The sequence below is a fragment of the Shewanella loihica PV-4 genome (assembly GCF_000016065.1).
In the GTDB taxonomy this organism is placed as follows: Bacteria; Pseudomonadota; Gammaproteobacteria; order Enterobacterales; family Shewanellaceae; genus Shewanella; species Shewanella loihica.
On the sequence record NC_009092.1, the window covers coordinates 1 to 57,671 of the forward strand.

Consider the following 57,671-nt stretch of genomic DNA (forward strand, 5'->3'; position numbering starts at 1 on the left):
TATATAAATAAAGATGATCTTACTGGGGATAAATCTATTTAAAGGATAGCGATCCTAGTGATCTCGCTATAGAATACACCTCTTTTGTATGATCTTTTGGGGATAAGTACGTGGCGGTTTCACTTTGGCAGCAATGTATCGGACGACTACAGGACGAGCTTTCCGCTCAGCAATTCAGCATGTGGATCAGACCGTTACAAGCCGAAATGGATGGGGAAACTCTAGTGCTATATGCACCGAATCGATTCGTACTCGATTGGGTGAGAGATAAGTACCTCAATACCATCAATCAGTTCTTCACCGAACAGATGGGTAGCGACGCCCCCAAGCTGCGTTTCGACATCGGTAGTCGCCCTGCGAGCAAACCGGCAGCGCCGGCTGCCTCGACCAAGAGCCCTGTTGCACCTGCGGCAAAATCCCCAAGCAAGCCGTCATTTAATAGCAACGAACCCGCGGCCACGGCGAATCATAGAAGCAATATGAATCCCACCTACCAGTTCGACAACTTCGTCGAGGGTAAGTCTAACCAGCTGGGTAAGGCAGCCGCCTTGCAGGTGTCTGAAAATCCAGGTGGCGCCTATAACCCCTTGTTCCTCTACGGTGGTACGGGCTTGGGTAAGACTCACCTGCTGCACGCCGTGGGTAATGGCATCATCAAGAACAATCCGAATGCCAAGGTGGTTTACATGCATTCCGAGCGCTTCGTACAGGATATGGTGAAGGCGCTGCAGAACAACGCGATCGAAGAGTTCAAACGTTACTACCGTAGCGTCGATGCGTTGTTTATCGATGATATTCAATTCTTTGCTAACAAAGACAGATCTCAGGAAGAGTTCTTCCATACCTTTAATGCCCTGCTAGAGGGCAATCATCAGGTGATCCTGACTTCAGATCGCTACCCCAAGGAGATCGACGGGGTGGAAGATCGCCTCAAGTCGCGCTTCGGTTGGGGTCTGACGGTGGCCATTGAGCCGCCCGAGCTAGAGACCCGTGTGGCGATCCTGATGCGTAAGGCCCAGGAGAGTGGTATCAACCTGCCCGATGAGGTGGCCTTCTTTATTGCCAAGCGTCTGAGATCTAACGTTCGTGAGCTGGAAGGCGCGCTTAATAGGGTGATCGCCAACGCCAACTTTACCGGACGTCCGATCACTATCGATTTTGTGCGTGAAGCCCTAAGAGATCTCTTGGCTCTGCAGGAAAAATTGGTCACTATAGACAACATTCAGAAAACCGTAGCTGAATACTATAAGATCAAGATGGCCGACATGCTGTCGAAGCGCCGCTCACGCAGCGTTGCCAGACCGAGACAGATGGCGATGGCATTGTCGAAAGAGTTAACTAACCAGAGTTTGCCCGAGATTGGCGATGCCTTTGGTGGCCGTGATCATACGACAGTGCTACACGCCTGTCGCAAAATTGCCCAGCTACGTGAAGAAAGTCATGACATTAAAGAAGATTATGCTAACTTAATCCGTACGCTATCTTCATAAACTCTGGGAAATTGAAACTGATGAAATTTTCAATTGATAGGGATGCCCTATTAAAGCCGCTTCAACTCGTGAGTGGGGCGGTGGAGAGACGACATAACTTACCTATTCTGGCAAACCTTTTAGTTGAAGTAAGTGGTCACTCACTTAAGTTGACCGGTACCGATTTAGAGGTCGAATTAGTCGGCCAGGCAGAGCTGCAGGGTGAGGTTCAAGAGGGCCGCACCACAGTACCGGCAAAGAAATTTCTCGATATCGTTAAGTCCCTTCCCGATCAAGTCGAACTCAAAATAGAGCAGCAGGATAACCGTCTGTTGCTGCGCTCGGGCCGCAGCCGCTTTACCCTGGCGACCCTGCCGGCCGAAGAGTATCCCAATGTGGATGCCTTCCAGGCCGATATCGAATTTACCCTCAAGCAGGGCACCCTGAAGTCGCTGATCGATGCGACTCAGTTCTCCATGGCTAACCAGGATGTGCGTTACTACCTGAATGGTCTGTTGCTGGAAACCGAAGGCAATGTGCTGCGTGCCATCGCCACAGACGGTCATCGTCTGGCCTTGAGTCACCGCATGGTGCAAGACTCTCTGCCGGAGAAGCAGGTGATCGTGCCGCGCAAAGGCGTATTAGAGCTGCAGCGTCTGTTCGAAGGTGAAGATCTGGATGTGACCCTGTCTATCGGTGAAAACGCCATTCGTGCCACGACTCAGAGCGCCGTGTTTACCAGTAAGCTGGTGGATGGTCGCTTCCCTGACTATCGTCGTGTGTTGCCTAAGGGCGGTGACAAGATCGTTATCGCCAGCCGTAACCATCTCAAGCAGGCGCTGCTGCGTGCCTCTATTCTCTCGAACGAGAAGTTCCGCGGTGTGCGCGTGCAGCTGGAGCAGAACCTGATTAAGATCACCGCCAACAACCCCGAGCAGGAAGAGGCGGAAGAGATCCTCGATATCGAATATGACAACGCACCGCTAGAGATCGGCTTCAACGTCAGCTATCTCCTGGACGTGCTCAACAACCTACCATCGGATGACGTGCGCATCACGCTGATCGATGGTAACTCCAGCGCCCTGATCGAAAATCACGTCGAAGAAGATTCTATGTACGTCGTGATGCCGATGCGTCTCTAGTCTTAAGTTATGCACGCCCGCAAGGGCGTGCATCTTCTTAGATGGCCCTTGAGCCATTGCCATGAGTATTAGATGAGTTTATCTCGCCTTCATATCGATTCCTTTCGTAATATCGCCAGTGCCCAGTTGCAGCTCGGTGACGGCCTGAATCTAATCTATGGCCAGAACGGCAGCGGCAAGACCAGTATTCTCGAAGCCATCTTCTTTCTGGGGATGGGGCGCTCCTTTCGCAGTCACCTGTCTCAGCGAGTAATTCAGAACGATCAGGACAAGCTGACCCTGTTTGCCCAGCTCGAGCAGGGTGAGCAGGAGACCAAGATAGGGCTTAGGCGTTATCGCTCGGGTGAAACCGAGGTCAAAATGAACGGCGAAAAGGTGAAACGTCTGTCCACCTTAGCCGAAACTTTGCCCATTCAGGTGATCACGCCGGAGAGTTTTTCATTGCTTTTTGAGGGGCCAAAATCCCGTCGTCAGTTTATCGACTGGGGCGCCTTTCATACCGACAAGAGTTTCTATACTGCCTGGGCAAATGTAAGGCGAATTTTAAAGCATAGAAATCAGATGCTTAAAAGCGAAACCCCTTATCAACAGATTCAATTTTGGGATAAGGAATTGGTGCGCTATGCCGAAATCGTGACTGAGATACGAAAGCGATATGTAGGCTCGTTAAATGAACGACTTAAGGGTATAATCGAAGAGTTTTTACCTCAGGTTGATGTTAAGGTTTCCTTTACCCGAGGCTGGGATAGTAAAACTGATTATCAGACCCTGTTGCAGGCACAATATCCCAGAGATTTAGCGGCGGGACACACGGCCAGTGGTCCTCATAAGGCCGACCTGAGATTAAGGGTCGGGACTTTGCCGGTACAAGATGCCCTGTCCCGAGGGCAATTGAAGTTGCTTGTATGCGCACTGCGTATTGCACAGGGAAAGTTGCTCAAACAACAAATAGATAAAAACAGTATTTATCTGGTGGACGATCTGCCATCGGAATTGGATGCTAGGCACAGGCAACTCTTGCTGCAGCAGCTAAGCGATACGGGCGCACAAGTCTTTGTCACCGCCATCGAGCCTGCGGCAATAATGGATTCGTTAAACACGCCACCCGTTAAGGTGTTCCATGTGGAACAAGGGCGTGTAACGGTAATTGAATAACCGACGAGAGAACAATATGTCAGAGAATAGTTACGATTCTTCGAGTATTAAGGTACTAAAGGGCCTTGATGCGGTACGGAAGAGACCTGGGATGTATATTGGTGACACCGACGACGGTACGGGTCTGCATCACATGGTGTTCGAAGTGGTCGATAACTCTATCGATGAGGCGTTAGCGGGTTACTGTAATGACGTGATCATTACTATCCATGCCGACGGTTCGGTATCGGTAAAGGATGACGGACGTGGTATTCCTGTTGCTATCCACCCAGAAGAGGGGGTATCGGCGGCTCAGGTTATTATGACGGTACTGCACGCCGGCGGTAAGTTCGACGATAACTCTTATAAAGTATCTGGTGGTCTGCACGGCGTGGGTGTTTCTGTGGTTAACGCCCTGTCTGAGAAGCTTAAGCTGACCATTCGCCGTGACGGCAAACTGTATGAACAGTTCTACACCATGGGTGAGCCCGATGCGCCTATCGCCGAGATAGGCGATGCCACCAACACAGGTACTGAGATCCGTTTCTGGCCAAGCGCCGAGACTTTCTCGGACACTCTTTTCCATTTCGATATTCTGGCTAAGCGTGTTCGCGAGCTGTCATTCCTTAACTCGGGCGTAGGTATTCGCCTAATCGACGAGCGCGACAACAAGGATGAGTTTTTCAAGTATGAAGGCGGTATTAGTGCATTCGTCGATTACCTCAACCTTAACAAGACCCCGGTCAACAAAGAGATCTTCCACTTCGTGCAGGAGCGTGAAGACGGTATCACAGTAGAAGTGGCGATGCAGTGGAACGATGGTTTCCAGGAAAACATCTTCTGTTTCACCAACAACATTCCTCAGCGCGATGGTGGTACTCACCTTGCTGGTTTCCGTGCTGCCTTAACCCGTAACCTCAACAGTTACATGGACAAGGAAGGCTTTAACAAGAAAGGCAAGACCTCTGCTACCGGCGATGATGCCCGTGAAGGCCTGACCGCCGTGATCTCGGTTAAGGTGCCGGATCCTAAGTTCAGCTCTCAGACCAAAGACAAGCTGGTATCGAGCGAAGTGAAGTCGGCCGTTGAGCAGACCATGGGCGAGAAGTTGGGTGACTACCTGCTGGAGAATCCTAACGAAGCCAAGCTTATCGTTGGTAAGATCATCGATGCGGCCCGTGCCCGTGAAGCGGCGCGTAAGGCCCGTGAGATGACCCGTCGTAAAGGCGCATTAGATTTAGGTGGTCTGCCAGGTAAGTTGGCGGATTGCCAGGAGAAAGACCCAGCGCTTTCTGAAATTTACATAGTGGAGGGTGACTCTGCGGGTGGTAGTGCCAAGCAGGGTCGTAACCGTAAGAACCAGGCTATTCTGCCGCTTAAGGGTAAGATCCTTAACGTTGAGAAGGCCCGTTTCGACAAGATGCTCTCTTCACAGGAAGTAGCGACCCTGATCACCGCCCTGGGCTGTGGTATCGGCCGCGACGAGTATGATCCCGATAAGACCCGTTATCACAACATTGTCATCATGACAGATGCTGACGTCGACGGCTCGCACATTCGTACCTTGCTGTTGACCTTCTTCTTCCGTCAAATGCCAGAGCTTATCGAGCGTGGCTATGTATTTATCGCCCAGCCGCCACTGTACAAGGTGAAGAAGGGTAAGCAGGAGCAGTACCTGAAAGATGATCCGGCGCTGACCGAATACCTGACTAACCTGGCCCTGGACGGTGGTGAGATCCATCCGTCTCAAGACGCACCGGCCATGTCTGGCGCGCCGCTAGAGAAATTGGTGTACCAGTACCGTGAAGTGGAAGCGATTTTCGATCGTCTCGAGCAGCGTTTCCCTATCATGTTGACCGAGCGCATGCTGTATCAGCCTGGCTTGAGCAACGATATCCTGGCCGACGAAGCCAAGGTGAAACAGTGGTGCGACAACTATGTGGCAGCCCTGACCGAAGCAGAATCGGGTGGCTTCATCTTCAGCGCCGAGGCTTTCCTCGACCCAGAGCGTCAGGTCTATCTGCCTAAGGTGACGGTACGTAAGCATGGTATCGATACCCACTACCTGTTCTCTTACGACTTCCTGCAGTCGAGCGACTACCAGCGTATGACGGCCTTGGCCGAAGCGCTTGAAGGCCTGATCGAAGAGGGCGGTTATGTGAAGCGTGGCGAGCGCATGAAGGAAATTTCTTCATTCGTAGACGCCCTGGATTGGCTGATGAACGACTCTAAGCGTGGCCTCTACATCCAGCGCTACAAAGGATTGGGTGAGATGAACCCTGAGCAGCTATGGGAAACCACCATGGATCCTGAGTCGCGTCGCATGCTGAAGGTGACCATCGAAGATGCCATCGCCGCCGACCAACTGTTTACCTGTCTGATGGGTGATCAGGTTGAGCCGCGTCGTGACTTCATCGAGTCTAATGCCCTCAACGTGGCCAACCTCGACGTATAACGGCTAGCGAGTTTTAAAAGCCCCGGTCTTCCGGGGCTTTTTTGTATCTGTGCCAAGGCTTTACATCTTAAGGCTCGCCCGTTAGGTTAATCTACTGGGTTTCGCGAAAAGGATGTCGACGATGAAAAAGGCTTATCTTGCCGCGCTGTCTATCTTGTTACTTGCCTTAGGCTTCGGTCTGTTCCTTAGTCATACAGATACAGGGGCCGTGGTGGAGCAAGGTGCGATGCAGGAGCTGGTAAAACATCTGCAAGCACAGGATGAAGCCGACATTAAGGCAGCTATCGTAGACAATCAGCCTCCATTAGAACAGGACTCAAAGATCAGCCTGTCAAACGGTCAGCCTGATGCTGATTTAGCATCGGCAGACCAGCAGAATAGTTCGACAAGGTCCGCTCCTTTATCCTCTTACCGAGTAACGCCCTCTCAGGCTGAATATGCCAGCTTAATGGATCTGTACCTAGCAGCCGAGGGCCCTTTCATGCGAGAGGGGACCGCCTACTTCTACGTTGCCAATCTGCAAGAGCCCTATTTCTTGGCATCTCCCCCTGAGCTTAACGATTTAATGGCTAACGATACCGACCAATACATAGAGCTTAAGGTCGAGGAGTTTAACCAGATTGATGAGGCCTACGGCGACAATTGGGGTGGTGACTTTACCGAGTTAGTTGTGAATTATCACTATTGCAAGCAGAGTCGCTGTCTGCTGCGAGCGAGTCATGAGTCGGTAACCTTTCTTCGCGATTATGTCGCCCGCTATGAGCAGAGTCATCCGGAGTTAGAGGTCGATAGTATGACAACAGCTGCTGGCGATCTGCTGCTGATTTATCGCCGACGCTAATTTGTCTTAGACCTTGTCTATATCGGACCTTTGTTAATGATCTAGGCTGGCGCGAATTGCCCTGGCGAACTCAAGTGCCTTCGGGGTGTCACCATGCAGGCAGAGGCTGGTGGCATGGCAGCTTACCGATTCACCCGTCACCGCCGTCACTTTCTGCTCTTCGACTATGGAGCTAACTTGTTCAAGTACCTTCTGGGCATCTTCGATAAGCGCGCCAGGCTGTGAGCGAGGGGCAAGCCGACCATCGGCGAGGTAGCCGCGATCGGCGAAGGCCTCTTCGATCACCTCAAGGCCGGCGCGTCTCGCCTGCATGACCAAGGGGCTACCCGCCAATATCATCAGCTTAAGCGTTGGATTGATCGTCTCTATGACCCGAATGAGAATACGGCCTAGGGCGGGATCCTGAGCCGCATCATTGTACAGGGCACCGTGAGGCTTCACGTGGTGGAGATCGACGCCTAGCTCGTCGCATACGGCCTTTAAGGCATTAATCTGTTGTAATAGCGAGTTAAAAAGCGGTTCCGCCTCTATGGCTATAGATAGGCGGCCGAAATTAGCTCTGTCGGGATAGCTGGGGTGAGCCCCGACCTTTACATGGTGCGCTTTTGCGAGTTTGACCGTCGCCAGCATGCTCTGGCGATCGCCGGCGTGACCGCCGCAGGCGATATTGGCCGAGGTGACCAGTGTCAGCAGCGCCTCGTCCTGTGGGCCTCCCTCGCCGAGGTCGGCGTTGAGGTCGATTCTTAGCGGCTTAACTCCCATCCATTGCCCTCGCTAAGCGATAGAAATAGTGTTGCCATTCAAGGTTAGCATCTTCCACCTGATTGGGGCTGACATGCTGAAAGCGGATCGCTTGCCCTGCTCTGGCCTGGGCCAGTTTCCAGCGGTCGGCCTCGATCACCATGGCCATTCTCGGGTAGCCGCCGCTGGTTTGGGCATCGGCCTGTAGCACTATAGGTTGGCCACCCGGCGGCACCTGAACCACGCCCGGTAGCACGGCGTGGGAGCGCAGACTCAGATGTTTACCAGAGTCCAGAGACTCGCCTGTCAACCGGGCGCCCATGCGATCATTCTGGGGCGAAACGGTCCAGTGGCCATGCCAGAAGGCCTTGCGATCCTGATCGCTGAACTGGCTCATCTCTGGCCCGGGGAGGGCGCGCAGTATGCCGTCGTTGGCCCTGTGCACCGCACCGACCGGGCGACTGAAGTTTGCTTCAGTATGGGGATTCAGGCTAAGAGTATCGCCCGAGGCGAGTTGTCGCCCCTGATGGCCACCGAACCGTCCTGCCAGGAAGGTGCCGTGACCTCCGAGAACCTCGGGGACCTCGATACCGCCGAGGATTGCCAGGTAGCCCCACACGCCTTGTCTCGGTCCCTTCAGCGTCAGGCGTTCCCCCGGATTCACCCGGCCGCGCCAGCTGTGCCACAGGGGACGATCATCTATCTTGGCCTCGAAGCTGGCGCCGCACAGGGCGACCCAGCTCGGGGTCTTGAAGGTGAACTCATAGCTGCCACTGGCGAGCTCGATGGCGGGGGCGTTATCCTCATTGCCCAGCAGGCGGTTGGCCAGGATCAGCGAGAAGCTATCCATGGCGCCACCGCTTGGTATGCCTAGGTGCCCCTGTCCCTGCCTGCCAAGGTCTTGAATGCTGGCTAGGCCGTTTACCCTATCGAGCCGCATCATAGCGCTATCTCCACAGGGATGAACCGTACCCTGTCGCCTGGCTTGAGCAGGCATAGGGTATCGCTGGTGGGATCGAATAGTGCTAGCTGGGTTTGCCCTATGATCTGCCAGCCACTCGGGCTCGTCAGTGGGTAGATACCCGTCTGCTCGCCGCCTATGCCAACGCTGCCTGCGGGAATGGTTAATCTCGGGGTCGCCAGCCTGGGCGTGTGTAAGTGCTTGGGCAGGCCTTCGAGGTAGGCAAACCCTGGTTGAAAGCCGATGAAGAACACCTGATAGCAGGCCTGGCTGTGAAGCTTGACCACTTCTTCTGGGCTGAGGTGATGGAACTGAGCCACAGAGAGCAGATCCGGCCCCGCGTCACCGCCATAACTCACCGGGATCTCTATGGTGCGACTCTCACGTGTCTCGGCGGGTGCGCTCTGCCACAGTTCAGCCAGTCTCGCCTGCATGGCCTTTAACTGCCTGGTCTCTCTGACAACTATGGTCAGGTTGTTCATGCCGGGGATAGCCTCTTCGACTATGGGGAACTGGCGTAGCTGCTCGGCGATCCAGCACAGCTTAGACTGCACGGCCCAAGAGAGTGTGGCCTCGGGCGAGGGATCGAGTACCAGGGCGCGCTCGCCCAGGGGATAGATATTGATCTGCAAAGAGGGGATAAACCTATGACTGTCTCTCATCATTTGAGTCTAACGAGCTTGAGACGCAATAGCCATCAATAGCATGTCCGGACATAAAAAACGCACCCCTGAGGATGCGTTTTTTGTTTTTAAGCAGTAACTTATTGCAGCAGCGAGATATCGGCGGCGTGCAGGAACTGGGCTCTGAGCTTAGACAGCAGCGCCAGACGGTTCTGCTTGAGGGCCTCGTCGTCGGCCATCACCATCACATCTTCGAAGAAGGTGTCGACGCTTTCACGCAGGCTGGCCAGCAAGGCCAGTGCCTGTTGGTAGTCTGCGTTGGCAAACAGCGGCTCCAGTTGTGGCTGCAGCTCGTTTAGCTTGCTGGCCAGTGCCTGTTCGGCGCTCTCTTGTAGCAGGTTGCTGTCGATATCGCTGGCGATATCGCCTTCGACCTTGGCCAGAATGTTCGACACACGCTTGTTGGCTGCGGCCAGTGCTGCGGCCTGCTCCAGGCTTCTGAAGTGGGTAACTGCCTTGATGCGGCTGTCAAAATCGGCTGGCGAGGTTGGACGACGTGCCAGTACCGCCAGGATCACATCGACGCTGATGCCTTGATCTTGATACCAGGCGCGGAAACGGCCCATCAGGAATTCCAGTACTTGCTCTGCGGTGTCGGCGTTGCTCAGGTTAGCACCATGAAGCTCCTGTGCCTTGGCAACCAGATCGACCAGGTCGAGTGGCAAGTTGTTTTCGACACAGATACGCAGGATACCGATAGCCGCGCGGCGCAGGGCGAAAGGATCCGCCGCACCTTTTGGTGCCTGACCTATGCCGAAGATACCCACTAAGGTATCGAGTTTCTCCGCCAGTGCGACCGAGATAGAGATAGGCTGAGTCGGTACGCTGTCGCCTGAGAACTTAGGCTTGTACTGCTCTTCGAGGGCAAGGGCAACCGCCTCGGTTTCACCGTCCAGGCGCGCATAGTGCATGCCCATGGTGCCCTGTAGATCGGTAAATTCCATCACCATGTTGGTCATGAGATCTGACTTAGAGAGTAGACCGGCGCGGCCTGCCTGCTCGCTGTCGGCGCCAATGCCTTGGGCAATGAAGGCAGCGAGGGCAGAGATGCGCTCGACTCTGTCTTTGATGGTACCAAGCTGCTGCTGAAATACCACGGTTTCCAGGCTGGCGAGACGAGATTCCAGACTATGCTTCTTGTCGGTCTCGAAGAAGAATTCGGCGTCGGCAAGACGTGGACGAACCACCTTCTCGTTACCCGCGATGATCTGCGCCGGATCCTTTGATTCGATATTCGATACGAAGATGAAATGCGGCAGCAGAGTGCCCGCCTTGTCGAATACCGGGAAGTATTTCTGATCGCCTTTCATGGTGTAAACCAGGGCTTCGGCCGGTACGTCGAGGAATTTTTCTTCGAAGTTGGCGGTGAGCACTACCGGCCACTCGACCAGAGAGGTCACCTCTTCCAGTAGATCTTCATCGATCTCGGCGATGCCGCCCATGGCGTCGGCTGCCGCCTGAGCATCGGCCTTGATGATGGCCATACGCGCCTGATAGTCGGCCATCACCTTGCCCTGGGTTTCCAGCGCGGTGAGGTAGTTATCGGCATGATCCAGTTCCAGAGTGTCGACACCCATGAAGCGATGGCCGCGGATGGTGCGCGCCGATTCAATGCCCAGCAGCTCGCCAGGGATCAGCTCGTCGCCCATCAGCATGGTGACTGTGTGTACCGGACGGATAAATTGGGTCTTGTTGCTGCCCCAACGCATAGGCTTAGGGATAGGCAGCTTGTCCAGGGCGCGTTGGGCCATCTCGGCTACCAGCGACTTGGTTTCTACACCGACGACCTTGGCCTTGTGTAGTAACCATTCGCCCTTGTCTGTGGTAAGACGCTCGGCCTGTTCTACCGTGATGCCGTTACCACGGGCCCAGCCCATGGCGGCCTTGGTTGGGTTACCATCGGCATCGAAGGCCTGGGCGATTGCCGGACCGCGCTTCTCGACAACCTTGTCTGCCTGGGCGGTCACCAGGGCATTAACCTTTAGGGCCAGACGGCGCGGCGCCGCATACCAGGTTGCCGACTCATAGCTAAGTTCGGCCTTCTGCAGCTCTTCTTCGAAGTTAGCCAGAAAAGATTCGGCTAAGGTGCGCAGGGATTTTGGCGGTAACTCTTCTGTGCCTACTTCAATGAGTAAGTTTTCAAATTTCATCTTAATATACCTCTACTTACACATTGGGAAGCCGAGTGCTTCACGGGCTTGGTAATAGGACTCAGCCACTGACTTGGCCATGGTGCGCACACGCAGAATATAGCGCTGACGCTCGGTGACCGAAATAGCATGACGGGCATCGAGTAGGTTGAAGGCGTGAGAGGCTTTCATCACCTGCTCATAGGCAGGCAAGGGCAGTGGCGTCTCGAGTGCTAGCAGCTCGTTACAGGCTTTCTCGCAGTCGTCAAACTGCTTGAACAGTACTTCTACGTTGGCGTGTTCGAAGTTATAGGTCGATTGCTCAACCTCGTTTTGATGGAACACATCGCCGTACATGATCTTGCCCATAGGGCCGTCGGTCCACACCAGATCATAGACGCTGTCAACTTCCTGGATATACATGGCCAGACGCTCTAGACCATAGGTGATCTCACCTGTCACAGGGCTACACTCCAGGCCACCAACCTGCTGGAAGTAGGTAAACTGAGACACTTCCATGCCGTTTAGCCAGACTTCCCAGCCCAGTCCCCAGGCACCCAGAGTCGGAGATTCCCAGTTGTCTTCCACGAAGCGTACGTCATGAATATTCATGTCGACACCCAAGGCTTCAAGAGAACCCAGGTAGAGTTCCTGGATATTGCTTGGCGACGGCTTAAGTACTACCTGGAACTGGTAGTAGTGTTGCAGACGGTTAGGGTTTTCACCGTAACGACCATCGGTAGGACGACGACATGGCTGAACATAGGCGCTGCTCATCGGCTCAGGGCCAAGAGAACGCAAGAAGGTCATAGGGTGGAAAGTGCCCGCGCCTACTTCCATGTCCAGCGGTTGAACGATAGCGCAACCTTGCTGCGCCCAGTATTCCTGCAGGGTTAAGATGAAACCCTGGAATGTTTTTACGTCATGTTTCGTCGTCATGTCTACTACTGTCAGCTTGTGATAGAAAATGGTTTCGATTATACCTTGTTGAAAAAGGCTTATGTAGGTTATTTTTTACCTTAACGGCGGAAAAATAGGAAAAAACACCATGGATGTAAAGCGTTGTGGCTGGGTCGGCGAGGATCCGCTATATAAGGCGTATCATGACGAGGTTTGGGGACGTCCCGTGTATGACAGTCGGGAGCTGTTTGCCAAGCTCTGTCTCGACGGGCAACAGGCGGGTCTATCCTGGATTACCATACTCAAGAAGCAGCAAAATTATGAGTCGGCCTTTGCCGATTTTGACCCCTATGTCATAGCCAAGTTCGATGAGGCAAAGGTAGAGGAATTACTACAAAATCCCGGCATCATTCGTAACAGGCTCAAGGTCAATTCCATCATCAAGAATGCCAAGGGTTACATCGCCTTCGTGGAGCAGGGCAACGACTTCTCCGAGTTTCTCTGGAGTTTTGTCGGCGGTCAGCCCAAGCTGAATCATTTTCAACGGCTGGATCAGCTGCCGGCACAGACACCCGAGTCGGAAGCCATGTCAAAGGCATTGAAAAAGCTTGGTTTTAATTTTGTCGGCCCGACTATCTGCTATGCCTTCATGCAGGCGGTAGGTATGGTCAACGACCACACCGCCGACTGTTTCTGTTACCAAGATAAGTCTAACTAAGATGCTTAGTAACCTTTAAAGCGCATGGTGGAAGGGTCATCTGTCTGTAGGTAGATGGCCTGAAACTGTGTCTCACCTGTGTCGAGTTGAGTCTGCTTGATAAATGCGTAGTTTTTATCAAATTCACTCAATTTATCAATACTTTGTTGGCTGATAGTGTCCGTTGTAAGGCTTAGGACGCAGATTCTGTCTCCGCAGGCATATTTTTCACTGTATATGGTCTCTGGCAAATGGGTGAGTCTGTCTGCCAGAGCCGTCTGGCGCTGTTGGCTGGTGGCATCATGGTTGTCGAGGGACTCGATGAGATCGACATAGGCTTCCAGGTCTTCATCAAATAGCTTTTTAATCTGCTCACCATCAACGACCCCCTGCGCGTCAATGATTTGAGCCACCAGCAGCTTGGCCGAGGTCTGCTTGTCTTCCTCTACCTCTACCTCATTCCATTCGGGTGTATCTGTATCGACCTTATTACCGTTGTCTGTGTCACTCACAAGGCTTTCTGTTTCTACCTTGCTGTCTGTTTGAGTCTGGGCCGGAGACTGACGTTGAGCACTCCTGTCCTGGTCAGCTTGAGCGATGGGAATCTTTGGCTCATCTCTTGGCTGAGCATGGTCTGCCTCTAGCATCAAATAGGCGATGGCCGAGGCGGATAATAATATGAGTAGGGGAAGTTTTAGGGATTTCATTTCCAGCGTCCTTTTGGTTGTGCTCTTCCTGATTGAGCTTTGGTCGATTAGCTTAGGCTAATTTGTTGGCGAGTGTAAATGCAAGATATAAAAAAAGGATGTTCCACGTGAAACATCCTTTTTGCTTTTTAAGTCATTTTTGATCTGTTTTTAAATTTTTCTGAAATTAAAATTTGTGGCTTATCTCTGCCAGATTTTAAAATTGAAAATGTTTAAATTTCGAAGAAAAACGGCTTACGTTTAGTCTTGTCACCATTGAGTTGATTCATCGACTCGGCATCGAACAACTTACCGTTGACCATGGTGTAACTCACCTTATCTGTGACACGGATATTCTCAAGTGGATTTCCGTCGATAACGATCAGGTCGGCAAGCTTACCAGTCTTGATCGAACCGAGTTGATGATCCATGCCAAAGGTTTCCGCCGGGTTGATGGTTGCCGTCTTCAGCACCTCCATGTTGCTCATGCCACCCTGGGCAAACATCCACATCTCCCAATGAGCGGCTAAGCCTTCGCGTTGACCGTGGGCACCAATGTTGGGTTTCACACCCAGCTCGTTGAGTTCGTTGGCGACTCTGGCAACGTTGAAGTGGTTATAGTGAGCATCGGGAGCGGTAGGGCGACGCATAGAGCGGGCCTCTAGCAGATCGCTTGGCACATACTTAGACAGGCGAGGGTGAGCCCAGACATCCGTCTTATCGTACCAATAGTTCTCGCCCGAGATACCACCGTAGGCGACGACCAGTGTCGGCGTGTAGTGAACCTCTGTCTGACTCCAGAATTGCTTGATGTCGCTGTAGATGGCTGCGGCGGGCAGCGAATGCTCTACCGTGGTGTGGCCATCGGCGATCATGGTCAGGTTATGCTGCAGCAGGCTGCCACCTTCCGGGACTACCATCATCTCAAGTTCTCTCGCCGCGGCAATCACCTGTTGACGCTGATTGCGCCTTGGCTGGTTATAGCTCTTCACACTGAAGGCGCCAACCTTCTTCAGGCGCTCCAGATGGAACTTGGCGTCGTCTACCGAGTCGATGTGAGAGGTATAGCCCGGCATGTTGGCACCATAGAGAATCGTCCCGGTAGAGAAGATTCTCGGCCCGACAATGTTACCGGCCTTCTGCTGCTCAGAGGCGGCGAAGATCTCTGTAGTGTCGTTTGAAGGGTCGTGAATACTGGTTACCCCAAGCGCCAGATTAGCGTAGAGCTCCCAGTTCTGCTGTGGAATGATCTCATTCTCGCCCTGAGCGCCGTGGGCGTGGGCATCGAACAGGCCTGGCATTATGCTCTTACCCTTGATGTCGATAACCTGTGCACCCTTAGGCACCTGAGTGTTGGCGTCGCCGACGGCGACGATTTTGTTATTCTCGACGATTACCACACCGTTTTCGATCACCTTGTCCTCTTCCATGGTGATCACTCGGCCACCGACGAAGGCTATGGTTCCACGTGGAACATCAGCTCGCTTATCGAAACCAATCTGAGTGATCTTAGGTTCGATGGCTGCAGCCTTCTCATCACTCTGATAGTCGGCGTCGACATCCATCTGGTACAACTCTGGGCCTAGGGTCCAGTAGAGCTGGTCGCTGTCGCCGTTCCAGCTGATGCTTTCACCGGCGCGCACGCTGAGCTGAGTCACTGGGAGATTATCGGCCTTAGGACCTATCTCTATGGTCTCGCCATGCTTGGCAAATGGGGTAACCCACACCTTGAAGCGCTCGGCAAAGGCGAGTTGCTTGCCGTCTGGAGAGACCCTGAATTCGGTGGCATGCTTGCTGGTGTAGTGCACCCGTTTCTGGAAGCCATGCAGGTTGATCGAGGCGAGCTGAGGTGTCTCGCCATGATCCATGAAATAAACACGGTCACTCTCGGCACCAAACTGGGGTTGAAAGCCATCGGGTGTTATCTTGCGGCTCTCTTTGCCCTTGATGTCGACAACATAGAGGCCGGGCTCCTGTGACCAGGTGCGTGGTGTGATATAACCGCCCTTGATCTTACGATAAACTACGAGTTCACCATCGGGTGAGAAGGTGGGCTCTACATATTTGCCCGGCTCCTGGGTCAATGTCTTGCTACGACCGCCTCTGGCGTTGATGACACGAACACTACCCTGTTGGTCGTCGTCCCAGGTGGTGAAGACAATCTTCTTACCGTCGCGAGACCACTGAGGATAGAGTTCTCTGACTTGGTCGTCCAAGTCCGTTAGGCGGCTTACCTTACCCTCAGGTAGACGCTTAACCCAGAGTTTACCAAGGGCTTCATATACCACCTTGTCGCCGTCCGGTGATACCTGCGCCATGCGCAGCATCTTCACGTCGAAGCTATCTTGATCGAGATTCTGCTTGAAGCGCACCGAAGGCTGAACTGCCAGTTCGGTTTTCACCTTGAAGGGGATCTCTTTTGCCGACTTACTCTCGATGTCCAGACGATTGATCTTACCGCCTGCCCAAAAGACCAGTTCTTCATTATTTGCCGTCCAGCTCATGGTTGGGTAGACGCCGTGGATGGCCCAGGTTTCCTGCATGTCACGGTCGAGCTTGTCATAAAGCTTGGTCTTCTTGCCAGACTTGAGATCCAATAGGTAGAGGGTAGATTGGAAACCATCACGCTTGATGTAGGCGAGCTTAGTGCCATCCGGGCTAGGGGTTGGGCGAATCGCGCCGCCAGTGCCTTCGACCAATACCTCTATGTCACCTGTCTGGGTGTCGTAGCGTTTGATCTTATAGATGCCTTTCACCGAGTCTTTGGAGTAATGGAAGGTCTTACCCGGTGTGGCATCTTGGCTGAAGTAGACGTAGCGGCCATCTGGTGAGTAGGCGGGTTCGCCCAGGTCTTTCTGCTCATTGGGGCGCTCTGTTAGCTTAACGCCTGTACCGCCGGCAACGTGATATAGCCAGACTTCGCCAGCTCCCAGGCTGCGGCTGCCGGTAAAGTGTTTGCGGCCTATGAGATATTGAGAATCTGGGCTCCATGCCGGGCTATTGAGCAGGCGGAAGGTTTCCTTGGTGACAGGGCGGGGATCTGTGCCGTCGGCGTTCATCACCCAAATATTGTCGCCGCCATCTTCATCTGAGGTGAAGGCGATGTATTTGCCATCCGGGCTATAGACGGGTTGCATCTGCCAGGCGATACCTTGAGCCAGGGGCTTAGCTTCGCCGCCTTCGATGGGCATCTGATAGATATCACCCAGGAGGTCGAATACTATCTGCTTGCCATCTGGGCTGACACTGACGTTCATCCAGGTGCCTTCGGTGACATCTATCTTAACCTGTTCCAGTGGGGCTTTGGCGGGTGCATTAACCTGCCAGGCCGGAGGCGCATCTTTGTCTGCCGCCCAGGTCGGCAGGGCAAGTGTGAGGGCAATTGCCGTGCATAGGGGCGTTAATTTTTGTTTTAGCATAGGAGTTCCCAGTTTCATTATTATCCTTGGTTGGGCGCCTTCGAGTGGCTACAGAGAGGTAGTTGTATACAATCAGTACTAGTTATCGCACAAATTCGATAACAGTAAAACCTAAATTCTGTGACATTTGGTGAATGGTGAGGATAGCCTGGATGGCTTAAATTGGGCTTAAGTTAGATAGGCTGAAAGCCTTGATGAATATATCAAGGGATGGCTAAGTCGGTATTACCTAGCTGCTAAAGTTGTGTAACCGGAAGTGAAATCGGGTTAAAAGTATAAAGGCAGCCTAGGTGGCTGCCTGTGGAGGAGATAAAGCTGGGCTAATCGGCTAACTGTACGCTATCGCCGATGCTGATCTCGGCATCGTTGAGTACGCGACAGGTGACGCCGCCGCGCCAGTCTGGTCGCAGGGCCGCCTCGAGTCCAGCATAGGCCATCTCCATTTTCTTACAGGGATCGGTTTCGCCTGTGATCTCCAGTTGTAAGGCGCCTACGTGAATCACCTTGCCGAGATCTTTTTCGCTGAAGCTAATGCCATCTATGAGTAAGTTGGCTCTGCGGGTGGTCCAGGGAAGTTCGGTATCGAGTGCCTCGCAGGCGGCGAGCCATTGCTGCGCCGACAGTAGGGTGACCTGACGTTTACCTGGCTTTCCAAATACATCTTGTGCAACCCCTGTGCTGGTGGTGACGAGTGCCGCCGAGGTTTCCAGCATGGGTCCACCTTTGACTACCTTGTAGCTAATGCCTTGTAAACTTGCCATTTATATCAATCCTTTTGAATGCCGAATCTCAGTGTAAACCGTGACTCGAACCGCTGGCAAGGGGAATCGGCTGGGGGCCGAGTGCGCATAGGCGCTGGGGAAGGTGCGGGTCGATTAAGGCAGAAGAGCGTGAGCGACTGCCTTAATCGGGGAACTCAAGTTGGGTTAGAGACCCTTCTTGATCAGATATTGATAAGGCGTCGACTCGGTCTGGCTGGCGATCAGGGTGTGATCCATAAACTCGCAGAAGCTGGGAATGTCACGTGTGGTCGCCGGGTCGTCGGCGATGATCAGCAGGGTCTCTCCCTCGTTCATCTTGCGCACCGATTTTCTCACCATCATCACAGGCTCGGGACAACGTAGTCCCAGGGCGTCGAGTTGGTGTTGTGCTTGTGCGAAAGGGTCGCTCATATCGTAAACCTTAATTGAAGTGAGACCGGATAAAATCGAGGGGGCTAATATTACGCTAGCCGGGCGTTTAAGCCAAGTCGTGCTCCCTGGGTTTGTGATCCTATAAAGGATGTTTCACGTGAAACACCCTGGATTATACCAGAGAGACGAAACGCGCCTGAGTAACATCTTGCAGAGCCGTTGGGGTGAGTTCGATATCCAGGCCGCGGCGTCCACCACTGACATAGATCTGCGCCAGCTGCTGGGCGCTCTCGTCGATAAAGGTGGCAAGTCGTTTCTTCTGCCCAATAGGGCTAACGCCACCTAACACATATCCTGTGCTGCGCTGTACCTTTTCCGGCGCGGCCATGGCAGCCTTCTTGGCTTTCGCCGCCTTCGCCAGTTGTTTCAGGTTGAGCTTCTTGTCTACCGGGATGATGGCGACCACCAGGGTACCGTTATCGAGCTCGGCGACCAGGGTCTTAAAGACCCATTCAAGTGGAAGCTGAAGTTTCTCTGCCGCCTCCAGTCCATAGGCGCCGGCATTGGCGTCGTGTTGATATTCATGGAGACGATAGGGGATCTTGGCCTTATCGAGCATCTTAGTTGCGGGTGTCATGATTCTCTCTTTCTAAGGATTTACGCATCACGCTGACCAATAGGTCTGAGTAGGGAAGTGTAGCGACAAGCTGCCAGCCTAGGCTGTGATAGAGGGCGAGGTTTTTGGCTTCGGTTTGCAGATAGAGGTCGTCTGCATCGAAGGCTAAGGCATATTGTTCGGCAACGGCGATTAACGCTTTAGCTATGCCGAGACCTCGATAAGAGGGGCTTACATAGATGCCGCCGAGCCAGACGCTATCGGCAGGATATTGAGGGTTTTCCTGATACCTGAGCTGGATAGCGCCGACGGGAACATTGTTATGCAGGGCTAGCCAGAGTTGGGGAATGCCCGCCAATTGCAGATATTGGCTCAGGGTGTGGGTCAACTCTGCCTGGCTGCGATTCGGCCCCAGGTGACCCCATTCCTCATGATACCAGGTAGCCACTTGGCCTATGGCCTCAGGCTTGTCTATCAACCGAATAATGTCCATATGCCTCCATCTTAAATCAAGCGCCTGATGTTGATATTACAGCAGTGGTGGCGAAGTTAAAGCCAGAAACTATCTTATGCCAATCGTAGTAAATAGCTGTTCATTCTAGCTTGTTAAAATGCGCGATAACGGCGTTAGTATTTTTGATTGTAGAATAACTACTTATCTAAAAATCCTGCCTTGTTCTCACGCGTTTTCCATGCGCTATTTCTGACCATCTACTTACTGTGATTGGTATTAGTCGCTTGAGGCGTAAAAGGCCTGCTGAGGAAAGTGTGGTCTTGGTGTTTCACGTGAAACAAAAAAGGAGCGACCCAGTCGCTCCTTTTCTTAGGCAAAACGGTAAGGGACGCGTTAGGCGCGTTCGAATACGGTTGCTATGCCTTGGCCCAGACCGATACACATGGTCGCCAGACCTAGGGTCGCATCTTTGCTTTCCATCAGGTTGATCAGCGTGGTCGAGATACGTGCGCCCGAGCAGCCCAGTGGATGACCCAGGGCGATAGCGCCGCCGTTGAGGTTCACCTTCTCATCCACCAGATCCATCAAGCCAAGATCTTTCACACATGGCAGTGACTGCGCGGCGAAGGCCTCGTTGAGCTCGATAAGGTCGATGTCGTTCATGGTGAGGCCGGCGCGTTGCAACGCCTTCTGGGTGGCCGGTACTGGACCATAGCCCATGATGGCGGCGTCACAACCAGCAACCGCCATAGAACGGATACGAGCACGGATCGGCAGACCTAAGGCCTTGGCTTTCTCTTCTTCCATGACCAACATGGCCGAGGCGCCGTCAGACAGTGCCGAAGAGGTACCCGCGGTGACAGTACCGTTGGCTGGGTCGAATACCGGACGCAGGGTCGCCAGTGATTCCAGTGAGGTCTCAGGACGAATCACCTCGTCATGCATTACCTTGATCAGTGCGCCGTTGGCATCATGACCCTCGATAGCATGGATCTCGTTGGCAAAGCGGCCTTCGACCGTTGCCGCGTGGGCACGTTGGTGTGAACGTACTGCAAACTCGTCTTGTTGTTGGCGTGTGATGCCGTGCATCTTGCCTAGCATCTCGGCGGTGAGGCCCATCATGCCAGAGGCCTTGGCGACATTGGTGGCCAGGCCTGGGTGGAAGTCGACCCCATGGTTCATTGGCACGTGGCCCATGTGTTCGACACCGCCGACGATGAAGGTATCGCCCATGCCAGTCATGATAGCGCGAGCCGCCTGATGAATGGCTTCCATGGAAGACCCACATAGACGGTTTACCGTCACCGCTCCGGCCTGTTTCGGAATGCCGGCTAGCAGCGCCGCATTACGTGCGATGTTGAAGCCCTGTTCCAGCGTCTGCTGCACACAACCCCAGATAACGTCTTCAATAGTATTAGGATCGAGTTGAGGATTGCGAACCAAGAGGGCCTTCATCAGCTCGGCAGAGAGCGATTCGGCGCGCATGTTTCTGAATACCCCAGCCTTAGAGCGGCCCATGGGAGTACGGATGCAATCTACAATAACTGCTTGTTTCATTATTCTATTCCTTCCGGGTGATTAGGCTGGGTAGTAACTGCCGTTGGTGGCAGCCAGTTCACGCATCTTGTCGGTTACCTGATACAGGCCACCCAGGTGGGCGTACTGATCGGCAAGGGCGACGAAGTTAGCGACACCTAAGGTGTCTAGGTAGCGGAACACACCTCCTCTGAATGGAGGGAAACCGAGTCCATAAACGAGTCCCATATCGGCTTCGGCCGGCGTGGCTATGATGCCTTCTTCCAGACAACGAACCGTTTCGATGATCATAGGGATCATGGTGCGGGCGATGATCTCGTCACTGCTGAACTCCTTCTGCTCACCGAAGGCGTTGCCCAGTAGTTCATAGCTGAGTGGGTCGACCTCTTTCTTAGGCTTGCCACGACGATCCACCGAATATTGGTAGAAGCCTTTGCCATTCTTCTGACCGAAACGATCGGCTTCGAACATGACGTCGATGGCGTCTTTGCCTTCTTTAGCCATTCTGTCAGGGAAGCCTTCGGCCATAACGGCCTGGGCGTGATGACCCGTGTCCAGACCAACTACGTCAAGTAGGTAGGCGGGGCCCATAGGCCAACCGAATTGCTTCTCCATCACCTTGTCGATGGCAGCAAAGTCGGCGCCATCTTCTAGCAGGCCGCTGAAACCGGCGAAGTAGGGGAAGAGCACACGGTTAACGAAGAAGCCTGGGCAGTCGTTGACCACGATGGGCGTCTTGCCCATCTTGGCGGCGTAAGCCACGACAGAGGCAACTGTCTCTTCTGAGCTATGCTCGCCGCGGATCACCTCAACCAGTGGCATCTTGTGTACCGGGTTGAAGAAGTGCATGCCACAGAAGCGCTCAGGTTTCTGCAGGCTCTTGGCCAGCAGATTGATTGAGATGGTGGAGGTGTTAGAGGTGATGATGGCATCTTCGCCCACGACCTGCTCGACTTCCGCCAGTACGGTCGCCTTCACCTTAGGATGCTCGACCACTGCTTCGACAACGACATCGGCTTGCTTAAGTGCGTTGTAGTCTAGGGTTGCCGTGATGTTGTTGAGCACGCCCGCCATCTTGGCTGGTGTAGAGCGACCACGATTGATCTGCGCCGTGAGCAGCTTGGCTGCCTCGTTGAGGCCAAGATCCAGTGCCGCCTGATTGATATCTTTCATCACGATAGGCGTGCCCTTGCTTGCGCTCTGGTAGGCGATACCGCCACCCATGATGCCTGCGCCCAGCACGGCGGCGGAGTTAACCGCCTGTGCCTGTTTGGCTGCCTTCTTGGCCTTGCCTTTAACTAGTTGGTCGTTAAGGAAGATACCGATAAGTGCCTTGGCCACGTCTGTCTTGGCCAGCTTGATGAAGGCTTGATGTTCTACCTGTAGTGCCTCGGCGCGCTCGCTCAAGGCGGCTTTCTCGATCACCTCGACAACAGCCATTGGCGCAGGATAGTGTTTACCGGCAACCTTGAATACCATGCCCTTGGCGGTGGCAAATGACATCATGGCTTCCAACTTAGGCAGGGTCAGCGGCGACAGTTTGCGCTGACGACGGGCTTGCCAGTCAATTTTCTCGCTGATGGCATCTTGCAGCATCTGGCACGCCGCCGTTTCCAGCAATTCTGGAGCAACTACGGCGTCGATGGCGCCAACCTTGAGGGCGGCTTCCGGGCGTTGATCTTTACCTGTGGTGATCCACTCAAGTGCGTTGTCGGCACCTATCACGCGAGGCAGACGCACTGTACCACCAAAGCCTGGGATGATGCCCAGCTTAGTCTCTGGCAGGCCGATACGCGCCGAGGTATCGGCGATACGTAAGTCAGTGGCTAGGATAGTTTCGCAGCCGCCGCCCAGGGCGAAGCCTTTGATGGCTGAGATAGTTGGGAAGGGCAGATCTTCGAGCTTGTTGAACACCTTGTTGGCGTCTTCCAGCCAGCCCTGTAGCACGTTGTCGTCTTGTGCAAAAAGTCCCAGGAATTCTGTGATATCGGCGCCTACGATAAAGGCATCTTTGCCCGAGGTGAGCATCAGGCCCTTAACCCCTTGGGTTTGTGCTAGGGCATCGAGTGCGTCGTTAAGGGAGTTGAGGGTCTCTCGATCAAACTTATTGACTGAGCCCTCGGCGTTAAAACAGAGCCGAGCGATATTGTCTTCAAGTAATTCCACTTGAATCGTAGGACTTTGGTAGATCATTGCTTGCTTCCTTATTGCTTAAAGAGCGCCACCCACTATTAGAATCTTATAGCGTAGGTAAAAATCTCTATCTTACAGCAGGCCATCATTTGACCAGTTGCTGCTCAGTGTGCGTCTAAATCAGATAAATTTCAACACCCAATTTAAACACTTGTTTAATTTTGTTCGATTAGGGGGATTTTTGCCCTTATGTTAGACTCACTAGATCATAGTCGCTGTGCTAAAAATAGGGCCTTGGGATAGCGCATTTCAGCCAAAAGAATGGGTGCAACCTAGGGCCGCAGAAGAATAACAGGAAGCTTATTATGGAAAACTTAGCCACCCTCTATCCCGCCCACATTATTGAACTGAACCGGCGCGTCGCCGAGATCACCGCAAGAGAGCAGTTGGCCGGCTTAGTGATTCATTCGGGTCAGCCTCATCGTCAGTTTCTCGATGATCTGGATTACCCCTTTAAAGTTAATCCGCACTTCAAGGCCTGGCTTCCGGTTATCGATAATCCCCACTGCTGGCTGATCGTCAACGGTCGGGATAAGCCGCAACTCATCTTCTATCGTCCGGTGGATTTTTGGCATAAGGTCGCCGATCTACCAGAGGATTTTTGGACGACCGAGATAGAGATTAAAGTGCTGACCAAGGCCGACAAGGTGGCAGATCTGCTGCCGGGCAAGTTGCAGGAGTGGGCCTATATTGGCGAGCATCTGGATGTCGCCGATGTGCTGGGCTTCGGAAGCCGTAACCCCGAGGCGGTGATGAGCTACCTGCATTATCACAGAGCCAGCAAGACGGCCTATGAGTTGGCCTGCATGCGCCGGGCGAGTGAGATCGGTGTGCGTGGTCATGTGGCGGCCAAGAGTGCCTTCTATGCGGGCGCGAGCGAGTTTGAGATCCAGCAAGCCTACCTGGCTGCGACTGATATGGGCGAGAACGATGTGCCCTACGGCAACATTATCGCACTGAATCAAAACGCCGCGATTCTGCACTACACGGCGCTGGAGCATGTGTCGCCCAAGCAGCGACTCTCCTTCCTTATCGATGCCGGTGGTAGCTTCCATGGCTATGCCTCGGACATCACCCGTACCTATGCCTTCGAGAAGAACCTGTTCGGCGACCTGATCGCCGCCATGGACAAGTTACAGCTGGCCATCATCGAGATGATGCGTCCGGGCGTGAAGTATGTAGATCTGCATCTGGCGACACACCAGAAGCTGGCACAGCTGCTGCTGGACTTCAAGTTAGTGCAAGGCGATCCCCAAGGACTGATAGAGCAGGGGATCACCAGCGCCTTCTTCCCCCATGGTCTGGGGCATATGTTGGGCCTACAGGTACATGATATGGGCGGCTTCCTCCACGACGAGCGCGGCACCCACATTGCACCGCCGGAGGCGCATCCCTTCCTGCGCTGTACCCGCACCCTGGCCGCTAACCAGGTGCTGACCATAGAGCCAGGGCTTTACATCATCGACAGCCTGCTTAACGAGTTGAAACAGGATGGTCGCGCCGATTGGATTAACTGGCAGATGGTGGATCAGGTGCGCCCCTTCGGTGGCATTCGTATCGAAGACAATGTGATCGTCCATAGCGATCATAACGAAAATATGACTCGCGATCTGGGTCTGCACGGTTAACAGGTTAGGCGTTTTTGAGCGAGAGTTATCCCATTCCGGCCAAGCCGATCACCATAGAAGAAGAGATAAAGCATAGCCGCTTTATCTCTTTTCTATTTCACTGCCCATCGGAAGATGTGTTGAAGTGTGTGCTCACTAACATTAAGGCCGAGTATCCGGGGGCGAATCACTATTGCTACGCCTTTATCGCCGGAGCGCCGGACAATAATGTGGCCATGGGCAGCAGCGATGATGGTGAGCCGTCCGGCAGTGCCGGGCGTCCCATGTTGGCCAGCCTGCAGGGTGCCGAGATAGGTGAGATCGGCGCCGTCGTGGTGCGCTATTTTGGCGGCACCAAGTTAGGTGTCGGCGGCCTGGTGCGCGCCTACAGCTCTGGCATCAAACAGGGGCTGGCGCAGCTAGAGACTGAGATAAAGCAGATCCGTTATCCTGGAAGGCTGGCGTGCGATTACCATCAGCTCAAAGATGTGGAACACTTTCTCGAGCTCTGTGAGGGGCTGGTTGTCGACAAGGTGTTTACCGACAGGGTGAGCCTGAGTTTCGAGATGCCCAAGGCGACTCAGAGCCGTTTCAATCAGGAGCTTGCGACCCTGAGTCAGGGACGCCTCAAGGCGGAGTTTTCCAACTGATGCCCAAGCGGAAGCGAGAGCGGGCTAACATGTTCGCAAAGGGCTTTTTGCCTTGGGTCACAAAGCGCCAATAAATTTTATACAACTGCCGGGATAAACTATGCGAGAATGCGCCAGTGCGTCTTCGCAAATGGAATAATAAAAACGCCCTAATGCAATATAGAACCATTATAAGAATTACAGGCCTACTCATGGGGCTGTTTTCTTTGTCGCTTCTGCCGCCAGCGCTGGTTGCCGTGATCTACAAAGATGGCGGGGGCACAGCCTTTCTGCAGGCCTTCTTCCTCAGCTTGTTACTCGGCTTCGTGCTCTGGTATCCCAACAGGCGTCACAAGAAGGATCTGCGCACCCGAGAGGGCTTTATGCTGGTGGTGCTCTTCTGGGGCGTGTTGGGCTCCATAGGTGCTGTGCCTTTTATCTTCTCCAGTCAGCCCGATCTTTCGCTCACCGACAGCTTCTTCGAGTCCTTCTCGGCGCTCACCACCACAGGGGCGACCGTGCTGGTGGGGCTAGATAGCCTGCCCAAGGCGATCCTCTTCTATCGCCACCTATTGCAGTGGCTCGGCGGAATGGGGATCATCGTCCTGGCGGTAGCCATTCTGCCCGTGCTCGGGATTGGGGGGATGCAGCTCTACCGTGCGGAGATCCCCGGGCCGGTGAAAGACAGTAAGATGACGCCGCGAATCGCCGAGACCGCCAAGGCGCTCTGGTATATCTATCTGGCGCTGACCATCGCCTGTGCCTTCGCCTACTGGGTCGCCGGCATGGATGTGTTCGATGCCATCTGTCACTCGTTTTCTACCATCGCCATTGGCGGCTTCTCTACCCATGACGCCAGCATGGGATACTTCGATAGCACGGCGATCAACATGGTGTGTGTGGTGTTTCTGTTGATTGCGGCGCTGAACTTCAGCCTGCACTTTGCGGCCTTTACCCGCCGCGGCATCAACCTCAAGGTTTATCTGAGAGACGCCGAGTTTAAGGCGCTTATCGTGATCCAGCTGGCGCTGACGCTGATCTGTTTTGCGACCCTGTACCATACCGGCATCTATGACAGTGCCGAGGAGACTTTCGACTTCGCCCTGTTCCAGGCGGTCTCTATCTCCACCACGGCGGGCTTCGGTACCGAAAGCTTCCATATGTGGCCGCTGTTCCTGCCTATGCTGCTGATCTTCTCCAGCTTCATCGGTGGCTGTGGCGGCTCGACTGCCGGCGGCATCAAGGTGATGCGGATGATTTTACTGCTGCTGCAGGGCTCACGAGAACTCAAACGCCTGGTGCACCCCAGGGGCATGTTCTCCATCCGTATCAATGGTAAGGCGCTGCCGGATCGCATCATAGATGCGGTATGGGGCTTCTTCTCTGCTTACGCCCTCGTTTTTGTGGTTTGCATGTTGATCCTGATGGCGCTGGGCATGGATAATATCACCGCCTTCAGCGCGACCGCGGCCTGTTTGAATAACCTGGGGCCTGGGCTAGGTGAGGTGGCCAGTAACTATGCCAGCATTGGCGATGGCGAGAAGTGGGTGTTGGTGGTGGCCATGCTATTCGGCCGATTGGAAGTGTTTACCTTATTGGTGTTGTTTACACCGACTTTTTGGAAGAATTAATGAGTCGTACCCTAATTATCTATTCTACCGTAGACGGTCAGACGAAAGCCATCTGTGATCAGATTGCCGAGCAGTGCAAGTCGGATACCCAGCCGGTGACCATGGTCAGCCTGGAAGAGGCCCAGTCGGTCAACCTCTCCTATTTTGACAAGGTCATCATAGGGGCGAGCATTCGTTACGGCAAACACAGACCCGAGCTGTTCCAATATGTGAACCGTCACAGAGCCGTGTTAAATGGCAAGAAGAACGCCTTCTTTACCGTGAACGTGGTGGCGAGAAAGCCGGAGAAGAATACGCCCGAGACTAACCCTTACATGAAGAAGTTTCTGCAGCTGTCGCTGTGGCAGCCTCAGCAGCTGGGAGTCTTTGCGGGTAAGATCGATTATCCCAAGTACCGTTTCTTCGATAAGTTCATGATCCGTTTCATTATGTGGATCACTAAGGGCCCCACAGATACCTCGGGTACCTATGAATTTACCGATTGGGATAAGGTGCAGGAGTTTGCGAAAGCCTTTAGCGAGCGTTAAAGGCTTTCATCTTCGCAGGAATTATACGCAGTAACGCTTGTAGAGAATCGAGATCACCTCGGTGACCTGTTCGTTCTTCAGTGTGTAGTAGACGATCTGTGAGCTCTTGCGGGTCGCCACCAGATCTTCGGCGCGCAATACCGCCAGGTGTTGTGACAAGGCAGACTGGCTCAGGGGCACGTTTTCATTTAGCTGTGTCACGCTCAGTTCATTGTCGAGTAGCTGGCACAAGATCATCAGTCTATAGGGATTGGCTATTGCCTTAAGCCACTTGGCTGCGCTCTGGGCATTGGTGACCATTGCATCTACATCAATATCTTTTTGCATACGGCAACTCTCTTGTACTCTATTAATTAGATTATTCTAATTGAATGGGGAAGTGAAAACAATGATACTCAGCCAGCCTGGGTAACTCAATGGGAGCCGACCTGTGTCCTTTTAGGATTGCTCATGATTTTGTAGTTATTTTACCCCGAGTTAAATATCCAATTGGTGGTGTATTTCACAAAAACCTTAACTAAATTGTGATCCAATTTGGGGTTTCTCCCGCACTTTGCTGCAACAATGTGACTCTCTTTTCCGATACAGATGAGTCGCTTATGGCTTCAGTGCTAATTGTTTACTATTCTCGCGGTGGCCATACGGCCAAGATTGCCCAAGCGATAGCGGCGCACTTGGACGCTCAAGGGCATAGTTGCGACGCCCTGCGTATTGGCGAGTTTGAGCATATCGATTGGGAAAAATACGACTATGTTGCCGTGGGCGCCTGCGTACTCTATGGCAGCTACCATAAGTCCGTGTTCGAATTTGTCACTCGCTACCAGGCTGAGCTGGCGGCCAAGCCTAACAGCTTCTTCAGCGTCAACGTGGTGGCCCGTAACCCCGAGAAACGGATCCCCGAGAACAACAAGTATCTGCAGAAGTTTATCGAGCTCTCTCCCTGGAAGCCGAATGACGTTAAGGTGATTGCCGGCAAGGTGGACTACCCCTCCTGGCGTTGGTATGACAGGTGGATGATCCAGCTGATCATGAAGATCACCGATGGCCCAACCGATCCTAAGGCGGTGATCGATTACACCGACTGGGAAGACGTTAAGCTATATGCAGAGCACCTGCTGACCCTCAAGGATTAGCCGCAACTCTCTATTCATCGCGCCCTGGCAACAGCCCTTGCTTCGGCGTGATCTTGCTTGTCACCTGGTCTGACCTCTGGTAGCCTTTGCCCTTCATTTAAGGGAGCTGGGTGAGATGAACCTCTATTTTCGTTTGTTTTGGTTGATGTTTTGGCGGGTACGTCATTGTCGTCGTATCGATTTTCTGGGCACGAGTACCATTAGCTATCGCGCCTTGCCGCTGGATTGCGACATTAACCTGCACCTGACTAACTCCCGCTATCCCGCCCTGATGGATCTGGCCCGTACCTACATGTTGGCCGAGATGGGGCTGCTGAAACGCTTCTTGAAACTCAAGTGGTTGCCGATCGTCAACGCCGCCGAGTTCACCTATATTCGCGACATCAAACCCCTGTGTAAATTCGACATTCAGAGTCGAGTGGTGGGTTGGGACGAGAAATACTTCTATGTCGAGCAGCGCTTCGTCAGCGGCGACACCCTTCACTGTATCGTGCATGTGCGCGGCGTGTTCGTGAACAACCGCAAGCAGGTACCGATTCCTGAGATGCTCAAGGAGGCGGGCTTCGATGGCCCCGAACCTTGTTTACCGCCGGAAATCGAAAAGTGGAAAGCCTTCCTGACGCTCAAGAAAGAGCGCAACCTGCCTGCTTAACTCTTCTAGGGTTTAGGGGATGGGGCGAAATCCGGCCTGCACCGCGATGCGGGTGAGTTCTATCTCTTCCTGTACCTGGATCCAGGCGCCTCGGGTGTTGGCCTGATTTAGATATCTGTCGATGGGATCCAGTTGGTACAGCTTGAGGCGATTTCTGGCGTGGATCAGGCAAGGGATCAGGGCGCAGTCCGCCATGGTAAAGGCATCGCCGCAGAGCCAGTGATGCCGCTGCAACTTGTCGTTCAGCTCATTCAGTAGCAGCATGATCTCCTTCTCTAACTGCCTCACCTTAATCGGATTCTCTTCTTCACGGGCTTCCATCTGTTCCAGCAGATAGAGAGGATTGTTCAGGTCGTTGTCGATGAGGCGATCATATAGGCGCACCTGTAGGCGCTGAGAGTAATCCTGTGGCAGTAGTCGGGTGCCGGTGGCAAATTCATGGTCTATGTAGTCTATGATGATGCTGGATTCGGGCAAGAGGTCGCCGGTGCGTGTCTTGAACAGGGGTAATTTTCCCAAGGGATACTGCTGCTTAAATTCGTTGCGGGAAAAGGGATCGCTCAGCTCTATCACCCTGGGATAGAAGTTGGCCTGTTTTTCGTAGAGGGCGATCAAGACTTTTTGGGAATATCGTGACAGGGGATGGTAGAAGAGTTCCATCAAATGCACCTCCCATTTGTCCAGAACCAATAAGCTAATATTAGTTCGAAATCCCCTATCTGGCCTGCTTTTTAGCCTGTCTTATGCCGCCGGTGTGAGTCGCTCGGTCAGCAGTTCGATAAGTGCCCTGACTCTTGGCGGAATCACCTCAAGATAGGGATGTACCAGGTAGAGGGCGCCTCGTCCCAGATGATAGTCTGGCAGTAGCTGTACCAGCTGCCCATTGGCAAGGTGCTGGCTTATCAAGGGGGAGGGCAGCAAGGCAACGCCCAGCCCCTGCATCGCCAGGCTTAGGGTTCCCTGTAGGCTGTTGCAGTTGATGAAAGGGCTAAGCTGCAGGCGGACACGCTCGCCTTCGCTGTTTTCAAACTGCCAATGTCTGGGGAGCCTGTCGCCCGCCAGGCCTATCCAATGATGATGGCTGAGATTGTCCGGGTGCACAGGCGCGCCATGGTGCGCAACATAGTCGGGGCTAGCCACCAGATATTCATCGAAGCGACCCAGTCTGGTCTCATTGACGCTGGGCTGACTGGCGGCCCCTATCTGAATCGCTACATCTATCTGATGCTCGGTGAGGTCCAGCTGTCTGTCCTGAATCAGTAGGGAGAGATGCACCTTGGGATAATGCTGGTGAAATGTCTTGATGATGGGGGCTATCTCTCCATCGCCTAGCGCCTGGGGGACGGCGAGGGTGATGCTGCCTTGCAGCTCGGCATCTGCTGGCTGCAGCGAGGTTTCCGCCTGCTTGGCGAGTTTGAGCAGCTCGGCGCAGTAGCGGTAAAAGGACTGACCCTCCTGGGTGAGCGACAGGCTGCGGGTGGTCCTGTTTAATAGACGCGACTGGCATCTATGCTCCAGTTTCTTTAGGTGTTGACTCACCATGGAGCGGCTAATGTTTAGCGACTCGGCGGCGCGGGTCAAGGAGCCATGCTCGACCACACTGGCAAAGACCAACATACGATAGAGTTGTGATGCGTCCATAATTAACCTCAACGGCCTCGCACCGACCTAAGTGCTAGCCAATTGCAATCATCTCTGGTTATTGTTTACTAATGTTGTAAAAATAAACCCATATATGGGTTATTTATTGTTCATGGTAACCAATATGTCAAAGTTGGCCGGGGTCGTCTCGTGTCGTTTGGTGGGTGATCGACATGGCTGCATGGCGCGTAATCTGTATTCAACAAGCATTTAAGGAGCTGCTTATATTATGGCGCGATTAGAATCGTTCGACAGTATTTACCAGCGCGCCTGTGAGCGCAAAGGCGGCGAAGCAGGCTTGGCCGCTCGTCTGCCAGAGGTGTTATCTCAGGATCAGATTGCCGAGTATACGGATGCCGAGCTGCTGTCTGAGCTGAGTAAGAAGGTGTTTCAATCGGGATTTGTATGGCGCATCGTCGACAACAAGTGGCCAGCCTATGAGGCGGCCTTCTTCAACTTCGAGCCCCACAAGATCTTGATGCTATCGCCTGAGCAGATCCAGCAGCGTGCCAGCGACCCCGAGTTGATCCGCCACCTGAAGAAGACCATGGCGATATATGACAACGCTCTGATGGTGCATGATATTAAGCTCGCTCACGGCAGCTTTGCCAAGTTTATTGCTCAGTGGCCCAGCGATAATATCATAGGGCTCTGGGCCGAGCTGAAACGCCTGGGCTGCCGACTGGGTGGCAATACCGGCCCCTATTTTCTGCGCACCATAGGCAAAGATACCTTTCTGCTGACCGAAGATATCAAGGGATATCTTCAGGCCCACAAACTGATCGATGCCGGTTTTACCTCTACACGAGGCCTGACCCAGGTGCAGGAAGTATTCAATGAGTGGCAGGCACAGTCGGGCCGCTCTCTGGCGGAAATCAGCCGTATCCTCGCCTGTGGCGTGGGTGATAACCGGATATAACCTAGCTCCGTCTAAACATCTGGGATAAGTATTCTGACCCCCATGGATGGGGGAAATGCCAAAAAATGTCGGGAGCATTTTTGGCCATGTGCAAAAAAGCCAGCCCAAGGGCTGGCAAAGACGTGCAGAGATTGGAAACTGCTGTGCTTAGAAACTCTTGCTGACGCCGATAACGACTCGGTCATCAAAAATCTTGGTTTGTGTACCGTACACCTTGTGGCTCTCATCCACTGTGCTGCCGTGGTATCTGAGATCGAAACTCAGGCCGGCGAATGTTTTGCTGACACCCAGGTTCCAGTGACCCCAGCCTTCGGCGCCGTTACCGTCCAGATCCTGATAGCCGACGCTGGCAGACAGGTTAATGCCATTGTCGAACTGGTAGCTTGGATGGACGGCGTAGTTCACGCCTTGCCAGCCATCGACACCAAACCAGTCATCGACGGTCGGGGTCACTTCCAGTTGTAGGTTAGTGCGGCCGAACTGCTTACCCACCTTGAGCCATAACTCTGTGTAGTTAGAGTATGAGGCGCCCGGGTAGAGATAGGAGAAGAGCATGACATCATAGGTGATACCAGAATCGCCGAAGGTGCCCGCCTTACCTATGTAGGGTGCGGTGACGATTTCAAGATTTGGATCGGCAAACTTGATGTTGGAGGCATACACACCGCCGTACCAGCCTTGAACATTTCCCCATCCCAGCGTGCCTTGCACGACAGGGACATCGCCATCCATGGTTTCTGACTCACCACGAAAGACATAATCTGAGGCAAAGGTCAGCTTGCCTGTGATATTGCCGCCTAAGACTTGGGTGTCTTGCGCTTCGGCCATGACGCCGCTTGCGGCTAATAGGCTGCCAAGGAGTATCGAGCATTTTAACTGGGTTAAGGTCTTCATCATCTTCATCTCATCTAGCTGTTGTTTGGCTGATGAGGCGACTATAGGCGCAAGATGTGAATGGCCTTGTCGGCACAGATGAACTGATCAAATAAAGATGTGAATAATTATGAATAGGCCTGAATTAACCCCATGTTTCATATGGTGTTAGTTTTCATCATGTCTAAATGACAGCGATCACATTTTAGACACAAAAAACGCTAAAACAGGGTGAAAACACGCAATTTTTAACTGTTTTTTAACAAGAAAACATGATTAAAAATAAAAATTTGCATTAACTTACAATATCTCTGCCCACATCTTCTTGTTGACCTTGGCTAGGTGTGAGATAAATAGTTTCTAAATCTTTTTTTAATTTTGCTTCCTCAAGATACCCCATAGCGCCTTACCCGTGCATGGGTGTTTTTTGTTGCGGCTTTGATTAGGAGTTCTCATGCGGCAAATAGTAAAAATTGCCTCGTTAGTTAGTGTGGCGTTATGGATAACAGGTTGTGGCCAGGACGAGAACCAAGGTCATTCGGCAGCAGCCCCAAGAAGCATGGAGGTTGGGGTGGTTCAGGTTGTCGAGCAGCCCCAGGCTATTCAGGTTGAGCTACCGGGTCGCAGCAAGGCATATCTTGAGGCCGAGGTGCGTCCTCAGGTGTCGGGTATCATCACTGAGCGCGGCTTCGTCGAGGGTGGTGAGGTAACCGAAGGCCAATCTCTCTATCAGATCGATTCGTCGACCTATAAGGCGGCGCTGGTCAGTGCCGAAGCCGATCTGGCCCGTGCCAATGCCAGCCTGGTGTCTGCCAAGGCCAAGGCTGCCAGATATAAGGCCTTGATCAAGACTGATGCCATCAGCCAACAAGATTTCGACGAGGCTGATGCCCTCTACAAAGAGGCGCTGGCTAACGTGACTGTGGCCAAGGCGGCGATTAACACGGCTAAGATCAACCTGGAATACACTCAGGTGAAGGCACCTATCTCGGGCCGTATCGGTAAGTCTTCCGTGACTGCCGGTGCCCTGGTGACCGCGAATCAGAGCGCCGCACTGGCGACGATTCAACAGCTGGATCCTATCAACGTCGATATCGCTCAATCTAGCGCTCAGCTGCTACGCCTCAAGGCCAAGCTTAAGCAGGGACAACTGCAGGCGGCTGACAATGCCGATGTACGTCTGATCCTGGAAGATGGCACGGCATACGAGCACATGGGGTCGCTCAGATTCGCCGAGGTGAGTGTCGATGAGAACACGGGTTCAGTAACCCTAAGGGCCGAATTCCCTAACCCGGATGGCGTATTGCTTCCTGGCATGTATGTGCGCGCCGTATTGAACGCGGGTACAGATCCTAAGGCGATTCTGGTACCGCAGAAGGCGGTAACCCGTAATACCAAGGGTCAGGCCGTTGCCATGGTGATTGGCGCCGAGAGCAAGGTCGAGCCAAGAGTAGTGACGACTGCCGAGGTGATCGATCATCAGTGGCGCATCACCAGCGGCTTGAAGGCTGGCGATCAGCTGATTGTCGAGGGATTACAGAAGATACGTCCGGGCGCCCCTGTGGTGGGTAAACCACTCAGCGAGATGCAATCAGACAAGCAACCACAGAAGTAAGGTAAAGTTATGGCTCGTTTTTTCATCGATCGCCCTATCTTTGCCTGGGTGATTGCAATTATTGTTATGTTGGCCGGGGTGCTCTCTATCATGAAGCTTCCCGTGTCGCAGTACCCGAGTATTGCGCCGCCGACCGTGGTGATTAACGCCATCTATCCGGGTGCGTCTGCCAAGACCATGGAAGACACTGTGACCCAGGTGATCGAGCAGCGCATGACGGGTATCGACCATCTGCGTTACATCTCGTCTACCAGTGACAGCTTTGGTAATGCGCAGATCACCCTGACGTTCAATGCCGAGGCTGATCCCGATATCGCCCAGGTTCAGGTGCAGAACAAGCTGCAGCTGGCGATGCCTCTGCTACCGCAAGAGGTGCAGGCGCAAGGGGTTAAGGTCAACAAATCCAGCTCGGGTTTCTTGATGGTACTGGGCTTCGTGTCCCAGGATGGCTCGCTGGAGAAGAATGATATCTCCGACTATGTGGGCTCTAACATCTTAGACCCTATGAGTCGTGTGCCCGGTGTGGGCGAGATCCAGCTGTTCGGTGCCCAGTACGCCATGCGTATCTGGCTAGACCCGCTCAAGCTGACTCAATACAACCTCACCAGCCTGGACATCATGGCCTCGATTCGTGAGCAGAATGCTCAGGTGTCTGCGGGTCAGTTGGGCGGCGCGCCCTCTATTGCGGGTCAGGAACTCAACGCCACGGTAACGGCTCAGAGTCGTCTACAGACCGCCGAAGAGTTTAGAAAGATCATCATCAAGTCCGATCCGTCGGGCGCCAAGGTTTACCTGGAAGATGTGGCCCGAGTCGAACTGGGCTCGGAAAGTTATTCGGTAGAGTCCTTCTATAACGGCCGTCCGGCTGCCGGTCTGGCGATCAAGCTGGCTACGGGGGCTAACGCCCTGGCGACCGCCGAGCGTGTGCGTGAGAAGGTCGATGAGATGAAGCCTTTCTTCCCGCAAGGGCTGGAAGTGGTTTATCCCTATGACACCACCCCCTTCGTTGAGAAATCGATCGAGGGCGTAGTGCATACCCTGCTGGAAGCCGTGGTACTGGTGTTTGTGATCATGTACCTCTTCCTGCAGAACTTCCGTGCGACCCTGATCCCGACCATTGCGGTACCTGTGGTACTGCTGGGGACCTTCGCCATCCTGTCGGCTACCGGCTTCTCGATCAACACCCTGACCATGTTCGCCATGGTATTGGCCATCGGTCTGCTGGTGGATGACGCCATCGTGGTGGTAGAGAACGTCGAACGTGTGATGTCCGAAGACGGCTTGAGCCCGATTGAGGCCACCAAGAAGTCGATGGACCAGATCACCGGCGCCCTGGTGGGTATCGGTCTAACCCTGTCGGCGGTGTTCGTGCCTATGGCATTCATGTCGGGTTCGACCGGTGTGATCTATCGTCAGTTCTCCGTGACTATCGTATCGGCCATGGCGCTTTCTGTGCTGGTGGCGATCATCCTGACGCCGGCACTGTGTGCCACCATGCTTAAGCCGATTGCCAAGGGCCACCATGCGGTCGAGACGGGTTTCTTCGGTTGGTTTAACCGCACCTTCGACAAGATGACCTCGCGTTACGAGGCTGGCGTGGCAGCGATGATCAAGCGCGCCGGTCGCGTCATGTTGATCTACGTGGCCCTGACGGTTGCCGTGGGTTGGATCTTCATGCGCATGCCGACCGCCTTCTTGCCGGACGAAGACCAGGGTATCTTGTTTACCCAGGCGATCCTGCCGACCAACTCGACCCAAGAGAGCACCAAGAAGGTGATGAGCAAGATCTCCGACTTCTATCTCAACGAGACGGGCGACAGCGTCAAGTCGGTATTTAGCGTATCAGGCTTCAGCTTCGCCGGTAGTGGTCAAAACATGGGTCTTGCCTTCGTTGGCATGAAAGACTGGTCTGAGCGTACCGGCCCGGGTCAAGACGTTAAGTCGGTCGCCGGACGTGCCATGGGCATGTTCATGCAGATGAAGGAGGCCTTCGTGTTTGCCTTCGTACCGCCTGCGGTGATCGAGCTGGGTACGGCAAACGGTTTCGATTTCTATCTGCAAGACAGAAATGGCCAAGGCCATGAGAAGCTGCTCGAGGCCCGTAATATGCTGCTGGGCATGGCGTCGCAAAATCCTAACCTGGTGGGTGTGCGTCCAAACGGTCAGGAAGATGCGCCTATGTATCGCATCCATATTGATCACGCCAAGCTTCGCGCCCTGAGTATCGATATCGACGCGGTCAACAGCGTGTTGGGTACTGCCTGGGGTGGTAGCTATGTGAACGACTTCATCGACCGTGGTCGTGTGAAGAAGGTCTATGTGCAGGGTGATGCCCAGTACCGTATGCAGCCGGAAGACCTCGATACCTGGTATGTGCGTAACAGCCAGGGTGAGATGGTGCCTTTCTCGGCCTTCGCCACAGGTACCTGGGAATATGGTTCGCCGCGTCTAGAACGTTTCAACGGTCTGCCTGCGATGAACATCCAGGGCGGCACGGCACAAGGTTATAGTACGGGTGCGGCTATGGCCGACATCGAGGCTATGGTGGCCAAGTTACCGCCAGGATTCGGCGTCGAGTGGAACGGCCTGTCATACGAGGAACGTCTCTCGGGTAACCAGGCGCCGGCGCTGTATGCGCTGTCTATCATGGTGGTCTTCCTGGTTTTGGCGGCCCTGTATGAGAGCTGGTCTGTGCCGTTTGCGGTGATCTTGGTGGTACCACTGGGGATCATAGGAGCCTTGCTGGCGATGAACGGTCGTGGCCTGCCTAACGACGTGTTCTTCCAGGTGGGTCTGTTGACTACCGTAGGTCTGGCGACCAAGAACGCCATCCTGATCGTCGAATTCGCCAAAGAGTTCTACGAGAAGGGCGCGGGTCTGGTGGAAGCGACCCTGCACGCGGTGCGTGTGCGTCTGCGTCCTATCCTGATGACCTCGCTGGCCTTCGGTCTGGGTGTTGTGCCGCTGGCCATCAGCTCGGGCGTAGGTTCGGGCAGCCAGAACGCTATCGGTACCGGCGTATTGGGCGGCATGATGAGTTCGACCTTCCTGGGGATCTTCTTTATCCCTATCTTCTTCGTGATTGTGGAGCGCATCTTCAGCAAGCGCGAGAAGAAGGGCGCCGCAACTCAGGTCGCCGACTCGACACCACAAGAATAGGCCTAGCCATTTCGTCAAAAAGCCCGGTAATAACCGGGCTTTTTATTGCCTTAGGGGCTGTTGACCGTTCAGGTTTAATTTTTGTTCAATCTAAATGGGTTTTGGTCAAGGCAGGTGTTGTGCCGCATAGATATTCTGTGCAAAAAAGTCCTTAACGTATTGCACTTACTGGTTATTTATTGAAAGATAATCGGCTAATAATAAGCCGTTAGGTAACTTAAGATGTCCCTATATTCTCGCGCTACGCTCCTCTGTCTCGCCACCTTCGGCGCATCCGCCATGGCAGAGACCAGCGGCCCTCAACCGGCCCAAGTCTCGTTAAATAAGACTTATATCAATGATGCCATCTTGCCGCCGAGCATCACCTGGCACGGCGCCAGCGAAGCCTTGCTGCGCGCGGCAGATGACCCTTGGGCGACCCCCTTCGAGCAGGGCGGCCTAAAGTCCAGCCCCAGCTATGACGACACCTTCGCCTGGCTGGATAAGCTGCTCGCCACCAGCGATAAGCTCCACAAGGTTTCCTTGGGTAAGAGTCCTCAGGGGCGAGATATCTGGATGATAGTGGCGAGCCAGGAGGGGGCAGCGACCCCCGATGAACTGCAGGTCAATGGTAAGCCAACACTCTTGGTGCAGGCGGGGATCCACTCGGGCGAGATAGATGGCAAGGATGCGGGCATGATGTTGCTGCGCGACATGGTGATGGGAGACAAGCAGGCGCTGTTAACCGGTGCGAACCTCCTCTTCGTGCCTATCTTCAGCGTCGATGCCCACGAGCGCAGCGGCCAGTTTAACCGGGTTAACCAGAGGGGCCCGGTGGAGATGGGCTGGCGCACTACGGCCAAGAATCTTAACCTTAATCGCGACTATGCCAAGGCAGATACCCTGGAGATGCAGCATATGTTGGCGGCAATTAACCTTTGGCAGCCGGATCTCTATATCGATGTGCATGTCACCGACGGCATAGATTATCAATATGATGTCACCTTCGGCTATAACCTGGCTCAGGGACTGAGTCCCGCCAGCTATCGCTGGCTCAACGACAAGTATCGTCCCAAAGTCGAGCAGGCGCTCAGCGCCCAGGGACATGTGCCCGGCCCCTTGGTGTTTGCCATCGATAATCGCGACCTGAACCAGGGGCTCTCCCTGTGGAATGCCAGCCCACGCTACTCCAACGGTTATGGCGACGCCCGTCATCTGCCCACCATATTGATCGAGAATCATAGCCTCAAGCCCTTCAAGCAGCGAGTGCTCGGCACCTATTTGATGCTGGCCTCGACCCTGGAGGTGTTAGGCGAGCAGGGCACGGCGCTGCGCAGCGCCATCAAGCAGGACAGCTATCGCTACAGCGACCGCATCACACTGACCTGGCAGTCGGAGACCCAGCCTAAGGGGTGGGACTTCAAGGGGATAGATTATCGCCTGGAGCAGAGCCCCATTAGCGGCGAGACGGTCGTGCGCTGGACCGGCGAGCCCAAGCTGTACGAGAACCTGCCCGTGATAGGTAAGACACGCGCAGACATTAAGGTGAATCGTCCAAAGGCCTACTATATTCCGCCTCAGTGGCAGGAGGTGATCGAGCGTCTGAGCATTCATGGCATACGCATGACGCGCCTGGAGCAGTCCAAGACTCTTACCCTGACTCAATATCGATTCGGTGAGCCTGCGTTCGACGCCAAGGACTACGAGGGACGCCAGCGGGTCTCAGCCCCTGTGTCGAGCCACAAGGCTAAGGTGGCGCTGCCGGCGGGCACGGTGAAGATCAGCACTCAGCAGCCCCTCGGCGATCTGGCTATCCTCTTGCTGGAGCCGCAGTCACCCGACTCGCTGCTGCAGTGGGGCTTCTTCAATCCTATCTTTACCCGCACCGAATATATCGAGCACTACGCGGTAGAGCCGCTGGCGGTAAAGATGCTCAAGGAGGACGCATCCCTGGCCGCCGAGTTTGAGGCGGCGCTCAAGGATCCTGAATTTGCCAAGGATGCCGAGGCGAGACTGCGCTGGTTCTACGAGCGTAGCCCCTATTTTGATAAGCAGTACAGGGTCTATCCCGTACTGAGAGACTAAACAAAAAAAGCAGGCCTGGCCTGCTTTTTTTATGTCGGTTTATTCATCCCTAGGTGAAGGATTACTCAGGTTTACGGGCCGACAGGCTGTAGACCATAGGGATCGGCTTGCCCTGATGTAGCTGATAATACCTGGGCCTGTCGCTTGAGAGCCCTAGGCTCTCTCCCGTCACCAGATTGTCGAAGGCATCATAGGGGCTGAAGGGATACTCCTGAATCGCCTCTACCTTGAGTCCGGCTTGGATGAGCGCCCCTATCACATCGGCCAGGGAGTGGGGCCAGGTCACCATGGTGTGTTTGGTGTCGCTGGCGTTTTCCGTATAGGTGCCTTCCTCCTCAACATCCGGCTCCTGCTGGGTAAAATAACTGTAACCCTCCATCATTGCCTGCACGGGATGAAACTCCACCATATAAAACTCACCACCGGGTAGCAGCGACTCATAAATCAACTCTGCCCAACGACCTAGATCCGGCAGCCAGCAGAGGGCGCCATAGGAGGTGTAGACCATATCGAACTGCTGCTGCAGCTGCGTGCCCGCTTGGTAGAGATCGCTGCAGATAAAGTCGGCCTTAAGGTCGCAGGCCTCGGCCAGTCGCCTGGCATGATGGATGGCGGTGTCGGAGAGATCCACGCCAGTGACCTCGGCGCCGAGGCGAGCCAGGGAGAGAGTGTCCAGGCCGAAATGGCACTGTAGGTGCAGTAGGCTTTTTCCCTTTACCTTAAGGTCGGCTAGCTCTATCTCCTGCAGCGAGCTGTTGCCGGCGAGAAAGCCACTTACATCGTAGAAGCTAGAGTCTAGATGTTCTAGGGTCCTGTGATTCCAGGCCGTTCGATTTAGGGTCAGATAATCCACTGCGCGCCTCATAAGTTGATGAAGTATTTCACTAAATAATAACTAATCCTACGAATCGGGTGGCGGCATCACCATCCAAAAATCGGTTAAGCAAGATAATAACATAGCAAAAACAACTAGATAACTTGTTGGCATGTTATCTGCTTAGTTGGGCTATCTAAGCCGCCCCATCGAGGCGGTTCAAATGACTTTAACAGAGATTAAGGAAGGTGTTTATGTTGGCTCGTGTAATGACTATGGCGACGGTACTGGTATTTGGCCTCACTGGATGCATAGTAAATGTGAACAGTGCGGGAAGGGACGATTTCGACTATCACAAACAGACGCAGCTGACGCTGGATGCTCAGTCGCTGGAGACACTGGTCGCCGATACCGGCGCCGGTAGCCTGAAGATAGTGGGCGACGCCTCGGTTGAGCAGATCACCCTGGATGCCGACATTTATGGTTTTGATGGCGCCGAGCCCGAACTGACGCTCACCCGTTCGGGCAATAAGGCCAAGCTGGTTGCCAACTTCGATGCCTTTCACCGCGCCAGCTTCTCAAATGGTAAGTCGCCCTACATAGATCTGTTGGTGAAGGTGCCAGCTGGAATCAAACTGGATATCCATGACGGCTCAGGCAGCATTGTCATTCGCGGCGTGCAGGCGGATATGGAGATCGAAGACGGCTCAGGTGCTATCGAGATTGATGGCGGCCATAAGCTCACCATAGATGATGGCTCAGGCAGCATTACTCTCACCAATGTGGCGGGCGGTATCCAGGTTAAGGATGGCTCAGGCAGCCTGACCATAGCCTCGGTACAAGGAGATGTGGAGATTGACGACGGCTCGGGTGCCATAGAGGTTAGAGGTGTTCAGGGTAAGGTTACCATAGACGATGGCTCTGGCGGCATCCGTGTGGTGGACACCCAGGGGCTTCACATCATAGACGCGGGCTCAGGTAGCCTAAGCTTCGACAATATTCAGGGCCAGGTCAGCATAGACTAAGGCCAGGACTTCCCGGCGCAGAGGCTAATCTCGGGGTCGCACGAATCCGTGGATTAGCCGATGCCCACCCCATTAAGACTCTAAAAGGCTTAGGCTCTGACCCACTTACGCGGGGTGAGCGGCTGGCGAGACTGCAGGTATTGGCGAAGCACCAGCACGCCGGCTAGCAGCAGGAGTCCCCAACGAAGGCCAATGATCTGCCAGGCCATCTGCGAAGAGGTCTCCTTGTACTGGCATACCAGCAGCGTTAGCAGCAAGATGCCCATCAGGATTTTCCAGTGCCTTGGCGACAAATGCACCAGGGGAACATAGGAGGCGACATAGGCGCAGCTTAATCCCAACAGGGCGCCCGCCAGCGTGTCTACCGGCCAATGGGCGCCGACCAAGATGCGTGACAGCGCCACCATGGCCGCCCCCATCAACAGGACCCACTTACTCTTCTTATCCTGCATTACCATCAGCAAGCTACCGGCGAACAGGAAGGCACTGGTGCTATGGCCAGAGGGAAAGCTGTGGTGCAGACGCGTCTCGCCGACGATATAGAGAAAATCCAGGGTTGCCGCCGGTCTGGGGGCATCGAAATACTGTTTTAGCAGCGGGACCAAGATCATCGACAGCAGGCTGGCGGTCAGTACCCGCGGCATCAGCTCGGGGCGACGCAGCAGACAGATGAGTACGATAGTGCCTAGGGTGCTGCCGTGGCCGAGATCGGTTATCCCTAGCTGTAGCCACTGGGGCAGGCTAGGTGAGAGGCCGTTGATGGCACGAAAGAGGCTCAGGTTGAGATCCTGATTCAGGCAGAGCAGCGCCAGCATGCTGACCAGTAGGATCAGCGTGCCGTAGCGGCTGCGATCTGTGGTCATCGTCAGGGCTGTTTCTCTGGTGGTCTGAGCCTGGGTCAGTCTGAACATGGCGCACCTCTTCATCTTAGGAGCCTCCAGTGTAGGCATCTAAGTGTGAAGAAAGCGTGAATGTTGGTGAAAGTCTTACGCCTTTTGGGCTGTTAACCTTGAAACGCCAGCCAACGTCTTACCCTGTGCATGGCGCCATATTCACGCCAGATCAACAGGGCGGCCGTGGCAATTAGGCCCCATCTGAGCATGAGTATTGGCCAGATATGATCTTTGTCGAAACTCTTATCCAGCTCGCTCACCACCAACACACACCAGAGGAAGGCCAAGATGAGCGCCTTGTGGAACTGGGTGAGCTTGACCAGGGGGCAGTGGGCCGCCGCATAGGCGCAGAAGAGACCGACGAAGGCGCCCATGATCACGTCCTCTGGCCAGTGCGCGCCGACGACGATGCGAGACAGGCCCACCAGGCTGGCGAAAGCGATTGCCAGGCATTTAATCTGGGTCTGCCGATAGGCGAAGAAGAGAGTGCCGGCAAACAGGAAGGCGGTGGCGGTATGGCCCGAAGGAAAACTGTGTTTCAGGCGGATCTCACCGACGATATTCAGTGTCTCTAATATTACTGCCGGACGAGGCGCATCGAAGGTCTGCTTCAGCAGGGGCACCAAGATCAGCGACAGCACGCTGGCGATGACAACCCTGAGCAGAAGCTCTGGCCGTTTCACCAGACAGCAGAGAGTGATCACCCCGAGGGTGATGCCATCGCCTAAGTCTGTGATCAGCAGGAGGAGATCGGCTGGGGCGTAGGCCGCAATGCCGTTAAAGAATCGAAATAGGGATAGATTGACTGCCGAGTTCAACACCAAGAGGTGAAGACAGAGCAGAAACAAGAGTAATCCAATAAAGCCGCGTCCCTGGTACTTGTCTTGCGCAGGCATTCCCATTGCCTTTGCTTGTTGTTGTAAATTCATAGTCTTTCCACATAAACGCGCCCGCCTAAGATAGTGGTTTGTTATGGGTAAGTAAAGACGTTTAACCTGAGGTAAATCTGTGGTTTACATCTTGTTGAGCCGGACCGGTCTGGTTTGTTCTGGCCTTAGCCTATGATTTACGGCTGCTTTCCCCTGTAATTTTTAGGGGCATTCACCATTTGCATCAAAGTGTATTAGGGCGACTTTTTGCGTTTTTGTGAGCCTTTTCACGGCGATCTCCCGCTTCAGGGCATCCGAGCGGCAGCCGACCTGCTCGTGATAGACCAGGGTCAGTGGCCCCTTGCCCCTGAGGTATTTGGCCGTCTTGGGGCCATTGTCGCTATGTTCCTTGAAGCGGCGGTCGATATCTGTGGTGATCCCAGTATAGAGGTGACCGTTGGCGCAGCGGATCATGTAGAGGCTCCAGGTGGTGCTAGCTAACTTCTCCTGGGGCATCTTAGGCGAGTCCCAACAGGCCGAAGAAGAAGGCGTACTCTTCGGCCGTGTCCTCAAAGTGACGATAACGGCCGCTCTTGCCGCCATGACCCGCCTCCATGTCGATATGAAACAGCAACAGGTGCTCGTCTTGTTTATATTCTCTGAGTTTCGCCACCCATTTGGCGGGCTCGAAATATTGCACCTGAGAGTCGTGCAGGCCTGTGGTGACCAGCAGGTGCGGGTAGGCCTGACGGCTGATGTTGTCGTAGGGCGAATAGCTCAGCATGTAGCGGTAAGCCTCGGCCTGATTCGGGTTACCCCACTCATCATACTCGTTGGTGGTCAGGGGCAGCGATTCGTCGAGCATTGTGGTGACGATATCGACGAAGGGCACGTGGGCCGCCACGGCCAGATAATGCTGCGGTGCCTGATTGATCACCGCGCCCATCAGGAGGCCACCGGCACTGCCGCCACTGGCAACCACCTTGTCCCGGGCGCAGTAGCCTAGCTCCACCAAGGCTAGGGTGACGTCGATAAAGTCGTTGAAGCTGTTCTGTTTTTGCATCAGGCGGCCGGCGTCGTACCAGGGACGCCCCAACATCTCGCCACCGCGCACGTGAGCGACCGCATAGACGACGCCGCGATCCAACAGGCTGAGGATGGCGCTGTCGAAGTCAGGTTCTATGGTGTAGCCGTAGGCGCCATAGCCATATTGATACAAGGGGTTGCTGCCGTCCTGGCGAAACTTGTCCTTGCGATAAACCAGGGTCACGGGCACCTTGGCGCCGTCTCTGGCGTCGATGAAGAGCCGCTCAGTCTGGTAGTGTTGGCTATCGAAGCCGCCGAGTACTCGCTCCTGTTTCAGCAGGCGTCTCGGGCTGGCCTGGGTGAGATCCACCAAGTAGATGGACTCGGGCGTCGATGGGCTGGCGTAGTAGATGCGCAGATGATGGCTATCTTGAGTCGGGTTAACATCAAGACCCACCACGTAGGCGGCATCGTCGAAGTCGAGTTCATATTCCGGGGCGCCGTTGAGGGGCAAGATGCGGATCTGACTCAGCCCCTGCTGGCGATACTGCACCACAAGATAGTCTTTTAACACCAGAAGATCTTCCAGGCGGCGCGACTCATCTGCGGGAATGATCTCCTGCCAGCTGCGCTTATCGGCGAAGCTCGACTCTGTGGCCTTCATCAGACGGAAGTTCACCGCCTGCCAGTTGGTGAGTATGTAATACTCCTCACCGCGCTTAGCCACCGAATATTCGTGTCCAGTTTCCCGCGCAAGCAGTGGCTTAAAGCATGCCTCTGGTTGGTTGGCATCTAAGATGGACACCTCGCTGGTGAGCGTACTCTCGTGGGTGAGCAGGATGCGCGACTCATCCAGGCTCTTGCCGATCGACAGGTAGAAGCTGTCGTCCGCCTCCTGATACACCAGGCGGTCATTGGCCTGGGGATCACCCAAGCGGTGGCAATAGACGCGATTGCCCAGTAGGGTTTGAGGATCCTTGGCAATATAGAAGATGTGTTGGTTATCCTTGGCCCAGACGATTTCGCCATCCGTGTCGCTAAGGCTGTCGCTGAGCCATTCACCCGTGTCCAGGCGCTTGATGCTAATGCGATAGAGGCGCCGACTCAGGGTATCTTCGCTGATGGCCAGCAGGGTTTCATCTGGGCTGACGCTCAGCCCGCCCATGCTATAAAACTCCTTACCCTGGGCGCGCTCGTTGGCATCCAGCAGTAGCTGCTCTTCGCCCTCCAGCTCGCGTTTGCGGCCAAACAGCGGGTACTCCTGCTCTCCCTGATAGCGCTTGTAGTACCAATGTTGGTGCCAGCGATAGGGGACGCTCGACTCATCCTTGTCGACTCGGCCGATAAGCTCCTGAAACAACGTCTGCTGCAGTGGCTCGAAGGGGGCAAAACAGGCCTTGTGGTAGGCGTTTTCCGCCTCCAGATGAGCCAGTACCTCGGGGGATTGGCGCTCGTCATCTCGAAGCCAATGGTAGTCATCGATACGCTCGATACCGTGATGTTTGAGAGGGTGGGCTTGTTTGCGTGCGACCGGGGGCGTTATCCCTGACATTGGATTGACCTTATTCTGAGCCGAAAGTGAGCGGGTACTGGAGCAAGAGCTTAGGTGATCTGGCTTATATTTGTCACCCCTAGCGCTTGTACTTTGATGGTTTTAGGCGCACCATAGCGGCGCTTTCCATCAAAGGAGAGTACATTCTCAGGGCGGGGTGAGACTCCCCACCGGCGGTAATCATCCTATGGGATGTCAGCCCGCGAGCGCCTATTTGCATCTAGGTATTAGTGTGCAGCTAGGGTCAGCAGATCTGGTGAAGTGTGCAACAAGCCATCTATTCCAGAGCCGACGGTAATGAGCACCGAGTGCACTAAGTCCGGATGAAAGAGAATATAAGATTGCGTGACCGCGAGAAGATGAGCCTAGCCTCATACTTTTCTCGTGCCTGCACACCTCTTATTCGGCGAGCCTGGATATCTTTTTCAAAGAGACTCCAAGGCACGTCATTTTCTGCATGCCCTGATTCTGGAAAAACCATTTTATTAGTCTTACTAAGGATTTAACCATGAATCAGTCTCTACTTTCTCCCTTTGGCGATGCCATCACTCGCGTCGAAGCAGCTCTCACGGCGCTTAGAGCCGGTCAAGGCGTGCTGGTGGTCGACGATGAAGATCGCGAAAACGAAGGGGACCTTATCTATAGCGCAGAACACCTGACCCAAGAACAGATGGCACTGCTGATCCGTGAATGTAGCGGTATCGTCTGTCTCTGTCTCACCGACGAGCGGGTGAAGCAGCTGGAGCTACCGCCCATGGTGGAAGACAACTCCAGCCAATACGGCACCGCCTTTACCGTGAGTATCGAAGCCAAGGTGGGGGTGACCACAGGTGTGTCGGCGGCCGATCGCGTAACCACTATCAAGGCCGCCATCGCCGATGATGCCAAGCCTAGCGACCTGGCCCGTCCCGGCCATGTCTATCCGCTACGGGCGCAGCCCGGTGGCGTGCTAACACGTCGGGGCCATACCGAGGGCACCATAGATCTGATGAAGCTGGCGGGACTCAAGCCGGCCGGCGTGCTGTGTGAAGTGACTAATGTCAACGGCACAATGGCGCGTCTGCCAGAGATCATCGCCTTCGGCGAGCAGCATAAGATGCCTGTGCTGACCATCGAAGATATCGTCTGCTATCGCAAGTCATTGCTGGAAAAGGCGAGCTAACCCAAACGCGTTAGCGCAAATCAGCTAACTCATATGAGCTAATTGATTTGTCATGTGTGGCTAAACAAACAGTTAATTATTGGTTATTTGTTTAGTTGAAATCGATAAAATGGCCGATCTCATCGGCTTTTTTTGTGTCAATCCCTGTGCCAACCTCGCTCTGCTTGCGCCGAACGCCTTCCTGCAAAATCTTCTCTTCAATTTAAATGTTAATAAAAAATAAAGGCTTATCTAATAATTCACCATCGAAGCGTTAATTTCGTGACCTAGATTAGACTTTGGTGAAATAGGTATGACGGCGGGGGTTAGGCTATGTTACTACTCTCAGACCCTAAATTCCTCGCGTCTGCTTTTGTGATAATCGAGCAAGGAGCGCTTAAGATGTCATCTATGCTGAACCGGTATAGTCTGAGCCAGAAATTAATCTTGCTGGCGACTATCCCCATGTTGCTGCTGCTGATCTTCGGCAGCTTGCGCATGCTCGATCTGATCGAGCGTCAGCAGACGGCCCAGCGCAATGCCCTGGGGGTGATGATCACAGAGCAGACCCAGAAGCTCATCTTCGCCCTGCAGAACGAGCGCGGCCTGTCGGCCGGTTTTGTCGCCAGCCAGGGTAATCGATTCGAGCGGCGGCTACAGACCCAGCGGCGCCAGACAGACAAGGCATTGCAGGATCTGCTGGATGCCCCCAATATCGCTAACCTGCATCTCTCCCTCAGCGACATAGACAGGCCGAGCGTCAACCTGCAACAGAGTGTCGATACCATTCATGCCCTGGGCGCCCGCCTCAAGCAGGTGCGTCAGGGAATAGATAGTCGCACTGAGGGAAGCGGCTTTAACTTCTACAGCGAGTTCACTCAGCACCTCTTGGTGCTCATCTCCCAGATCCAGTCCCAGGTACAAAACACCCTGCTCGCCAAGGCCTACAATGACCTTATCCATATGCTCAAGCTACAGGAGTTGGCGGGCAAAGATCGCGACCTGCTCAACCGCCTGCTGGCCGCCGACAGCCTAGATCATCAGGCATATCTCGCCCAATACTCGATGCAGGATGACCTGCTGGACGCCTTCCACGAAATGCTCTCGACCACTTCCCCGGCGGATCTTGCCCTGATCAAGGAGACCCTAGATAACGAGGCGACCCAGGAGCTGCTGCTGATGAAAGGGCGGGTGAAGGCGCAGGTGAATCTTATTCTGCTGGCCAATCGCCTCAGGGAGCGGCTGGGGTATGGCGGCTTGATCGATCACTATCAGGATTACCTGCTCTCGGGCGAAGAGACCAACATCATACTGTTCGAAGAGGACTGCCTGGCCATACAGGGGCTTTTGCAACAGGCCCAGAAGCTGCCCCATGTGACCTCGCCACAGCGCGAGGCGCTGGCCCAGATAGATAATACCGTGGAGCAGTATCGTCAGGCGGTGGATGCCCAGCGCCAGCACAGATTATCAGGTCATGCCGGACCCCTTCCACAAGAGGGGCGAGCCATCATAGCCGATCAGGCCATGTTGGCGGCTCTTTCTCAGCTGCAACACCAACATCCGGCGGTAGCCAGTGAAGCATGGTGGGCGCTGGCCACTGAGGCCCTGGGGCAGATGAATCAGGCGAGCCTGACCCTGAGCAATAACATAGCTAACTTGGTACAACGTCAGGGGCGCGAGGCGCTCAGCTTCCTGGTGTTAGGCATCATGGCGGCCATGTGCAACTTTCTGTTTTTGATCGTCTTGGGTCGTCTCATAGTCAATAACCTGGTGACCCGTATCGGCACCATAGCCTCCCTGATGCAGCGCATGGCCCAGAATACTCAGCTGCAGCTGTCTGTGCCGGTGGATGGGCGAGACGAGGTCGCCAAGATGGCGATGGCCCTCAACGCCATGTTGAGTGAGCGCCAGGAGGCCAACCGTGAACTCTCCCTGGCCTCGGCGGTGTTTGAATACTGCGCCGAAGGGATAGTGGTCACCGACAAGGATAACCTGATCGAGGCGGTAAACCCCGCCTTTACCCAGATCACCGGCTATACCCTGGAGGAGGTGAAGGGTCGCAGCCCGGCCGTCCTCAATTCCCATCAGCAACCCCATCACTTCTATGAGCAGATGTGGCAGTCGCTCAAGCAATACGGCAAGTGGCAGGGGGAGATCTGGAACAAGCGTAAGAATGGCCAGATCTTTCCCGAATACCTGGCCATTACCGTGGTGAAGGATGACAAGGGGCGGGTGGTGCAACATATCGGCCTCTTCCTGGATATCAGTAACCGTAAGAAGTACGAGCAGGATATCTGGTACAAGTCCAACTACGACGCCCTGACCAACCTGCCTAATCGTCAGCTCTATACTTCGCGCCTGTCACAGATGTTGCAGCTGGCGGAGCAGCGTTGCTGCTCTGTGGCCGTGCTCTTCATCGATCTGGACAGGTTTAAATACATCAACGACATCTATGGCCACGCGGTGGGCGACGAGCTGCTGCAGGTGGCGGCCGCTAGGCTGGAAGCCCTGCTGGAACAGCATGACTTCGTCGCCCGTCTCAGTGGCGACGAGTTTGTGGTGGTCATGGGGCACACCAAGCATCAGGGCGAGATAGAGCAGCGGGCGCAGAATATATTGCAGCACCTGTCGTCGCCTTTCGGCATCAACCGCAACGAGCTGCTGATCTCCGCCAGTGTCGGCATCAGCTGTTACCCCAGCAACGGCACCAGTGTCGAGGTGCTGACCCGTAATGCCGAGACCGCCATGTATCAGGCAAAGCAAGATGGCCGCAACTGCTTCGGCTACTTCTCTCCCGACATGAACAACAACATGCTGGCACGTATCACCCTGGAGCAGTCGCTGCGCAGCGCCGTGCTGCAACACGAGTTCTGCCTGCATTATCAGCCGATTGTCGATACCAGCAGCGGTGAAGGTGTCGCCCTGGAGGCCTTGCTGCGTTGGCGTCATCCACAGCGTGGTCTGGTGCCCCCCGACGAGTTTATCCCCATCGCCGAAGAGACAGGGCTGATCGAGCCTATCGGCGAGTGGGTGATCCAGCAGGCGCTGCGTGATCTGCGCCAGTGCCATAGCCAGGGGATAATGATCAACATGGCGATCAACGTCTCTGGTCGTCAGCTGGCCCACGGCGATCCCAGCCATTTCGCCTGCATGCTCAACGGCTTGCTACAGAAATATGATGTAGCGCCCCAATATGTCCACATAGAGATCACCGAATCGATTCTGATGGCCGACACCGAGCTGTCGCTTAAGGCGTTGACGGCGATTCGTCACCTCGGGGTGGAGATCTACCTGGATGATTTCGGCACAGGCTACTCCTCCCTCAGCTATCTGAAGCAGTTCCCCATCTCGGTGATCAAGATAGACAAGAGTTTCGTCGACAACATGTTGGAAGACAGGGCGGATGCCAACCTGATCAAGGCGATCATCACCATGGGGCAGAGCCTGGATATGCGCCTAGTGGCCGAAGGGGTGGAGAGCGAGCCGCAGCGCAGCTTCCTGCAGGGGTTAGGCTGTGACTTCGTGCAGGGCTATCTTGTGGCCAAGCCCATGCCGCTCAAGGAGCTCGAGCCCTTGCTGCGCCGCATCGTTAGAGAGAAACCGACCTCATTGCTTTGACTGCTCAACTCAATCGCTGCCGATAGCCAGATTGCTTAGAAACGGTTTGGGAGAGGTGCTCGAGTATTAGGCTTGAGACAAAGCTTACTGGGCGAGTGCCTTCGCGGAAAACTAATGTGGAAAGCCCATTTGGGAAACATAGCGGGGGAAAGGCGGGGCGCCATGCCCCGCATCTGGCTTATTCGCCGACTGTCATCACGCTGGCAGACTCCTGCTGAGCCATCTGCGCCAGATCTTTATCGACGAAGAAGAGCGCCTTGCCATCTTCGCCCACCAGACGGATCTTATCGACGATAGACTTGAACAGCTTCTCCTCTTCGTGCTGCTCAGACACATACCATTGCAGGAAGTTGAAGGTCGAGTAATCCTGATTGGTAAAGGCTGTGTGGGCCAGCGCGTTGATCTTGCTGGTGATCATCTGCTCGTGCTCATAGGTGTATTCGAACAGGGCCAGTAGCGAATCGAACTGTGACTGTGGCGCTTCGATTGCCCCCAGCAGCGGCATGCCGCCAGTTTCGCTCACATAGGTAAACAGACGATGCATGTGCTGCATCTCCTCTTCGGCGTGAGCACGCATAAATTTCGCGGCACCCTCAAAGCCCTTGTCTTCACACCAGGCGCTCATCTGTAGGTAGAGGTTAGAGGAGAAGAACTCCACATTAATTTGCGCGTTCAACTGATCTATCATCGTTTGTGCCAGCATAGTTACATCCTTAAATTAAGTCATTTCTTGGTGCTAGGGCCTGTTCACCTTTCAGGTTTAATTTTTGTTCTATCTAAACGCGTTTTGCTCGAGGCGAGAGCAATGAAGCATAGTTACTCTATGTGAATTGCGAGCAACAAAGTGCAGGGCGCGTTTAGATGAACCCATAGGGCAGCGTTTGCAGGCCATTTCTACTGCGTTATCGCCAGTTTGTGTAGAACCACTACACGACTCAGGCTCTGCCTTGTATCAATCACCTTCAAACTGCTGCAAAAACAAACAGGAAAGGTCAATAGGCCCTATTTATTGTGTTTAACCCCCCAGTGAATTGCAACCATCTTTACTTAACTCAATGTTTTTAAATGCAAATAATTATCGTTAACGGCCTGTTGGGGTGCATTCATGTCTGCTTGTTACATTTGCTAACCAAATCAGGCGGATTTATTAACATTTTGTCTCTAGGCTTTAGGGTCAAGAAACTAAGCTCATAACCCCAGCCGGGTCTGACGTGCCTGGGGTGGGACAATCGATGAACCTCACCAAATTAAGCACCAATAACCCTGCCGGTACCCTAGTGGCCCTGCTGCTGATTGCCATATTCGGCGTGTTAGCCATAGGCAAGCTGCCGATCCAGCTGCTGCCGGACATTCAACGGCCGCAGATCTCCGTCTTCAACAATTGGCGCTCGGCGGCGCCCCAGGAGATGGAGTCCAACATCATAGAGCCCCAGGAAAATGTGTTGCGCCAGGTGCCCGGCGTGGTTGAGATGACCTCCAACATCTCCCAGGGCTTTGGCGGCATTACACTGACCTTCGAGGTGGGCAGCGACATGCAGGCGGGGATGATCAATGTGATCAACGCGCTCAATCAGACTCCCCCCAGGCCGCTGGATGCCAATGAGCCATTCATCAATGTCGGCGGCGGTAACGGCGCACCCAACCTGGCCTCCCTGTTGATCCGCATGGCGCCGGACAATCCGGCTACCGACTTCGCCCAGTATCAGAAGCTGATCGATGATGTGGTGGAGCCCAGACTGAGGCTGATCTCAGGCGTAGGCTCGGTGCGCCTGCAGAGTCGCTTGCCGAAAGAGTTACATATCGAGTTCGACCCCTATCGCGCCGCGGCGCTGGGGATCACTCTGGATCAACTGCGCAGCACACTTTCGCGGGCGGCGGATATTTCGGGCGGCACCGCCAATGTGGGTCGTCGCCAATATACGGTGCGTTTCATCGGCCAATACACGCCGGAGAATCTGGGCAATCTCATCGTCACCTACAACGAGGGGCGTCCCATCTACCTCAACGAGCTGGCGGATGTGGAAGTATCGAGTGCCGATGTGCAGGGTTTTACCAAGCGTAACGGCTATCCTGCCTACTATATGACGGTGGAGGGCACCTTCGATGCCAATACGGTTAAGGTGCTCGATGGCGTCAACGAGGCGATTGCCGAGCTTAATCAGGGGCCGCTGAAGGAGGCGGGGTTGGTGTTGGATCTCTCCTTCGACGCCTCTGTGCATATCAAGCGGGCTATCTGGTTGGTGAAGGGCAACCTGGCGATCGGTGTGGTGCTGGCACTGGTGATCCTCTATGCCTTCCTGCGCAGCTTCCGCGCGACCCTGATGATCGCCTCGACTATTCCCGTCGCCCTGCTGATCGCCTTCTTCTTCCTCGAGATGATGGGACGTACCCTGAACGTGATCTCCCTGGCGGGCCTGGCCTTCGCCGTCGGCCTGGTGCTGGATGCTGCCATCATAGTGCAGGAGAATATCGTGCGCATCCTGCAGCAGGGGACGCCGATCCGCGAGGCCATCGCCAAGGGCACAGATCAGGTCAAGGGCGCCTTGTTGGCCTCCACCGCCACGACGGTCGCCATCTTCCTGCCGATCCTATTTATGCCCGGGGTGGAGGGGCAGCTGTTTTCTGATCTGGCGCTCACCCTGTCGGTGGCCGTGGTCTCCTCCTTTATCAGTGCCATCACCCTGATCCCGGTATTTAGTCTGCTCTGGCTCAAGCTCTCACCCCAGGATGATGGCCAGCAGAGCGGCCGCCTGTGGCGCTGGATATCGGCAACCGTGCAGCGCCTCACCGGTGACACCAAACGCGCCGTCTTCTGGTGTGTCACCCTGATCCTAGGAGCCGCCATGCTGACGGCGGTCCTGATGCCGAGACCCGACTTTTTGCCCCAGGCGCGCTCGGACGGCATATTTGCCTTCTTTGCCCTGCCACCGGGTGCAAACGTCAAGACGCTGGAGAAGGAGGTGGGCGATGTGATCATAGAACGCCTCAAGCCATACTATGACAAGGAGAAGCAGCCCTATATCAAGGGATATAACTTCTCCATGTACAGCGCCTTCAACGTGCTGTTTATCTATCCTGAAGATCCGTCCCAGGCCGATGCCATGATAGAGCTGCTCAACAAGGAGATCTTGGTGGGACTGCCCGATACCCAGGCCTTTACCAACCGCGGCTCCCTGCTGCAGTTTGGCTTTAACGGCGGTCGGGCGATCAATATCGACCTCCAGGGGGCCGACATGGAGGCCCTGATGGAGACGGCAGGCAAGGGAATGGGACTGATCCAAGAGGCGCTGCCCGGCGCCGTGGTTAGGCCGATTCCAGGCCTCTCCATGGCACAACCCGAGCTGCAGTTGATCCCCAACGAGCGCCGCTTGGCCCAGGCTGGTGTCGACCGGATTCAGATAGCCAACGCCATTCGCGCCTACACCTCTGGCTTGTTTGTGGGTGAGTATTTCGACGGTAACGAACGCATGGATGTGCTGCTCAAGGGGCCCAAGTGGCAGGTGCCCGAGCAACTATCGGCGACTCCTGTCTATACCCAGGCCGCCGGTATTCAGACCATAGGCGAGCTGGCGACCCTCAAGCGAACTGTGGGGCCAACCCAGCTGCAGCGAGTCAATGGCAAGCGCAGCGTCAGCCTGTTGATCTTCCCGCCAGCGGATATGTCCCTGGATGAGGCGCTGGAGAAACTCAACCAGTCGGCGGTACCAACCCTGAGAGCCAGCCTGCCGGAAAACAGCTCACTCGGGTATCGTGGCAGCGCCGACAAGCTCGACAGTACCATCAAGGATATGGGCGCCAACTTCGCCCTGGCCGTGGTGATCCTCTTCCTCTTGATGGCCGCCATGTTTAAGTCGGCCAAGGATAGCCTGCTAGTCTTGCTCTCTATGCCGCTGGCGATCTGTGGCGGTGTGGTCAGCCTGCGACTGCTAAACTTGTTTAGTTTCCAGAGCCTGGATCTGCTGACCATGATAGGTTTCATCATCTTGCTGGGGTTGGTGGTCAATAACGCCATCCTGCTGGTGGATCAGACCCGCCAGAGTTATCGCGAGACGCCGGATATCGACCTGGCCATCGCTCAGGCCGTGGCGACCCGTGCCCGCCCTGTGTATATGAGCACCCTGACCTCCATCTTCGGCATGCTGCCGCTGATGCTGGTGCCCGGCGTCGGCAGCGAGATCTATCGCGGCCTGGCGGCGGTTATCGTCGGCGGCATGACCTTTAGCGCCTTGTTTACCCTTATTTTGATGCCCAGCCTGTTGCGTCTGACCCATAGGCTGAGCCCAGTTACCAATAGGCTGGCCGACGAGCCAGCCCTCTCATCCACCACAGGAGTGAAGTCATGAGATCCTTAATTGCCGCTGTGCTGGCGCTCTCTCTAATCGGCCCCACGAGCTGGGCCCAGGGCGAGGCGCCCGAGCGTCTGGTGCAGGTGGTTCAGGTTGAGAACCGCGCCCTGTCGCCCAAGATCATGGTGATAGGATCTGTGCACTCCCGTAACTATGCCGAGCTGACCGCGGGCATCGAGGGTAAGCTCGAGTGGGTGATCGAGGCCGGTACGCTAGTGAAGGCGGGTGAGGTGGTCGCCCGCATCGAGAAGACTCGCCTTGAGTTGCAGAAGGCTCAGCAAGAGGCGCAGATAGAGTATGAGACTGTGGGGCTGTCTAGGCTTAATCGCGAGCTGAAGCGCTTGCAGAAGCTGATGGCTAATAAGAACGCCTCGGAGACCGAATTGGATAAGGCGCGTTCGGATCGCGACCTGGCCGCCGCTAACCTCAAGCTGGCACAGATCAAACTCGAGATGATCCTCGATGATATTGCCCGCACCCAGGTGAAGGCGCCCTTTGCAGGCATCATCACGGCGCGTCAACGTCAGGCGGGTGAGGATATCAGCCGCGCCGAGTCAATCGTCGCCATCACAGACCCGGACAACCTGGAGATCAGACTGCATGCGCCGCTCAAGCACAGTCGCCGGGTGAAGGTGGGGGATGAACTGCGGGTCTATCATGGCCTGGGGGAGTTCTCCGCTAAGATCCGCAGCCTGATCCCCGTGTCTGATGTGCGCTCCCAGACCTTCGAGGCTCGCATCGACCTACCACTCGAGCGGCAGGATATGCTCAACGTCGGCGAGTTGGTCTCCCTGGCACTGCCAATTGCTCCTAAACAGCTGACCACCTTAGTGCCCCGCGACGCCGTGGTGCTGCGCTCCGCCGGTGCCTTCGTGTTCAAGATAGACGAGAGTAACAAGGCGGTGAAGGTGGCCGTGGAGCTGGGCGATGGTGAAGGGGAGTGGATCGCCGTCAAGGGTGAACTCAGCGACAGCGACCAGGTGGTGATTCGCGGCGCCGAGACGCTGCAAGATGGCCAGCAGGTGAAGGTGCAGGCCAATAACCAGGAGCTGAGCGCCGGTTAATCTATACCTTTGGAGATAGTCGAGCCGACATCCGCCCAGCTGGTGTCGGCTTTTTGGTTGAATCTCGGCGGATTGTGGCCAAAAACTGCCGTCGAGATCATAGTCTTCTGATCTCAGCGTGGCATAATGAGCGGCAATATTCGCTTTTACTCATATCCTACAGTTAACGCTAAGGTACTCTATGTCTATGCAAGCCGATCCTTGTGCAAAACCCAGCCTAATGCATCCCGATGAAGCCATCATCAAGCTTTTGGAACAAGTTCGTCCACTGGAAGAATCGGAAATGGTGCAGCTTCCCCATGCGTTGGGGCGTGTGCTGGCCGAGGACCTGGCCTCTAGCATAGACCTGCCACCCTTTGATAACTCGGCGATGGATGGCTATGCTTTCCGCTTCGAGGATCTGGCTCAGGGCAATCGTTTCACCCTCATAGGTCACTCCTTTGCCGGGCACCCTTTCGAGGGTGAGGCCAGTGCTAATACCTGTGTGCGCATCATGACGGGCGCGCCTGTACCGCCGGGTTACGACACAGTGCAGATGCAGGAAAAAGTCGAGGTCGACGGCGACAGCATAGTGATTGAGGCGCCAAAGGCGTTAGGCGCCAACGTGCGTCGTCGCGGCGAAGAGGTGATGACGGGTGGCAAGGTGCTCTGCGCCGGCACCCAGATCGGCGCCGCCGAGATGGGCGTACTGGCCACCATAGGCGCCAGCCAGGTACGGGTGACCCGTCTGGTCAAGGTAGCCTTCTTCTCTACCGGTGACGAGCTGCGCCCGGTGGGCACAGAATTGGCGCCGGGTCAGATCTACGACTCCAACCGTTACAGCATTCAAGGCCTCTTGAGCCGCGCCAACGTCGAGTGGATAGACCTTGGGGTGATCGAAGACGACCCAGAGGCGATCCGTGCCGCGTTTCGTAACGCAGCGGCCAACGCCGATATGGTGCTCACCTCGGGCGGCGTCTCTGTGGGGGATGCCGACTTTACCAAGCAGATCCTCGACGAGGAGGGGGAGATCACCTTCTGGAAACTGGCCATCAAGCCGGGCAAGCCGTTCGCCTTCGGTCGTATCGGCGAGGCGGTCTTCTGTGGTCTGCCGGGTAATCCCGTCTCCTCCATGGTGACCTTCTACAAGTTGGTGTGGCCGCTGCTTAACAAGATGCAGGGCCTGCCTCAGGTGAAGCCACTGCAATTGCAGGCCAAGCTCAAGGGTAACCTACGCAAGTTCCCAGGCCGGGTCGAGTATCAGCGTGGCGTGCTGAGTCAAAATGCCCAAGGTGAGGCCGAGGTGAGTGTCACCGGAGGTCAGGGCTCTGGCATGCTTACTTCCATGAGTCTGGCCAACTGTTTCATTATCCTGGCGCAGGAGCAGGGCGATACGCCTGACGGTAGCCTGGTGACTGTGGAACCCTTCAACTCAGTGCTGGCACTCTAAGGGCGGACAGATGGAGCCGAATACCCAAGAAGAGATCCTCTCCGACGCAGAGATCTTGCGCTATAGCCGCCATATCTCCATCAAGGCGATGGACTTCGAAGGCCAGGAGCGACTCAAGCAGGCAAAAGTGCTGGTGATAGGTGCCGGCGGCCTAGGCTGTGCCTCTACCCAATATCTGGCGGTCGCCGGAGTGGGTCAGCTGACCCTGGTGGATTTCGATACCGTCGAGCTGTCGAACCTGCAGCGGCAGGTGCT

Annotated in this window: 46 protein-coding genes and 1 riboswitch (1 of these 47 running past the window's edge); of the genes, 23 read left to right on the top strand and 23 right to left on the bottom strand. The window is 54.7% G+C overall.

Annotation, left to right across the window (positions count from 1 at the left end):
• Positions 1-110 precede the first annotated feature (110 nt).
• The 5 genes from dnaA (at position 111) to SHEW_RS00035 (ending at position 7,041) form a co-directional block, all read left to right on the top strand.
• The gene (gene dnaA / locus SHEW_RS00015; RefSeq protein WP_011863811.1) at positions 111-1,490 is read left to right on the top strand and encodes a chromosomal replication initiator protein DnaA; all 1,380 of its coding nucleotides are present in this window, start codon (positions 111-113) and stop codon (positions 1,488-1,490) included.
• A 20-nt stretch (positions 1,491-1,510) separates the two neighbouring features.
• Positions 1,511-2,611: a DNA polymerase III subunit beta gene (dnaN, locus tag SHEW_RS00020; RefSeq protein ID WP_011863812.1), complete on the top strand. Its 1,101-nt coding sequence runs from the start codon at positions 1,511-1,513 to the stop codon at positions 2,609-2,611.
• 72 nt (positions 2,612-2,683) lie between these two features.
• Positions 2,684-3,766, top strand: coding sequence for a DNA replication/repair protein RecF (recF, locus tag SHEW_RS00025; protein ID WP_011863813.1), 1,083 nt, complete (start codon positions 2,684-2,686; stop codon positions 3,764-3,766).
• 16 nt (positions 3,767-3,782) lie between these two features.
• Positions 3,783-6,200: a DNA topoisomerase (ATP-hydrolyzing) subunit B gene (gyrB, locus tag SHEW_RS00030; protein ID WP_011863814.1), complete on the top strand. Its 2,418-nt coding sequence runs from the start codon at positions 3,783-3,785 to the stop codon at positions 6,198-6,200.
• Positions 6,201-6,321: 121 nt separating this feature from the next.
• On the top strand, positions 6,322-7,041 hold the full coding sequence (locus tag SHEW_RS00035; protein WP_011863815.1) for a hypothetical protein: 720 nt from the start codon (positions 6,322-6,324) through the stop codon (positions 7,039-7,041).
• A gap of 33 nt (positions 7,042-7,074) precedes the next feature.
• On the opposite strand, the gene pxpA is transcribed toward SHEW_RS00035, so the two are convergent.
• The 5 genes from pxpA to glyQ all read right to left on the bottom strand — a co-directional run bounded on the left by pxpA (position 7,075) and on the right by glyQ (position 12,494).
• The gene (gene pxpA, locus SHEW_RS00040; RefSeq protein WP_011863816.1) at positions 7,075-7,803 is read right to left on the bottom strand and encodes a 5-oxoprolinase subunit PxpA; all 729 of its coding nucleotides are present in this window, start codon (positions 7,801-7,803) and stop codon (positions 7,075-7,077) included.
• Entirely contained in the window at positions 7,793-8,725 is a 933-nt protein-coding gene (locus SHEW_RS00045; RefSeq protein ID WP_011863817.1) for a 5-oxoprolinase subunit C family protein, read from the bottom strand. The genes pxpA and SHEW_RS00045 overlap by 11 nt, the downstream gene beginning before the upstream one ends.
• Positions 8,722-9,408: a 5-oxoprolinase subunit PxpB gene (gene pxpB / locus SHEW_RS00050; protein WP_011863818.1), complete on the bottom strand. Its 687-nt coding sequence runs from the start codon at positions 9,406-9,408 to the stop codon at positions 8,722-8,724. Before pxpB ends, SHEW_RS00045 begins: the two co-directional genes overlap by 4 nt.
• A 98-nt stretch (positions 9,409-9,506) precedes the next feature.
• Positions 9,507-11,576: a glycine--tRNA ligase subunit beta gene (glyS, locus tag SHEW_RS00055; protein ID WP_011863819.1), complete on the bottom strand. Its 2,070-nt coding sequence runs from the start codon at positions 11,574-11,576 to the stop codon at positions 9,507-9,509.
• A 12-nt stretch (positions 11,577-11,588) separates the two neighbouring features.
• Positions 11,589-12,494, bottom strand: a complete 906-nt coding sequence (gene glyQ / locus SHEW_RS00060) for a glycine--tRNA ligase subunit alpha (protein ID WP_011863820.1) — start codon at positions 12,492-12,494, stop codon at positions 11,589-11,591.
• Positions 12,495-12,603: 109 nt separating this feature from the next.
• Between glyQ and SHEW_RS00065 the strand changes: the two genes are divergently transcribed.
• Positions 12,604-13,173 carry a DNA-3-methyladenine glycosylase I gene (locus SHEW_RS00065; protein WP_011863821.1) on the top strand — a complete coding sequence of 190 codons (570 nt, stop codon included), beginning with the start codon at positions 12,604-12,606 and terminating at the stop codon, positions 13,171-13,173.
• Positions 13,174-13,178: 5 nt separating this feature from the next.
• On the opposite strand, the gene SHEW_RS20045 is transcribed toward SHEW_RS00065, so the two are convergent.
• The 8 genes from SHEW_RS20045 to fadB form a co-directional block, all read right to left on the bottom strand.
• Positions 13,179-13,859, bottom strand: a complete 681-nt coding sequence (locus SHEW_RS20045) for a hypothetical protein (protein ID WP_011863822.1) — start codon at positions 13,857-13,859, stop codon at positions 13,179-13,181.
• Between the two features lie 212 nt (positions 13,860-14,071).
• On the bottom strand, positions 14,072-17,257 hold the full coding sequence (locus SHEW_RS00075) for an amidohydrolase family protein (RefSeq protein WP_041406227.1): 3,186 nt from the start codon (positions 17,255-17,257) through the stop codon (positions 14,072-14,074).
• A gap of 320 nt (positions 17,258-17,577) precedes the next feature.
• A complete protein-coding gene (locus tag SHEW_RS00080; protein WP_011863824.1) occupies positions 17,578-18,018 on the bottom strand; it encodes an MOSC domain-containing protein in 441 nt (146 codons plus the stop codon).
• Between the two features lie 165 nt (positions 18,019-18,183).
• Entirely contained in the window at positions 18,184-18,429 is a 246-nt protein-coding gene (gene tusA, locus SHEW_RS00085) for a sulfurtransferase TusA (RefSeq protein WP_011863825.1), read from the bottom strand.
• A 133-nt stretch (positions 18,430-18,562) separates the two neighbouring features.
• Positions 18,563-19,027 carry a Cys-tRNA(Pro) deacylase gene (ybaK, locus tag SHEW_RS00090; protein WP_011863826.1) on the bottom strand — a complete coding sequence of 155 codons (465 nt, stop codon included), beginning with the start codon at positions 19,025-19,027 and terminating at the stop codon, positions 18,563-18,565.
• On the bottom strand, positions 19,011-19,499 hold the full coding sequence (locus SHEW_RS00095; protein WP_011863827.1) for a GNAT family N-acetyltransferase: 489 nt from the start codon (positions 19,497-19,499) through the stop codon (positions 19,011-19,013). The genes ybaK and SHEW_RS00095 overlap by 17 nt, the downstream gene beginning before the upstream one ends.
• 354 nt (positions 19,500-19,853) lie before the next feature.
• Positions 19,854-21,017, bottom strand: coding sequence for an acetyl-CoA C-acyltransferase FadA (gene fadA, locus SHEW_RS00100; RefSeq protein WP_011863828.1), 1,164 nt, complete (start codon positions 21,015-21,017; stop codon positions 19,854-19,856).
• A gap of 21 nt (positions 21,018-21,038) precedes the next feature.
• Positions 21,039-23,189: a fatty acid oxidation complex subunit alpha FadB gene (fadB, locus tag SHEW_RS00105; protein ID WP_011863829.1), complete on the bottom strand. Its 2,151-nt coding sequence runs from the start codon at positions 23,187-23,189 to the stop codon at positions 21,039-21,041.
• Positions 23,190-23,494: 305 nt separating this feature from the next.
• Here fadB and pepQ point away from each other — a divergent pair, with 305 nt between their 5' ends.
• The 4 genes from pepQ (at position 23,495) to hemG (SHEW_RS00125) (ending at position 27,583) form a co-directional block, all read left to right on the top strand.
• Entirely contained in the window at positions 23,495-24,817 is a 1,323-nt protein-coding gene (gene pepQ / locus SHEW_RS00110; protein WP_011863830.1) for a Xaa-Pro dipeptidase, read from the top strand.
• 14 nt (positions 24,818-24,831) lie between these two features.
• Positions 24,832-25,446 (top strand): YigZ family protein, encoded by a 615-nt coding sequence (locus tag SHEW_RS00115; RefSeq protein WP_011863831.1) that lies wholly within the window; start codon positions 24,832-24,834, stop codon positions 25,444-25,446.
• Between the two features lie 152 nt (positions 25,447-25,598).
• Positions 25,599-27,056, top strand: coding sequence for a TrkH family potassium uptake protein (locus SHEW_RS00120; protein ID WP_011863832.1), 1,458 nt, complete (start codon positions 25,599-25,601; stop codon positions 27,054-27,056).
• Entirely contained in the window at positions 27,056-27,583 is a 528-nt protein-coding gene (gene hemG, locus SHEW_RS00125; protein WP_011863833.1) for a menaquinone-dependent protoporphyrinogen IX dehydrogenase, read from the top strand. The genes SHEW_RS00120 and hemG (SHEW_RS00125) overlap by 1 nt, the downstream gene beginning before the upstream one ends.
• 21 nt (positions 27,584-27,604) lie before the next feature.
• On the opposite strand, the gene SHEW_RS00130 is transcribed toward hemG (SHEW_RS00125), so the two are convergent.
• Positions 27,605-27,910: an ArsR/SmtB family transcription factor gene (locus SHEW_RS00130; RefSeq protein WP_011863834.1), complete on the bottom strand. Its 306-nt coding sequence runs from the start codon at positions 27,908-27,910 to the stop codon at positions 27,605-27,607.
• 272 nt (positions 27,911-28,182) lie between these two features.
• On the opposite strand from SHEW_RS00130, the gene hemG (SHEW_RS00135) reads away from it, so the two are divergent.
• Complete coding sequence (gene hemG / locus SHEW_RS00135; protein ID WP_011863835.1) at positions 28,183-28,716, top strand: menaquinone-dependent protoporphyrinogen IX dehydrogenase; 534 nt, start codon at positions 28,183-28,185, stop codon at positions 28,714-28,716.
• Between the two features lie 115 nt (positions 28,717-28,831).
• Positions 28,832-29,368 carry a thioesterase family protein gene (locus tag SHEW_RS00140; RefSeq protein ID WP_011863836.1) on the top strand — a complete coding sequence of 179 codons (537 nt, stop codon included), beginning with the start codon at positions 28,832-28,834 and terminating at the stop codon, positions 29,366-29,368.
• 12 nt (positions 29,369-29,380) lie between these two features.
• Here the strand turns inward: SHEW_RS00140 and SHEW_RS00145 are convergent, their stop codons facing one another.
• Both SHEW_RS00145 and SHEW_RS00150 read right to left on the bottom strand, forming a co-directional pair.
• Positions 29,381-30,028: a glutathione S-transferase family protein gene (locus SHEW_RS00145; protein ID WP_011863837.1), complete on the bottom strand. Its 648-nt coding sequence runs from the start codon at positions 30,026-30,028 to the stop codon at positions 29,381-29,383.
• A gap of 81 nt (positions 30,029-30,109) precedes the next feature.
• Positions 30,110-31,009: a LysR family transcriptional regulator gene (locus SHEW_RS00150; RefSeq protein ID WP_011863838.1), complete on the bottom strand. Its 900-nt coding sequence runs from the start codon at positions 31,007-31,009 to the stop codon at positions 30,110-30,112.
• A 229-nt stretch (positions 31,010-31,238) separates the two neighbouring features.
• On the opposite strand from SHEW_RS00150, the gene SHEW_RS00155 reads away from it, so the two are divergent.
• Complete coding sequence (locus SHEW_RS00155; protein WP_011863839.1) at positions 31,239-31,928, top strand: DNA-3-methyladenine glycosylase I; 690 nt, start codon at positions 31,239-31,241, stop codon at positions 31,926-31,928.
• A gap of 147 nt (positions 31,929-32,075) precedes the next feature.
• On the opposite strand, the gene SHEW_RS00160 is transcribed toward SHEW_RS00155, so the two are convergent.
• Entirely contained in the window at positions 32,076-32,831 is a 756-nt protein-coding gene (locus SHEW_RS00160; RefSeq protein WP_011863840.1) for a TorF family putative porin, read from the bottom strand.
• A 424-nt stretch (positions 32,832-33,255) separates the two neighbouring features.
• Between SHEW_RS00160 and SHEW_RS00165 the strand changes: the two genes are divergently transcribed.
• From SHEW_RS00165 to SHEW_RS00175, 3 genes are all read left to right on the top strand, one after another.
• Positions 33,256-34,416, top strand: a complete 1,161-nt coding sequence (locus SHEW_RS00165) for an efflux RND transporter periplasmic adaptor subunit (protein WP_011863841.1) — start codon at positions 33,256-33,258, stop codon at positions 34,414-34,416.
• A gap of 9 nt (positions 34,417-34,425) precedes the next feature.
• Complete coding sequence (locus SHEW_RS00170) at positions 34,426-37,575, top strand: efflux RND transporter permease subunit (RefSeq protein WP_011863842.1); 3,150 nt, start codon at positions 34,426-34,428, stop codon at positions 37,573-37,575.
• 222 nt (positions 37,576-37,797) lie between these two features.
• A complete protein-coding gene (locus SHEW_RS00175; RefSeq protein ID WP_011863843.1) occupies positions 37,798-39,639 on the top strand; it encodes a M14 family metallopeptidase in 1,842 nt (613 codons plus the stop codon).
• A 61-nt stretch (positions 39,640-39,700) separates the two neighbouring features.
• On the opposite strand, the gene SHEW_RS00180 is transcribed toward SHEW_RS00175, so the two are convergent.
• A complete protein-coding gene (locus tag SHEW_RS00180) occupies positions 39,701-40,492 on the bottom strand; it encodes a class I SAM-dependent methyltransferase (protein WP_041406837.1) in 792 nt (263 codons plus the stop codon).
• Between the two features lie 215 nt (positions 40,493-40,707).
• On the opposite strand from SHEW_RS00180, the gene SHEW_RS00185 reads away from it, so the two are divergent.
• Entirely contained in the window at positions 40,708-41,478 is a 771-nt protein-coding gene (locus SHEW_RS00185; protein ID WP_011863845.1) for a DUF4097 family beta strand repeat-containing protein, read from the top strand.
• Positions 41,479-41,567: 89 nt separating this feature from the next.
• On the opposite strand, the gene SHEW_RS00190 is transcribed toward SHEW_RS00185, so the two are convergent.
• The 4 genes from SHEW_RS00190 to SHEW_RS00205 all read right to left on the bottom strand — a co-directional run bounded on the left by SHEW_RS00190 (position 41,568) and on the right by SHEW_RS00205 (position 45,818).
• Positions 41,568-42,389: a phosphatase PAP2 family protein gene (locus SHEW_RS00190; protein WP_011863846.1), complete on the bottom strand. Its 822-nt coding sequence runs from the start codon at positions 42,387-42,389 to the stop codon at positions 41,568-41,570.
• A gap of 92 nt (positions 42,390-42,481) precedes the next feature.
• Positions 42,482-43,300, bottom strand: coding sequence for a phosphatase PAP2 family protein (locus SHEW_RS00195; protein WP_011863847.1), 819 nt, complete (start codon positions 43,298-43,300; stop codon positions 42,482-42,484).
• Between the two features lie 162 nt (positions 43,301-43,462).
• A complete protein-coding gene (locus SHEW_RS00200) occupies positions 43,463-43,843 on the bottom strand; it encodes a GIY-YIG nuclease family protein (protein WP_086023613.1) in 381 nt (126 codons plus the stop codon).
• Positions 43,758-45,818, bottom strand: a complete 2,061-nt coding sequence (locus SHEW_RS00205) for a S9 family peptidase (RefSeq protein ID WP_011863849.1) — start codon at positions 45,816-45,818, stop codon at positions 43,758-43,760. The genes SHEW_RS00200 and SHEW_RS00205 overlap by 86 nt, the downstream gene beginning before the upstream one ends.
• A gap of 139 nt (positions 45,819-45,957) precedes the next feature.
• Positions 45,958-46,157, top strand: a riboswitch (FMN riboswitch).
• Positions 46,158-46,326: 169 nt separating this feature from the next.
• Between SHEW_RS00205 and ribB the strand changes: the two genes are divergently transcribed.
• Both ribB and SHEW_RS00215 read left to right on the top strand, forming a co-directional pair.
• Positions 46,327-46,980 (top strand): 3,4-dihydroxy-2-butanone-4-phosphate synthase, encoded by a 654-nt coding sequence (gene ribB / locus SHEW_RS00210; protein ID WP_011863850.1) that lies wholly within the window; start codon positions 46,327-46,329, stop codon positions 46,978-46,980.
• A gap of 390 nt (positions 46,981-47,370) precedes the next feature.
• Positions 47,371-50,577 carry an EAL domain-containing protein gene (locus tag SHEW_RS00215; RefSeq protein WP_223294748.1) on the top strand — a complete coding sequence of 1,069 codons (3,207 nt, stop codon included), beginning with the start codon at positions 47,371-47,373 and terminating at the stop codon, positions 50,575-50,577.
• Positions 50,578-50,755: 178 nt separating this feature from the next.
• Here the strand turns inward: SHEW_RS00215 and ftnA are convergent, their stop codons facing one another.
• Positions 50,756-51,280 carry a non-heme ferritin gene (gene ftnA, locus SHEW_RS00220; protein ID WP_011863852.1) on the bottom strand — a complete coding sequence of 175 codons (525 nt, stop codon included), beginning with the start codon at positions 51,278-51,280 and terminating at the stop codon, positions 50,756-50,758.
• A 529-nt stretch (positions 51,281-51,809) separates the two neighbouring features.
• On the opposite strand from ftnA, the gene SHEW_RS00225 reads away from it, so the two are divergent.
• From SHEW_RS00225 to moeB, 4 genes are all read left to right on the top strand, one after another.
• Positions 51,810-54,920 (top strand): efflux RND transporter permease subunit, encoded by a 3,111-nt coding sequence (locus SHEW_RS00225; RefSeq protein ID WP_011863854.1) that lies wholly within the window; start codon positions 51,810-51,812, stop codon positions 54,918-54,920.
• On the top strand, positions 54,917-55,987 hold the full coding sequence (locus SHEW_RS00230) for an efflux RND transporter periplasmic adaptor subunit (protein WP_011863855.1): 1,071 nt from the start codon (positions 54,917-54,919) through the stop codon (positions 55,985-55,987). Before SHEW_RS00225 ends, SHEW_RS00230 begins: the two co-directional genes overlap by 4 nt.
• Before the next feature lie 181 nt (positions 55,988-56,168).
• Entirely contained in the window at positions 56,169-57,416 is a 1,248-nt protein-coding gene (moeA, locus tag SHEW_RS00235; protein WP_011863856.1) for a molybdopterin molybdotransferase MoeA, read from the top strand.
• A 10-nt stretch (positions 57,417-57,426) separates the two neighbouring features.
• Positions 57,427-57,671, top strand: the start of a protein-coding gene (gene moeB, locus SHEW_RS00240; RefSeq protein ID WP_011863857.1) for a molybdopterin-synthase adenylyltransferase MoeB. It continues 523 nt past the right edge of the window; only the first 245 of its 768 coding nucleotides appear in the window; its start codon is at positions 57,427-57,429; the stop codon falls past the right edge of the window.

What these genes read in the sequence shown, in the direction of transcription:
- pepQ (WP_011863830.1), top strand. Translation starts at nt 23,495, where the DNA reads ATGGAAAACTTAGCCACCCTCTATCCCGCCCACATTATTGAACTGAAC.
- SHEW_RS00035 (WP_011863815.1), top strand. Translation starts at nt 6,322, where the DNA reads ATGAAAAAGGCTTATCTTGCCGCGCTGTCTATCTTGTTACTTGCCTTA.
- SHEW_RS00160 (WP_011863840.1), bottom strand. Translation starts at nt 32,831, where the DNA reads ATGAAGATGATGAAGACCTTAACCCAGTTAAAATGCTCGATACTCCTT.
- SHEW_RS00170 (WP_011863842.1), top strand. Translation starts at nt 34,426, where the DNA reads ATGGCTCGTTTTTTCATCGATCGCCCTATCTTTGCCTGGGTGATTGCA.
- SHEW_RS00120 (WP_011863832.1), top strand. Translation starts at nt 25,599, where the DNA reads ATGCAATATAGAACCATTATAAGAATTACAGGCCTACTCATGGGGCTG.
- SHEW_RS00215 (WP_223294748.1), top strand. Translation starts at nt 47,371, where the DNA reads ATGCTGAACCGGTATAGTCTGAGCCAGAAATTAATCTTGCTGGCGACT.
- hemG (WP_011863835.1), top strand. Translation starts at nt 28,183, where the DNA reads ATGGCTTCAGTGCTAATTGTTTACTATTCTCGCGGTGGCCATACGGCC.
- hemG (WP_011863833.1), top strand. Translation starts at nt 27,056, where the DNA reads ATGAGTCGTACCCTAATTATCTATTCTACCGTAGACGGTCAGACGAAA.
- SHEW_RS00190 (WP_011863846.1), bottom strand. Translation starts at nt 42,389, where the DNA reads ATGTTCAGACTGACCCAGGCTCAGACCACCAGAGAAACAGCCCTGACG.
- SHEW_RS00065 (WP_011863821.1), top strand. Translation starts at nt 12,604, where the DNA reads ATGGATGTAAAGCGTTGTGGCTGGGTCGGCGAGGATCCGCTATATAAG.
- fadB (WP_011863829.1), bottom strand. Translation starts at nt 23,189, where the DNA reads ATGATCTACCAAAGTCCTACGATTCAAGTGGAATTACTTGAAGACAAT.
- SHEW_RS00185 (WP_011863845.1), top strand. Translation starts at nt 40,708, where the DNA reads ATGTTGGCTCGTGTAATGACTATGGCGACGGTACTGGTATTTGGCCTC.
- SHEW_RS00140 (WP_011863836.1), top strand. Translation starts at nt 28,832, where the DNA reads ATGAACCTCTATTTTCGTTTGTTTTGGTTGATGTTTTGGCGGGTACGT.
- tusA (WP_011863825.1), bottom strand. Translation starts at nt 18,429, where the DNA reads ATGAGCGACCCTTTCGCACAAGCACAACACCAACTCGACGCCCTGGGA.
- ribB (WP_011863850.1), top strand. Translation starts at nt 46,327, where the DNA reads ATGAATCAGTCTCTACTTTCTCCCTTTGGCGATGCCATCACTCGCGTC.
- glyS (WP_011863819.1), bottom strand. Translation starts at nt 11,576, where the DNA reads ATGAAATTTGAAAACTTACTCATTGAAGTAGGCACAGAAGAGTTACCG.
- SHEW_RS00095 (WP_011863827.1), bottom strand. Translation starts at nt 19,499, where the DNA reads ATGGACATTATTCGGTTGATAGACAAGCCTGAGGCCATAGGCCAAGTG.
- fadA (WP_011863828.1), bottom strand. Translation starts at nt 21,017, where the DNA reads ATGAAACAAGCAGTTATTGTAGATTGCATCCGTACTCCCATGGGCCGC.
- dnaN (WP_011863812.1), top strand. Translation starts at nt 1,511, where the DNA reads ATGAAATTTTCAATTGATAGGGATGCCCTATTAAAGCCGCTTCAACTC.
- SHEW_RS20045 (WP_011863822.1), bottom strand. Translation starts at nt 13,859, where the DNA reads ATGAAATCCCTAAAACTTCCCCTACTCATATTATTATCCGCCTCGGCC.
- pxpB (WP_011863818.1), bottom strand. Translation starts at nt 9,408, where the DNA reads ATGATGAGAGACAGTCATAGGTTTATCCCCTCTTTGCAGATCAATATC.
- SHEW_RS00200 (WP_086023613.1), bottom strand. Translation starts at nt 43,843, where the DNA reads ATGGCGGCAAGAGCGGCCGTTATCGTCACTTTGAGGACACGGCCGAAG.
- SHEW_RS00195 (WP_011863847.1), bottom strand. Translation starts at nt 43,300, where the DNA reads ATGAATTTACAACAACAAGCAAAGGCAATGGGAATGCCTGCGCAAGAC.
- gyrB (WP_011863814.1), top strand. Translation starts at nt 3,783, where the DNA reads ATGTCAGAGAATAGTTACGATTCTTCGAGTATTAAGGTACTAAAGGGC.
- SHEW_RS00155 (WP_011863839.1), top strand. Translation starts at nt 31,239, where the DNA reads ATGGCGCGATTAGAATCGTTCGACAGTATTTACCAGCGCGCCTGTGAG.
- SHEW_RS00205 (WP_011863849.1), bottom strand. Translation starts at nt 45,818, where the DNA reads ATGTCAGGGATAACGCCCCCGGTCGCACGCAAACAAGCCCACCCTCTC.
- glyQ (WP_011863820.1), bottom strand. Translation starts at nt 12,494, where the DNA reads ATGACGACGAAACATGACGTAAAAACATTCCAGGGTTTCATCTTAACC.
- ybaK (WP_011863826.1), bottom strand. Translation starts at nt 19,027, where the DNA reads ATGACACCCGCAACTAAGATGCTCGATAAGGCCAAGATCCCCTATCGT.
- SHEW_RS00075 (WP_041406227.1), bottom strand. Translation starts at nt 17,257, where the DNA reads ATGCTAAAACAAAAATTAACGCCCCTATGCACGGCAATTGCCCTCACA.
- SHEW_RS00225 (WP_011863854.1), top strand. Translation starts at nt 51,810, where the DNA reads ATGAACCTCACCAAATTAAGCACCAATAACCCTGCCGGTACCCTAGTG.
- SHEW_RS00130 (WP_011863834.1), bottom strand. Translation starts at nt 27,910, where the DNA reads ATGCAAAAAGATATTGATGTAGATGCAATGGTCACCAATGCCCAGAGC.
- SHEW_RS00165 (WP_011863841.1), top strand. Translation starts at nt 33,256, where the DNA reads ATGCGGCAAATAGTAAAAATTGCCTCGTTAGTTAGTGTGGCGTTATGG.
- SHEW_RS00145 (WP_011863837.1), bottom strand. Translation starts at nt 30,028, where the DNA reads ATGGAACTCTTCTACCATCCCCTGTCACGATATTCCCAAAAAGTCTTG.
- SHEW_RS00045 (WP_011863817.1), bottom strand. Translation starts at nt 8,725, where the DNA reads ATGATGCGGCTCGATAGGGTAAACGGCCTAGCCAGCATTCAAGACCTT.
- SHEW_RS00175 (WP_011863843.1), top strand. Translation starts at nt 37,798, where the DNA reads ATGTCCCTATATTCTCGCGCTACGCTCCTCTGTCTCGCCACCTTCGGC.
- moeA (WP_011863856.1), top strand. Translation starts at nt 56,169, where the DNA reads ATGTCTATGCAAGCCGATCCTTGTGCAAAACCCAGCCTAATGCATCCC.
- SHEW_RS00230 (WP_011863855.1), top strand. Translation starts at nt 54,917, where the DNA reads ATGAGATCCTTAATTGCCGCTGTGCTGGCGCTCTCTCTAATCGGCCCC.
- ftnA (WP_011863852.1), bottom strand. Translation starts at nt 51,280, where the DNA reads ATGCTGGCACAAACGATGATAGATCAGTTGAACGCGCAAATTAATGTG.
- SHEW_RS00150 (WP_011863838.1), bottom strand. Translation starts at nt 31,009, where the DNA reads ATGGACGCATCACAACTCTATCGTATGTTGGTCTTTGCCAGTGTGGTC.
- pxpA (WP_011863816.1), bottom strand. Translation starts at nt 7,803, where the DNA reads ATGGGAGTTAAGCCGCTAAGAATCGACCTCAACGCCGACCTCGGCGAG.
- SHEW_RS00080 (WP_011863824.1), bottom strand. Translation starts at nt 18,018, where the DNA reads ATGGCAAGTTTACAAGGCATTAGCTACAAGGTAGTCAAAGGTGGACCC.
- recF (WP_011863813.1), top strand. Translation starts at nt 2,684, where the DNA reads ATGAGTTTATCTCGCCTTCATATCGATTCCTTTCGTAATATCGCCAGT.